Origin of the sequence: Pseudomonas psychrophila HA-4, from assembly GCF_000282975.1 — a bacterium.
GTDB classification, from domain to species: Bacteria; Pseudomonadota; Gammaproteobacteria; order Pseudomonadales; family Pseudomonadaceae; genus Aquipseudomonas; species Aquipseudomonas psychrophila_A.
On the sequence record NZ_ALJC01000120.1, the window covers coordinates 1 to 57,671 of the forward strand.

Genomic DNA, 57,671 nt, shown 5'->3' on the forward strand with positions numbered 1-57,671 from the left:
CCCTAGCCCTCTCCCGGAGGGAGAGGGCTAGGGTGAGGGCTTGCTTTAAATCAGAGGCCGTAGCTCATCAGGCGGTCATAACGACGCTTGAGCAAGGTTTCGGTGTCCAGCTTTTTCAGCATATCCAACTGCGATGCCAGTTCGCTACGAATGGTCGCAGACGCTGCCGACGGGTCGCGATGCGCGCCGCCCAATGGCTCAGTGATCACCTTGTCAACAATACCTAGGCCTTTGAGGCGCTCAGCGGTAATGCCCATGGCTTCTGCTGCGTCCGGCGCTTTTTCAGCAGTTTTCCAAAGAATCGATGCGCAACCTTCTGGCGAGATCACCGCGTAAGTCGAGTACTGAAGCATGTTCAACTGATCGCAAACGCCAATCGCCAATGCACCACCCGAGCCGCCTTCACCAATAACAGTGGCGATGATCGGCGTTTTCAAACGCGCCATCACCCGCAGGTTCCAGGCAATCGCTTCACTCTGGTTGCGCTCTTCTGCGTCGATACCAGGATAAGCGCCAGGGGTGTCGATGAACGTCAGGATTGGCATTTTGAAACGCTCAGCCATTTCCATCAAACGGCAGGCTTTACGATAGCCTTCAGGGCGCGGCATACCGAAGTTACGGCGGACCTTCTCACGGACTTCACGACCTTTCTGATGACCAATAACCATTACTGGCTGGTCATCAAGACGCGCAATACCGCCAACGATGGCAGCGTCATCAGAGAAATGGCGGTCGCCGTGTAGCTCATCGAACTCAGTGAAGATGTGATCAATGTAGTCCAGGGTGTAAGGACGACGCGGGTGACGGGCCAAGCGAGCAATTTGCCAGCTGGTCAGTTTGCCGAAAATATCTTCAGTCAGCGTTTTGCTTTTGTCTTGCAGGCGAGAGATTTCATCGCTGATGTTCAGCGAATTGTCATTACCGACCAAGCGCAACTCTTCGATTTTGGCTTGCAGGTCAGCAATCGGCTGTTCGAAATCAAGAAAATTCGGGTTCATAAGCATCCGTCTTGGGTCGGCGGCAAAGCATGCCAGTGGGTTCGAAGCCCAGCATTTGCTGGTGATTCCAACCTGACTGGGGCAGCCGGTTGATCTGTATCGCGCCTACCTTAAGGGACAGGCGCTCTCAGGTCGAGATTAAAAATTCAGGTCAAGGTCAGGGCGCGCTAATCGCCCCTGACCGTCAACGGTATTGGAGGAAGACGTTGTCTTTCCCGAACTGGTCACGCAAGGCTTGAATCAGGCTGTCTGCCGGATCAATTCGCCAGGTATCGCCAAACTGCAACATGGCCTTGGCGTCTTCGCCGGTGTAGTCCATGGTGATCGGGCAGGCCCCACGATGTTTCTTGAACAAATCACCCAGCACACGCAGTTGATCGCCTTTGAGCGCAGTTTGCGTCACCTTCAGACGCAGGCTTTCAGCCAAGCTGGTACGCGCTTCTTCCATGCTCATCACCCGCTTGACCCGCAGGCGCAAGCCACCGGAGAAATCGTCGTTACTGACTTCGCCTTCTACCACCACCATGGCATCAGTCTGCAACAACGATTGCGCCGAATGGAAGGCCTCAGCAAAAAGCGACGCTTCAATCCGCCCTGAACGGTCGTCAAGGGTGATGAAGCCCATCTTGTCGCCTTTTTTGTTCTTCATCACCCGCAACGCGATGATCATGCCCGCGACGGTCTGTGTGTCTCGTGCAGGCTTTAGGTCAATGATGCGCTGACGGGCAAAACGGCGAATCTCACCTTCGTACTCGTCAATTGGGTGACCGGTCAGGTAGAGCCCAAGGGTATCTTTCTCACCCTTTAAGCGCTCTTTAAGCGTCAGTTCCTTTGCCTTGCGATGGTTCGCATAGACATCCGCGTCTACCTCGACAAACAACCCGCCGAACAAGTCGGCATGCCCGCTGTCATGGGTTCTCGCTGTTTGCTCAGCCGCCTTGATCGCCTCTTCCATCGCTGTGAGCAACACGGCTCGGTTCTGGTCGATGTGCGTTTGGTAAGCCTTGGGTTCGTCATAGAAGAAAGGCCCCAGTCGATCTAGGGCGCCACTGCGGATCAAACCGTCGAGGGTGCGCTTATTAATACGTTTAAGGTCGACACGCGCGCAGAAATCGAACAAGTCAGTAAACGGACCGTCCTTGCGCGCTTCGGTTATGGCCTCAACCGGCCCCTCGCCAACCCCTTTGATCGCACCGAGGCCATAAATGATGCGACCCTCATCGTTAACCGTGAACTTAAACTCCGAAGCATTCACATCCGGGGCGTCAAGACGCAGCTTCATGGTGCGAATTTCTTCGATCAAGGTCACAACCTTGTCGGTGTTGTGCATATCTGCCGACAGTACCGCGGCCATAAAAGGCGCCGGGTAATGGGTTTTCAGCCAGGCCGTCTGGTACGACACCAAACCATAGGCGGCGGAGTGGGATTTGTTAAAGCCATAACCGGCGAACTTTTCTACCAGGTCGAAAATGTTACCGGCCAGGTCAGCATCAATATTGTTGTTGCCACACCCTTCGATGAAACCGCCGCGCTGCTTGGCCATTTCTTCGGGTTTTTTCTTACCCATGGCGCGACGTAGCATGTCAGCGCCGCCGAGGGTATAACCGGCCATGACCTGCGCAATCTGCATCACTTGTTCTTGGTACAGGATGATGCCGTACGTCGGCGCCAATACCGGCTTGAGGCCTTCGTACTGGTAGTCCGAGTGCGGGTACGCCAGTTCGGCGCGGCCGTGCTTACGGTTGATAAAGTCATCAACCATGCCTGATTGCAGGGGCCCCGGACGGAACAGAGCCACCAGTGCGATCAAGTCTTCCAAGCAGTCGGGCTTGAGCTTTTTGATCAGCTCTTTCATACCCCGCGACTCAAGCTGGAACACCGCAGTGGTCTCAGCCTTTTGCAACAACTGATAGGTTGGTTTGTCGTCCAGCGGGATGAAGGCGATGTCCAGCGGCGCTTCATTGACCTTGGCGCGATCGCGGTTGATGGTTTTCAGCGCCCAGTCGATAACGGTCAGGGTCCGCAGACCCAGGAAGTCAAACTTCACCAGCCCAGCCGACTCAACGTCATCCTTGTCGAACTGGGTCACCAGACCACCGCCCTCTTCGTCGCAATAAATCGGCGAAAAGTCAGTCAGTTTAGTCGGTGCGATAACCACACCACCGGCGTGCTTACCCACGTTACGCACAACGCCCTCAAGCTTGCGCGCCATTTCCCAGATTTCGGCAGCTTCTTCATCGACTTTGATGAAGTCACGCAGGATCTCTTCCTGCTCGAAGGCTTTTTCGAGGGTCATGCCGACTTCGAACGGAATCATCTTCGACAGACGGTCAGCCAAGCCATAAGACTTACCTTGAACGCGCGCCACGTCGCGGATTACTGCCTTCGCCGCCATCGAACCAAAGGTGATGATCTGGCTTACCGCGTTGCGGCCATACTTCTGCGCCACATATTCAATGACCCGGTCGCGACCATCCATGCAGAAGTCGACGTCGAAGTCGGGCATCGATACCCGTTCCGGGTTAAGGAATCGTTCAAACAGCAGGTCGTATTCCAACGGATCAAGGTCAGTAATCTTCTGCACATAAGCCACCAGCGACCCGGCACCCGAGCCCCGGCCAGGCCCCACGGGCACGCCGTTGCTTTTAGCCCACTGGATAAAGTCCATTACGATCAGGAAGTAACCGGGGAACCCCATCTGGATGATGATATCCAGCTCGAAATTCAGTCGATCGACGTACACCTGACGCTTGGCGTCGTAATCCTCGGTGGTGTCTTTGGGCAGCAGAACGCTGAGGCGGTCTTCCAGACCGTCAAACGACACTTTGCGGAAATACTCATCGATGGTCATGCCATCGGGAATCGGAAAGTTGGGCAAAAAGTGAGTGCCCAGCTTGACGTCAATGTTGCAGCGCTTGGCGATTTCGACCGAGTTCTCAAGCGCCTCGGGCAGGTCACTGAACAGCTCGGCCATTTCTTCGGCACTTTTCAGGTACTGCTGATCGCTGTAGTTCTTGGAGCGACGCGGGTCATCAAGGGCACGACCTTCGCCGATGCACACGCGAGTTTCGTGAGCTTCGAAGTCCTGCTGCTTGAGGAAGCGCACATCGTTAGTTGCCACCAATGGCGCGCCGATTGCGTCGGCCAGCGCCACAGCCGCATGCAGATGCTCTTCGTCATTGGGACGCTTAGTGCGCTGTACTTCGAGGTAAAAACGGTCCGGGAACACCGCCATCCATTCACGGGCCAGTACTTGCGCCTCATCGGCATTACCACTGAGCAGTGCAAGACCGATTTCGCCCTCTTTGGCCGCCGAGAGCATGATCAAGCCGTCAGCAGCTTCAGCCACCCACTCGCGCTCGATAATCACCTGACCGTTGCGCTGGCCGTCGATGAAACCACGCGAAATCAGCTCGGTCAGATTGCGATAACCCACGGCATTCATTGCCAACAGGCTGATACGGCTCAGCGGGTTGTCCGGGTCTTTGTTCGACAGCCACAGATCAGCACCGCAAATCGGCTTGATCCCACCGCCCATGGCGGCTTTATAAAATTTGACGAGGGAGCACATGTTGTTCTGATCGGTCACAGCCACGGCGGGCATATTCATGCCGGCCAGGGTTTTGATCAGCGGTTTGATCCGCACCAGGCCATCGACCAGGGAGTATTCAGTGTGCAGGCGCAGGTGAACGAATGAAGCCGGCATGGTGATCCTGTCTATAAGCTTTGGGAAACAACAAGGCCCGGATTGTACCGGGCCTTGGCAAAAACATCAGCCTTGAGGCTAAACCTTGGCAAGACCTTCGAGGGCCTCATAGGCGCGGCGAACCGGACCAAACGATCGCCGATGAATCGGTGTCGGGCCCAGACGTTCAAGCGCCTCCAGATGGACGGTCGTCGGGTAACCCTTATGACCGCCAATGCCGTAGCCAGGATATTGCAACTCGAATGCCGCCATCTCACGGTCACGGCTGACCTTGGCCAGAATTGAAGCCGCGGCAATGGCAGGCACTTTACTGTCGCCTTTAACCACTGCCTCAGCAGGCATGGCCAATTTGGGGCAGCGATTGCCGTCGATCATCGCCAGTTTAGGGGTAATGCTCAGCCCCTCCACCGCGCGCTGCATGGCCAACATCGTGGCATGCAGAATATTCAGTTCGTCGATTTCCTCGACTTCAGCCCGAGCGATATGCCAGCTCAATGCTTTTTCACAGATTTCGTCGAAGAGTTTTTCGCGACGTGCCTCGGTGAGCTTCTTGGAGTCGTTAAGCCCCGCGATAGGACGCGCAGGATCGAGTATCACTGCTGCCGTGACCACGGCGCCGCATAACGGGCCACGGCCGACTTCATCAACACCGGCAACCAGGTCGTCGACCTGATTAACCAGATTGAAGTCCAATCCGATTTGCATATTCACTGTACTCATTTGGATGTTGCGATCAGACCCAGTACCGCATCTGCGGCCTGATTAGAAGCGTCTAGACGCAAGGTTCGATGGATCTCATCGAAGCCACGGGTTTGCTCTTCGCCACTGTCCAGCAAAGGCAGCAGGGTTTCAGCCAGCGCCTCGGGAGTCGCCGCATCTTGCAACAACTCTGGCACCAGCAGCCGTTGAGCCAACAAGTTAGGCAGTGACACGTAAGGGCTTTTAACCAAACGCTTGAGAATCCAGAACGTCAACGACGAGAGACGATAAGCGACGACCATGGGACGCTTGTACAGCAGCGCCTCTAGGGTGGCAGTACCCGACGCTATCAGCACCGCATCGCAGGCGGCCAGCGCCACGTGTGACTTGCCATCGAGCAACGTCACGGGTAAATCACGGCCGACCAGCAGTTGCTCAATCTGGATACGCCGCGCATGACCTGCGCACGGCAGGACAAAACGTACTTCGGGCCGCGCCTCGCGAATTTTCTGCGCGGCATCCAGAAACAAGCCACCCAACTTGCCGACCTCACCGCCACGACTGCCCGGCATCAACGCCACTAACGGCCCATCAGGCAAGCCCAACTCAGCACGGGCCGCCGCACGATCAGCTTCAAGCGGAATGGCATCAGCCAATGAGTGCCCGACAAACCGTACCGGAACGCCCTTTTCTTCATAGAATTTGGCTTCAAACGGAAACAGCGTCAGCATCAAATCGCAGCCTTCGCGGATTTTCAGCACCCGTTTCTGACGCCAGGCCCAAACAGACGGGCTCACGTAGTGAACGGTTTTGATCCCGGCACGGCGTAATTGGAGTTCGATATTGAGGGTGAAGTCAGGGGCATCGATACCGATAAAAACATCAGGCTTTTCAGCAATCAGCGTTTGCACCAGTGCTTTGCGGCGCTTGAGCAGTTCGCGCAAACGGCCAAGGACTTCAACCAGCCCCATCACTGATAAACGCTCCATCGGGAAGTAAGAGGTCATGCCCTCAGCTTCCATCAATGGCCCGCCAACGCCCATAAATTCGATATCTGGATGCTGAGCTTTAAGCGCCCGCATCAGCCCTGAACCCAGAATGTCACCAGAGGCTTCGCCTGCCACCAGCGCAATACGCAATCTAGCCATGACTAGCGCGTAATGCCGCGAGTGGAGGAACGGATAGATTCGACAAACATCGCAACTTCAGGAAATTGCACAGCAGGTTCGGCGAGTTCGGCAAGCGCCTGATCAACCGTCAGACCTTGTCGATAAACTACTTTGTAGGCTCTACGCAGGGCATGAATGGCTTCATCACTGAAACCCCGGCGACGCATGCCTTCAAAGTTCATGCTGCGGGCCTCGGCAGGGCTGCCGAACACGGTGACAAATGCCGGAACGTCCTTGCCAATAGCAGTGCCCATACCCGAGAAGCTATGTGCGCCGATATGACAGAATTGATGGACCAGCGTAAAACCCGACAGAATCGCCCAATCACCCATATGCACATGGCCAGCCAACGCGGCGTTATTGACCAAAATGCAGTGATTGCCGATGACGCTGTCATGCCCGATGTGGGCATAAGCCATCACCAAGTTGTGATCACCCAGCGTCGTTTCGGAACGGTCTTGGACCGTGCCACGGTGGATGGTGACGCCCTCACGAATCACGTTGTGATCACCGATCACCAGGCGCGTTTCTTCGCCCTTGTACTTCAGATCAGGTGTGTCCTCGCCTACCGAAGAAAACTGGTAGATACGATTGTGTTTACCGATCCTGGTTGGGCCTTTGAGAATCACATGCGGCCCAATCACAGTCCCCTCGCCGATTTCCACACCTGCGCCGATGATCGACCACGGGCCGACCTCGACGTCGTCGGCCAAAATGGCCGTCGGATCGATGATTGCGCGAGGGTCAATCAAACTCATAGTTTGCGTTCCGCACAGATAATTTCAGCCGAGCACACCGGCTTGCCGTCAACCGATGCCTGGCACTCAAACTTCCAGATAGAGCGCTTGCAGCTCAGGAACTTGGCTTCAAGGATCAGTTGATCACCTGGCAGCACGGGCTGGCGGAAACGCAGTTTGTCAGAACCTACGAAATAATAGAGTGTGCCGTCCGCTGGTTTAACGTCCAGCATCTTGAAACCCAGGATGCCAGCTGCCTGAGCCATGGCTTCAATGATCAATACGCCGGGCATGATAGGGTGCGCCGGGAAGTGACCGTTGAAGAAAGGTTCGTTGATGCTGACATTCTTGTAAGCACGAATGCGCTTGTTCTCGACATCCAGATCCACCACCCGGTCCACCAGCAGGAAAGGGTAACGGTGGGGCAGATATTCGCGAATCTCGTTGATGTCCATCATTTCGTGGGGAAGCCTGTAATAAAGATTGGGCGCGCGCGACTAAGGCGCGCTCCTCTAGCAAATCAAGGAAGCAAACCAGTGGCTATGCACTCTTGATATGGAAAATGTACTAGCCCTCTGAAGAAGCTTTACCGTTCGGGGTCACTTCCCCGACGCGCTTTTCCAGATGCTTAAGCCGTCTTGCAATGTCATCCAACTGACGAATACGTGCAGCACTTTTGCGCCACTCGGCAGCCGGCTGCATAGCAGTACCGGAAGAATAGGCTCCTGGCTCGGTGATCGAATGAGTCACCATCGTCATGCCAGTCAAGAACACGTTGTCACATACTTCAATGTGACCTACCAAACCAACACCACCCGCCAACATACAATGCTTGCCGATTTTAGTGCTGCCGGAGATCCCCACACAGGCGGCCATCGCCGTATGGTCACCGATTTGAACGTTGTGCGCGATTTGGATCTGGTTATCCAGTTTGACGCCGTTACCAATTAGTGTGTCGGCCAAGGCGCCACGATCGATGGCGGTGTTAACGCCTATTTCGACATCATCGCCCAAGGTGACACCACCAATTTGGGCAATTTTCTGCCAGACACCTTTCTCGTTGGCGAAACCAAAACCTTCACCACCCAGCACAGCACCCGACTGAATGACCACACGCTTGCCAATATGCACATCGTGATAGAGGGTGACCCGAGGGGCCAACCAACCACCCTCACCGATCGAACTGCGAGCACCGATAAAGCAATGTGCACCCAAGGTGACACCAGCCGCAATTCGCGCACCGCTTTCGATCACCACAAACGGACCAATGCTGGCCAAAGCATCGACCACCGCATCATCCGCAATCACCGCCGTCGGATGAACCCCGGCAGGCGCTTTAGGTTTGGGATCGAACAAATGGGAAATTCGGGCATAAGCCAAATAAGGATCGGGCACAACCAGCGCATCCCCGACGTATTCCTGAGCATCGCCTGCCTTGAGCAATACAGCTCCTGCATGGCAATCAACGAGGTATTTACGGTATTGGGGATTAGCCAGAAAGCTCAACTGAGCTGGGCCGGCCTCTTGTAAAGTGGCCAGCCCAGTAATTTCTTTCTCCGCAGAACCACACAAGGTGGCTCCGAGGAACTCGGCCAATTGGCCGAGCTTTATAGTCGTGCTCATAATTACTTCAGCTGGTTCATGCGCTCGATGACTTGGCGAGTGATGTCGTACTGAGGCTTAACATCAATCACAGCACCACGCTCGAACACCAGGTCAAAGGCGCCTTTCTTGATCACTTCTTCAACAGCGCTGTCCAGTTTTGGCTTCAGCTGCTTCAGCATTTCACGGTCAGCAACCGCTTTGGCTTCGTTCAGTTCTTTAGACTGGAACTGGAAGTCACGGGCCTTTTGCTTGAATTCAAGCTCCAAACGCTCACGCTCGCCTTGCTGCATCTTGTCGCCGCCGCTTACCAGGCGGTCTTGAATACCCTTGGCACTGCTTTCCAAGGTTTTCAGCTTGGTCAGTTGAGGACCGAACTTCTTCTCGGCATCTACTGCGTAACGCTTGGCAGCGTCCGATTCGAGCAGTGCCATTTGATAGTTCAGTACAGCAATTTTCATGTCAGCAAAAGCTGGACCTGCTGCCAACAGCGAAGCCAGGAGAACCAATTGAGTCAACTTACGCACGATGCACCCCTAAAAAATCCGTTGTCTGTATCTAAAGTCAGGCTTTTAGAAAGTCTGACCGAGGGAGAATTGGAACACTTGAGTGTCTGCGTCATCCGGTTTCTTGATTGGCATGGCCAAGCTGAAGCTCAGCGGACCAAGCGCAGTCACCCATGTCACGCCAACACCGACAGAACTGGCCATATTGCTAAAGCTGATGTCGCAATTTTTGGTATCGCCCTTGCAGTTGGTGTCGAACACGTTACCCACATCCCAGAATACGGAGGTGCGCAAGGAACGCTGGTCTTTCACAAACGGCATTGGGAACAGAACTTCTACACCACCCTGAATCAGTACGTTACCACCGAACGGTAGCGGGTCTTGGTCCGGGTCAGCGATGGTGCCAGGGTTTTTACCCGTACTTGGCGTACTGCGCGGGCCCAAGGCACTGTCTTTAAAACCACGTACCGAGTTGAAACCACCGGCGTAATAGTTCTCGTAGAACGGTAGACCTTCAGTAGAACCGTAACCATCACCATAGCCCAACTCTGTGTGCAGACGCATAGTGTAGGTGTCGGTCAACGGCTGGAACAACTGTGCACGATAGTCCAGTTTGTAGAACTGCAGGTCGCTGCCAGGAATGGTGCTTTCCAGTACCAAGCTCTGCGAGCTGCCACGCGTTGGCAATACGCCCTTGTTCAGAGTCGATTCAGACCAGCCAACCGACGCCTTAAAGTTGAGATATTTGTCACCTTCACGGTTTACGAAGTCGAAGATCTCGTCAACGGTGTAACGACCGGTGCTGATCTCATCCTGCTGAACGGTCAGGCCGTAGGTCAGACGAGATGTATCGCTGATCGGGTAGCCCATGGTGACGCCAGCACCCAAGCTGTCCACCGAGTAGTTGGCAACGTCAACGTCCAGCTCTTTGTAGTCAGTGGTGCGATAGAAAACGTTGTAACCCAAGCTCACACCATCCGCAGTCCAGTACGGGTCAACGTAGCTGAAGTTGTAACGGCTTTGGTATTCGCTACGCGTCAGGCCAATGCTGACCTTGTTACCCGTACCCAGGAAGTTGTTCTGAGTAATCGAGCCACCCAAGATCAAACCGGCGCTCTGAGCAAAACCGACGCTGGCAGTGATCGAACCCGAGGCTTGTTCTTCAACGGCGTAGTTCACATCAACCATGTCGTCAGTGCCTGGCACTGCCGGAGTTTCAACGTTGACTTCTTTGAAGAAGCCCAGACGCTCCAGGCGAACCTTGGACTGATCAATCAGGTAAGTAGAAGCCCAGCCACCTTCCATCTGACGCATTTCGCGACGCAGCACTTCGTCTGCCGACTTGGTATTGCCGCGGTAGTTGATACGGTTAACGTAAGCACGTTTGCCCGGATCGACCACAAAGGTAATGGCCACTGTGTGGTTTTCAGGATCTGGCTGGGGCACGCCGTTCACGTTTGCAAAGGTATAGCCCTCGTTACCCAGACGACGGGTAATCAGTTCGGAGGTAGTGGTCATCAGCTTGCGCGAGAACACTTGGCCTGGCTGAACCAGCAGCAGCGACTTGATCTGATCTTCCGGGACCTTGAGGTCACCGCTCAGCTTCACTTCGCCTACGTTGTATTTTTCGCCTTCGTTCACGTTGACGGTGATGTAGACGTTTTTCTTATCAGGTGTGATCGATACCTGAGTCGAGGCTATATCCATATTGATATAGCCGCGATCGAGGTAGTAGGAGCGCAGACGCTCCAAGTCACCCGACAGCTTTTCACGCGCATACTTGTCATCGTTCTTGAAGAACGACAACCAGTTGGTGGTTTTCAGCTCAAAAAGATCAACCAAGTCGGCTTCAGGGAAGACAGTGTTACCCACCACGTTGATGTGCTGGATAGACGCAACGGTGCCTTCGTTGATGTTGACCTTCAAGGCAACGCGGTTACGCGGCTCTGGCACCACTTCGGTGTCTACCGTCGCCGAGTAGCGGCCTTGGGCAACATACTGACGTTGCAGTTCGTTACGCACGCCTTCAAGGGTGGCACGCTGGAAGATTTCACCTTCGGCCAAGCCTGATTGCTTCAGACCTTTCATCAGGTCATCAGTGGAGATCGCCTTGTTGCCGTCAATCGTGATGCTAGAGACGGAAGGACGCTCGACAACCGTGATGACAAGCACATTGCCATCACGACCCAGTTGGATATCCTGAAAGAACCCGGTTTTGAACAACGCACGAGTGGATTCCACCAAACGGCGGTCATCCGCTACCTCACCCACGTTCAGCGGTAGCGCACCAAACACACTGCCGGCGGAAACCCGCTGGAGCCCGTTGACACGAATATCAGAGATAGTGAAGGACTCGGCGTGAACTTCGGCGATCATCAGTACGGCGAGAACCGCAGTTAGCAGCAGACGTTTCATGAAGTCCTTTCTTATTCCAACTGGCAATAAACAAACTGCCGCAAAATGCGGCAGATTCGCAATTCAGCGAAGTGTTACAGACGTCCCAGATCGTTGACCAGGGCAAGCAACATCACCCCAACCACCAAACTGATACCGATCTGCATCCCCCAACCCTGTACCCGTTCCGACAAGGGGCGACCACGCACCCACTCGATCAGATAAAACAACAAGTGCCCACCATCCAGTACAGGAATGGGCAACAAGTTCAGAACGCCTAGGCTAATACTCAGATAAGCCAAGAAATTCAAGAAATCAGCAACGCCCGACTGGGCAGAAGCGCCCGCCACTTTAGCAATGGTTATCGGTCCACTCAAGTTTTTTACCGAGAGCTCGCCGAACAACATTTTCTTGAGTGAATCGAGCGTCAATACGCTCATGGTCCACGTGCGCTTGGCCCCCTCTCCGATCGCAGCAAGCGGGCCATAGCTGACCTCGCGAACCATCTCAGGTGGCCAATCGACACCTTTGACGCCAGCCCCCAGATAACCGGTTGCAGCGTCTCCCTCTCCATGCGCCGCAAGGATGACAGGCATATCAACCGCTACACCATCACGCTCGACCTTTAATACAACGCGCGCAGCGGGGCGCACACGAACCCAATCGACAACTTGCTGCCAATCGTTGATCGATTGGCCGTTCATGGCCACAAGCTTGTCACCAGTCTTAAGACCAGCCGCTTGAGCTGGGCCATTAGGGTCAAGTTCAGCCAATATGGCTGGTAACTCAGGGCGCCACGGGCGAATACCCAGCGACTTGATCGGATCCGGCTCGTTAGCCCCTCTAAGCCAATCATGCAACGCCAACTGATGCGACGTCTCAACATCGCCCCCAAGCCCGCGCACCGACACTTGAATAGAGCCGCTTTCGCCCAAACGACGAACCAGCTGCAGGTTAACGTTCGACCAACCTACGGTCGGCTCGCCATCAATAGAGACGATTTCCTGACCCGCTACTAAGCCTGCCTGTGCTGCCAAACTGCCGCTTTCGACAGCACCGATCACCGGCCGCACTTGCTGGCTGCCCATCATGGCCAAGACCCAGAAAAATACGATTGCCAACAGGAAGTTAGCAATTGGCCCAGCAGCCACAATGGCAATACGCTGCCCGACCGTTTTACGATTGAACGATTGATTGAGCTGCTCGGCCGGGACGTCGCCTTCGCGCTCGTCGAGCATTTTTACATAGCCACCCAGCGGAATCGCAGCGACGACAAACTCAGTACCCTGGCGATCATGCCAGCGCAGCAACGGGGTACCGAAGCCCACAGAAAAGCGCAGAACCTTGACGCCACAACGGCGCGCCACCCAAAAGTGACCGAATTCATGAAATGTGACCAGCACCCCCAATGCCACTAGGGTGCCAACAATCATATAGAGCGCACTCATCTACTTTCTCCGCGATTCTGTCCGACTCCGACTTGTACCACTTGTCAGCCGTTACGGCTCAACCACTGTTCAGCCCGCAGTCGCGCTTTGGCATCCACCACAAATACCGCATCCAGTTCGTCCAGAGCAATCACCGGTTCACTGCCCAAGACCTCTTCAATCATATGAGCGATTTGTGGATAACGGATTCGCCCATCAAGGAACGCCCCGACTGCCACCTCATTCGCTGCATTAAGCATCGCTGGCGCGCTATTGCCCGCCATCGCAGCCTCACGAGCCAAGCGCAAACAAGGAAAGCGTTGCTCATCCGGACGCTGAAAATCCAGGCGTGCAACGGCAAACAGATCCAGTGGCGCAACGCCCGAATCAATCCGTTCAGGCCACGCCAACGCATTCGCAATTGGCGTACGCATGTCTGGATTGCCAAGCTGAGCCAACACTGAACCGTCAACGTAGTCGACCAACGAATGGATCACGCTTTGCGGATGGATCACCACCTCAACCTGGCTCGGCTTGGCGTCGAACAACCAGCACGCCTCAATGAGTTCCAAGCCTTTGTTCATCATGCTGGCCGAATCGACCGAAATCTTGCGCCCCATCGACCAGTTGGGATGAGCGCACGCCTGATCCGGCGTTACATGCTGCAAATCAGCCAACTGGGTTTCACGAAAAGGCCCGCCCGACGCAGTCAGTAAAATCCGGCGCACACCAACTGCGCCCAAGCCTCGGGCATAGTCGTGTGGCAAGCACTGAAAAATAGCGTTGTGTTCACTGTCGATAGGCAGCAACACCGAACCGCTGCGACGCACCGCCTGCATAAACAGGTCGCCCGTCATGACCAGCGCTTCTTTATTAGCCAGTAGGATTTTCTTACCCGTATTCACGGCCGCCAATGTCGGTCGCAAACCCGCAGCACCCACGATTGCCGCCATCACAGCGTCAACCTCAGGGGCCGAAGCAATCTGGCACAACCCCTCTTCACCGACCAAGACTTCGGTGTTGAGGCCTGCTGAACGAAGGCCCGCCTGCAATTGGCTGGCCGCACGCTCATCAGGCACAACAGCAACTCTCGGCATGTGCTTGACGCACAAAGCCAGCAACTCGGCGAGACGGCTGTAACCGCTCAAGCCAAAGACTTGGTAGCGATCAGGGTGACGCGCAATAACATCTAGAGTGCTCAGGCCAATCGAGCCTGTCGCCCCCAAAACCGTAATTTGTTGTGGACGACTCATGACGCCGCAATCCAAAGCAGTACTGCAAATACAGGGATCGCCGCGGTCAAACTGTCAATACGATCCAGAACGCCTCCATGCCCAGGCAGCAGGTTACTGCTGTCTTTAATACCGGCCTGACGTTTGAACATACTTTCGGTGAGGTCGCCCACTACCGAAATCAACACAATCATTGCTGCACCGAACAGCGCCGCGAACATCTCGGGGATGCTCCAGCCGCGCGTAAAACCTACAGCAGCGGTGATCACCAAACTCAGCAACAGACCACCAAAAACCCCTTCCCAGCTTTTGCCTGGACTGACTTTGGGCGCAAGTTTGCGCTTGCCGAATTTTCGGCCCGAGAAGTAAGCGCCAATGTCGGCGCCCCACACCAGAACCATAACAGCCATGATCAGCCAATTTCCTAGCGGCATGGCCTTAATCAGCACGAGGCCTTGCCACGCCGGCAGCAAAATCAGCAGACCGATAACGAGCTTGGTCGAGGTAGTAGACCAGCGCTCAGCCGATTGCGGGAAGGTCAGGACCAACCAAGTCGCCGCCCCCCACCACAACACAGCCGCCCCCAACACCCACGGCGCCAGATCGGGAAAAACGTACAACCCAAACAGCAGCAAAGCCACTACCACGGCAAAGACAACCCGCGCGACCGAAGCCTCGAAGCCTGCCAGACGCGCCCATTCCCAGGCTCCCAGGGTCACAACTAGGCCGATAAACAGCGCAAATCCAGCCCCTTCAAGCAGGAAAAAGCCGCACAAGGCGATGGGTAGCAATATAAGTGCAGTAATGATGCGTTGCTTAAGCATTAAATCCGGGCTCCAGCCTCAACCTGCTCGCTCGTTTTACCGAAACGACGCTGGCGAGAAGCGAAATCAGCCAACGCATTACGCATGGCTTCGTGTTTGAAGTCCGGCCAGAACAGGTCGGAGAAATACAACTCAGAGTAGGCCAACTGCCACAGCAAGAAGTTGCTGATGCGATGCTCGCCGCCTGTGCGGATGCACAAATCAGGCAAGGGCAACTCGCCCGTGACCAGACAGGTTTGCAACAGGCCTGGCGTGATGTCTTCAGGCTGCAAATGCCCTGCCTGAACCTCCCGCGCCAGCCGTTGCGCAGCCTGCGCGATATCCCACTGCCCGCCGTAGTTAGCGGCGACCTGCAGGACAAAGCGATCAGGCCCTGCCGTCATCTGCTCCGCTTCACGCATCGCCGCCTGCAATTCGGGATGAAAACGTGAGCGATCACCGATGATCCGCAAGCTGATGTTGTTTTCATTGAGACGCTTGGCCTCACGACGCAACGCCCGGAAGAACAAATCCATCAGGGCGCTGACTTCAGCCGCAGGGCGCTGCCAGTTTTCACTGGAAAACGCGAATAAAGTGAGCACCTCGACCTTGGCCTTGACACACACTTCAATCACTGCGCGAACAGCATCCACTCCCGCTTTATGCCCGGCAACACCCGGCATAAAGCGTTTTTTCGCCCAGCGATTATTACCATCCATGATAATCGCGACGTGTCGCGGCACCGATGATGGCTCTGTCTGCTTGGTCTTTTCCATAAAACGCCCAGACCCTTATACGGCCATCAGGTCCGCTTCTTTCTGCTTGGTAGCCGCATCAATATCTGCCTCGGCCTTATCGGTCAGCTTCTGAATGTCGGCAGCAGCACGACGCTCTTCGTCTTCACTGATCGCTTTATCTTTAACCAGCTTTTTCAGCTCGCTCAAGGCATCACGACGAATGTTGCGCACCGCAACACGTGCATCTTCAGCTGCACTGCGCGCCTGCTTGGTGAAACCTTTACGGGTTTCTTCAGTCAGGGCTGGCATGGAGATCAACAACAATTCGCCCAAGTTGGTCGGATTGAGGTTCAAGCCAGCGCTTTGGATAGCCTTATCGACGGCAGCCAGCATGTTGCGCTCAAAGGCCACGACTTGCAGGGTGCGCGAGTCTTTGACGGTCACGTTGGCAACACTGCTTAACGGGGTGTCAGCGCCGTAGTAAGGCACCATAACGCTACCCAGAATGCTTGGGTGCGCCTTGCCGGTACGGATCTGGCCAAATGCATGGGCCAGCGATTCCAGCGATTTCTGCATGCGCTCTTGAGCGTCTTTTTTGATTTCGTTGATCATTGTTGACCTTCCTCGATCAGAGTCCCTTCAGCGCCGCCATGGACAATATTAAGCAGGGCGCCGGGCTTGTTCATATTAAATACGCGCAATGGCATTTTGTGGTCACGGCACAGGCAAATAGCCGTCAGGTCCATAACACCCAGTTTGCGATCCAGTACTTCATCGTAAGTCAGATGATCGAACTTCTCGGCATGCGGGTCTTTAAATGGATCTGCGGTATACACGCCGTCAACCTTGGTCGCTTTAAGCACCACATCAGCGTCGATTTCAATGGCACGCAAGCAAGCCGCCGAGTCAGTGGTAAAGAACGGATTACCAGTACCCGCTGCAAAAATCACCACGTCCTTGGCATTCAAGTGACGCATTGCCTTACGACGATCGTAATGATCAGTCACGCCCACCATGGAAATAGCCGACATTACGATGGCAGAGATATTGGCACGTTCCAGCGCGTCCCGCATGGCCAAGGCATTCATCACAGTTGCCAGCATGCCCATGTGGTCGCCGGTGACACGATCCATGCCTGCCGCACTCAGCGCAGCACCACGGAACAGGTTGCCACCACCAATCACCAAACCTACCTGAACGCCGATGCCGACCAATTGGCCCACTTCCAGCGCCATGCGGTCGAGTACTTTGGGATCGATCCCGAACTCTTCAGAGCCCATCAGGGCTTCGCCGCTTAGCTTGAGTAGAATGCGTTTATAGCGAGCTTGATAACCACTGCCCTGCTGAGCCATTGCGAATCTCTCCTGCCGCGTTTTTTTAAAAAAATCTGTGCGAGGCCACTTTCAGCCCGCGCTTACTCTAGCGTGGCGCTGCACAGCAGCACCATCGGAACACGACTTCATCAATCGGTTCCGCAAGAGAAGGTAAAACCCTCTCCCATTTGAAAAGAGGCTGCGCGCGTGAGCGGGCAGCCTCTTCGGGGCGACAGTTTAAAACTGTCTTATTGCTTGGCTGCAGCCAGCTGAGCAGCAACTTCTTCAGCGAAGTTGTCTACTGGCTTCTCGATGCCTTCACCTACTTTGTAGTAAGTGAAAGAAACGATTTCAGCACCGGCTTTCTTAGCCAGCTCGCCAACTTTGATTTCCGGGTTTTTAACGAAAGCTTGCTCAACCAGGCTCGCTTCAGCCAGAAACTTGCTGATACGGCCTTTGATCATGTTTTCAACGATGTTTTCTGGCTTGCCGGCGATCTTGTCAGCATTGAGGCTCAGGAACACCGCTTTTTCGCGCTCGATCGCTTCTTCAGAAACTTCCGAAGGCAGCAGGAACTCTGGGTTGCTTGCAGCAACGTGCATAGCGATGTCTTTGGCCAGCTCAACGCTGCCGCCGTTCAAAGCTACAACTACACCGATCTTGTTGCCGTGCAGGTAACCACCAACCACATCACCTTCAACGCGAGCCAGGCGACGGATGTTGACGTTTTCGCCAACCTTGCCGACCAGTACCAGACGATCAGCTTCTTGAGCTTCGATCAGAGGCTCAACAGTAGTCAGTTTGTCTGCAAATGCTTTTTCAATGCTGGCAGCAACGAATGCCTTGAAATCATCCTGCAGGGCCAAGAAGTCAGTCTGCGAGTTCACTTCCAGCAGAACTGCGGTTTTACCGTCTTCCTTCAGAGCGATAGCGCCTTCAGCAGCAACGTTGCCTGCTTTCTTGGCAGCCTTGATGGCGCCCGAAGCACGCATGTCATCAATGGCTTTTTCGATGTCGCCGCCAGCCTTGGTCAAGGCTTTCTTGCAATCCATCATGCCTTCGCCGGTACGCTCACGCAGTTCTTTAACCAACGCTGCAGTAATCTCTGCCATTTCAAAATTCCTCTTGGATAGGTTTTCAACCATTCCACCCGACCGAACGGGCGTTCAAATTCGTGTGAAGCCTGCCTCGAGGCTCCCTGCCAGCCGCAATCTGATACAGCAACGACGGGAGCATGTCCAACAAATGGATTTCGAGGTGGCAAAAAGGGGGCCAAGCCCCCTTTTTGCGCACTGAGTAAACGCTAGGCGTTAGTTACTCAGCCTTCAACTACCGCTGCAGCTGGAGCTTCTTCGACGAAAACGTCGGTGCCGCCAGCAACGTGGTTACGACCACGGATAACAGCATCAGCCATCGCGCCCATGTACAGCTGGATAGCGCGGATTGCGTCATCGTTACCTGGGATGATGTAGTCAACGCCTTCTGGGCTGCTGTTGGTATCGACAACGCCGATAACCGGGATACCCAACTTGTTAGCTTCGGTGATCGCGATACGCTCGTGGTCAACGTCGATAACGAACAGAGCGTCTGGCAGACCGCCCATGTCCTTGATACCACCCAGGCTACGATCCAGCTTTTCCAGATCGCGAGTACGCATCAACGCCTCTTTCTTGGTCAGCTTAGCGAAAGTACCGTCTTCTGCTTGAACTTCAAGGTCACGCAGACGCTTGATGGAAGCACGGATGGTTTTGAAGTTGGTGAGCATGCCGCCCAACCAGCGGTGATCCACGTACGGCGAACCGCAACGTGCTGCTTCTTCAGCAACGATCTTGCCAGCGGAACGCTTGGTACCGACGAACAGAATCTTGTTTTTGCCCTGAGCCAGACGCTCTACGAAAGTCAGAGCTTCGTTGAACATTGGCAGGGTTTTTTCAAGGTTGATGATGTGGATCTTGTTACGCGCGCCAAAGATGTATTTACCCATCTTTGGGTTCCAGTAACGGGTTTGGTGACCGAAGTGCACACCGGCCTTCAGCATATCGCGCATGTTGACTTGGGACATGGTAGTTCCTTAGTAAGTCGGGTTAGGCCTCCACGTATCCCAACGACCAACCAGCAGCTTCAAGCTGAAGGCACCCAGGTCATCGTGTCGATACGTGTGTGGGTTTGTGCTCTGCGGGCTATACCCGCAAAGCGGCGCATTTTATACCACAAGGTGCGTAAAAAACGAAGCGCGAATTCAGATTTTATTGCCAACCCCTTGCCCTGCAAGGGTTTACGCTACGTAGGCACGCTGCGACGGGCCATCCATGGGCCAGCGCAGCTCTCTCGGCATCCATGCCGGTCGACCCACTCCGCGAAACCTCCATTCGGCCTCCCGAAGGAGCGGGTAGATCAAGATCAAAAACCTAAAGATCAAAAACCAGATCAAATGCAGCATAAATCAGGGCTCATTTCCCTCGCCTGCATTTTGCACGAGGCTTGGAATAGCGCCAGAATGCCCCACTCTATTAATAGAAGCGATGGCGCAAGGCTCATCTTTACAGCCGACCGTCTGGTAGAATCGCGTTTTTATGGCGGTGTGTAGCTGTAATGTCTCGTCACACACCCGCAATCCTGATGATGAGCGCTAACGCGCGAAGAGAGCCTGTATGACCGTCACCCTCAAAACCCCCGAGGACATCGCAAAGATGCGTATCGCCGGCAAACTGGCCGCCGATGTGCTGGAAATGATCGCCGAATACGTAAAACCTGGCGTCACGACTGAAGAGCTAGACCGCATTTGCCATGACTATATTGTCAATGTGCAACAGGCCATTCCTGCTCCGCTCAATTACAAAGGTTTCCCTAAGTCGATCTGCACCTCGATCAACCACGTGGTTTGCCACGGCATTCCAGGTGATAAGGCGCTGAAAGACGGCGACACCCTGAACATCGACGTGACCGTGATTAAAGACGGTTATCACGGTGACACCAGCCGTATGTTCCACGTCGGCAAAGTGCCGGTCTGGGCCGAGCGCCTGTCGCAAGTGACTCAAGAGTGCATGTACAAAGCCATCGAAATCGTAAAACCAGGCTGCCGCCTAGGCGATATCGGGGAAGTGATTCAGAAACACGCCGAAAAGAACGGCTTCTCGGTGGTTCGAGAATTCTGCGGTCACGGCATTGGCAAGGTGTTCCACGAAGAACCGCAAATCCTGCACTACGGCCGTGCAGGCACCGGGATGGAGCTCAAAGCTGGCATGACCTTCACCATCGAGCCCATGATCAACCAGGGCAAAGCCGACACCAAGGTGCTGGGCGATGGCTGGACGGCAATCACCAAGGACCGCAAGCTGTCTGCCCAGTGGGAGCACACCTTACTGGTGACCGACACCGGCTACGAGATTTTCACCCTGCGCAGTGATGACACCATCCCGCGTGTCTCGGCCTGATAGTTGCTTAATGCCAGCCACTGAATAGAAACAAATCTCACGATAGGAAAGCCAATCGATGCCGCAGGTGGATCCCGAACTTTTTGACCGCGGCCAGTTCCAGGCCGAATTGGCATTAAAGGCAAGCCCGATTGCCGCTTTCAAAAAGGCCATCCGCCAGGCACGTGAAGTGCTTGACGAACGTTTTCGCAAAGGCCGCGATATTCGCCGCCTGATCGAAGACCGTGCCTGGTTCGTCGATAACATCCTGCAGCAGGCCTGGGAGCAGTTCACTTGGAGCGATCAGGCCGATATCGCCCTGGTCGCCGTTGGTGGTTATGGCCGCGGCGAACTGCACCCCTACTCCGACATAGACTTGCTGATCCTGCTCGATGACGCTGATCACGAGATTTTCCGCGACTCTATCGAGCGGTTTCTGACACTGCTTTGGGACATCGGTCTCGAAGTGGGTCAGAGCGTACGTTCAGTCGACGAATGCGCCGAGCAAGCCCGCGCCGACCTGACTGTCATCACCAACTTGATGGAAAGCCGCACCATTGCGGGGCCTGAACGCTTGCGCCAGCGCATGCTCGAAGTCACTAGCACCGAACACATGTGGCCCAGCAAAGACTTCTTCTTGGCCAAACGTGCCGAGCAAAAAGCCCGGCATCACAAGTACAACGACACGGAATACAACCTGGAACCCAACGTCAAAGGCTCGCCCGGCGGCCTGCGCGACATCCAGACCATTTTGTGGGTAGCCCGTCGCCAGTACGGCACCCTGAATTTACGCGCCCTGGCAGGCGAAGGCTTTCTCGTCGAAAGCGAACACGCCCTGCTGGCCTCCTCCCAGGAGTTTCTGTGGAAGGTGCGCTACGCCCTGCACATGCTCGCCGGGCGCTCCGAAGACCGTTTGTTGTTTGACCACCAACGCAGCATCGCCGAACTCCTCGGTTTTACCGGCGAAGACACCAAGCAGACCATCGAAAATTTCATGCAGCAGTACTACCGGGTGGTCATGAGCATTGCCCAGCTCAGCGACCTGATCATCCAGCACTTTGAAGAAGTGATTTTGGCGCCCGAAGACGAAGCGCCGCCGACACCGATCAACTCGCGCTTTCAACTGCATGATGGCTATATAGAAGCCACCAGCGACAATGTGTTTAAGCGCACGCCATTTGCCATGCTCGAAATATTCCTGCTAATGGCCCAGCAGCCCGAAATCAAAGGCGTACGCGCTGATACCATTCGTTTGCTGCGCGAGCACCGTTACCTGATCGATGACGACTTTCGCAACGACATTCGCAATACCAGCCTGTTTATCGAACTGTTCAAGTGCAAAATCGGCATCCATCGCAACCTGCGTCGAATGAATCGCTACGGCATTCTCGGACGCTACCTACCAGAATTCGGCTTTATCGTCGGACAAATGCAGCACGACCTGTTCCACATCTACACGGTTGACGCACACACCCTGAACTTGATCAAACACCTGCGCAAATTGCAGTACACCCAGGTTTCCGAAAAATTCCCGCTGGCCAGCAAATTGATGGCCAAGCTGCCAAAGCCGGAACTGATCTACCTGGCCGGGCTCTACCACGACATTGGCAAAGGCCGCCACGGTGACCACTCCGAGATTGGCGCGGTGGATGCCGAAGCCTTTTGCATTCGCCATCAACTGCCAGTCTGGGATACACGCCTGATCGTGTGGCTGGTGCAAAACCATCTGGTGATGTCGACCACTGCCCAGCGCAAAGACTTGTCTGACCCGCAAGTGATTCACGACTTTGCACAAATCGTGGTCGATGAGACCCATCTCGACTATCTCTATGTGCTGACCGTGGCCGACATCAACGCCACCAACCCGACGCTGTGGAATTCATGGCGCGCCAGCCTGTTGCGCCAGCTCTACACCGAGACCAAGCGCGCCTTGCGCCGAGGCCTGGAAAACCCGGTGGATCGCGAAGAGCAGATTCGCCAAACCCAAAGCGCCGCACTGGACATCCTGGTACGCAACGGCAACGACCAAGACGACGTGGAGCAACTCTGGTCGCAATTGGGTGACGACTACTTCCTGCGCCACACCTCGGCTGATGTGGCCCTGCACACCGAAGCCATCCTGCAACAACCGGCCGATGGCGGCCCGCTTGTATTGATCAAGGAAACCACGCAGCGCGAGTTCGAGGGCGGCACGCAGATTTTCATTTATGCACCCGACCAGCACGACTTCTTCGCCGTGACCGTGGCGGCCATGGACCAGCTCAACCTCAACATCCATGACGCGCGCATCATCACCTCCAGCAGCCAGTTCACCCTCGACACCTACATCGTGCTCGACAACGACGGCGGCTCGATCGGCAACAACCCAGAGCGCATCGAAAAAATCCGCAAAGGCCTCACCGAAGCCCTGCGCAACCCCGACGACTACCCAAACATCATCCAGCGTCGGGTGCCGCGCCAGCTCAAGCACTTCGCTTTCGCGCCACAAGTGACTATTCACAATGACGCCCAGCGCCCGGTCACCGTACTGGAACTCAGCGCTCCCGACCGCCCCGGCCTGCTGGCTCGCATCGGAATGATATTCCTGGAGTTCGACCTGTCGTTGCAAAACGCCAAGATCGCTACCCTGGGCGAGCGCGTCGAAGACGTCTTCTTCATTACCGACGAAAACAATCAGCCCTTGTCTGATCCGCAACTGTGCATACGTTTGCAGGAAGCCATCGTCGAGCAACTAACGGTCAATAAAGACTCAACCCCAGAAACCTGGCGCCTGAGCATCTAGCCGCCGAGTGAGACCCGCACCCAATGAACAACGCTCTAAATCAGTTGCAGCCTTACCCGTTCGAAAAACTGCGCGCCCTGCTGGCTAGCGTGCAGCCCAACGCCGACAAGCGCCCAATTGCGTTGTCGATTGGCGAACCCAAACACCGCTCTCCCGATTTCGTGGCCAAAGCCCTGGCGGACAACCTTGACCAGATGGCGGTGTACCCGACCACCCTTGGCACCCCCGCCCTGCGCGAAGCCATTGCAAGCTGGGCCTCACGCCGCTTCAACGTACCGGCTGGCTGGCTCGACCCAGCGCGCAACATCCTGCCAGTCAACGGCACCCGTGAAGCACTGTTCGCCTTCACCCAAACCGTGGTTAATCGCGGCGATGACGCACTGGTTGTGAGCCCGAACCCGTTCTACCAGATCTACGAAGGCGCGGCGTTTCTGGCCGGTGCCAAGCCGCACTACCTGCCGTGCCTGGCCGAGTATGGCTTTAACCCGGACTTTGACGCCGTGCCGGCTGACATCTGGAAGCGCTGCCAGATTCTGTTCCTATGCTCACCCGGCAACCCGACCGGTGCCCTGATCCCGCTTGAAACGTTGAAAAAGCTGATCGCTCTGGCCGACGAACATGACTTCGTCATCGCCTCTGACGAATGCTACAGCGAGCTCTATTTCGACGAGCAAACGCCGCCCGCAGGCTTACTCAGCGCCTGCGTAACGCTGGGCCGCGAAGACTTCAAGCGTTGTGTGGTCTTCCACAGCCTGTCCAAGCGCTCCAACTTGCCGGGGCTGCGTTCGGGCTTCGTGGCCGGTGATGCCGAGATTCTCAAGGCTTTTTTGCTGTACCGCACCTACCACGGTTGCGCCATGCCGGTTCAAACCCAATTGGCCAGCATTGCCGCTTGGAACGACGAAGAACACGTGCGTACAAATCGCGATTTGTACCGCGAGAAGTACGATGCGGTGCTGAACATCCTGACCCCGGTACTCGACGTACAACGCCCCGATGGCGGTTTTTACCTGTGGCCAAGGGTTGAAGGCGATGACGCCGAGTTCTGCCTCGACCTGTTCGCTGAAGAGCACGTGACCGTGGTGCCGGGTTCTTACCTGTCACGCGAAGTCGACGGTTTCAACCCGGGTGCCGGGCGCGTACGCATGGCCTTGGTTGCGCCATTGGCCGAATGTGTCGAAGCCGCCGAGCGGATCCGCGACTTCATCCAGCGCCGCCGCTAAACCCAAAACGTAGGAGCTGCCGAAGGCTGCGATCTTTTGACCTTTAAAATCAAAGGATCGCAGCCTTCGGCAGCTCCTACAGTAAGGCGCCTTACTTCACCGTCCCCAGATTCGCTTCGCTCAAATCCAGATCACGCAAAATCTCGCTGAGCACGTCATCGCCGATTTCATGGTGGCGACGCAAGCTGTACAGCTCCAGACGCTGCGCCCGGAGCGCCTTGAGGCGCAAGCGGCTCTCCAGCAGGTCCATTTGTGAGGCCAGCGCTTGAGCTTCCGCAGAGTCGTTGAAGACCTCAAGCTGATGCCGATACTCCGACATGATCCGCGCCTTCAATTCGGCCGCTAATGCTGCCTGCGCCGCGTCTTGCGGGTTGGCCGGCTCGACCACCTCTTCGGCTTCAAGCGCATGAATTGCGGCCTCGGCAGTACGTCGCCACGCCTCTCGTACTTCTTTGCGCATCGCGTCGTCCGGGCTTTTGGGAATGCCGCGCAACAACAGGGGCAAGGCAATGCACGCTGCCACCAATGACAGCAAAATCACTCCAGCCGCAATGAAGATCAGCAGATCGCGTTCAGGGAAGTCCACGCCCTTGCTGATAAACAGCGGCACCGACATGACACCCGCCAAGGTCACAGCCCCGCGCACGCCACCGACCGTCAACAACCAGCAGGAACGGGCAGTCGGCACCAGCGTCAACTCGCCCTTGCCACGCCAGCGACGCAGTAGGCCAGATAAACGCCAAATGCTTTGCACCCAGATAAAACGCAGCGCCAGCAGCACCAGGAAAATCGCTACCACATCCAGGCAGCGGTACAACAAGGTAGGCCAGAGTGTGGTTTCGTGGCTGACAACCGCCTTGATGATGTCAGGCAGTTGCAGGCCCAACAGCAAGAAGATCAGGCCGTTAAACGCGAACTCCAGCAGCCCCCATACACTGCGGTTTAGCAGGCGGGTGCTGGTTTGACGCGGCAGCAAATCCAGCCAACTTTGCATCATCCCGGCCGCCACCGCCGACAAAATGCCGGAAGCGCCCAAGCGTTCGGCCAGTACATAGGCAGCAAATGGCAGCAACAGCATAAATACCACGTGCGTCGCTGGGTCATCCCAACCGCGGGCAATCATCCATGCGCGCATGCGCCCTACCAGCCAGCTCAGGGCCACACCGATGGCCAAGCCACCACAGGCCACCAACACAAATGTCAGGCTGGCATTGGCCAGCGAAAAAACGCCCGTGATCGCAGCGACCAAGGCAAATTTGAAGGTCACCAGACCCGACGCATCATTCATCAACGCTTCGCCCTGAAGCATATGCATCAACGGGCCTGGCAAGCGGTTCTGAGCAATGGCCGACACCGCCACCGCGTCAGTGGGCGACAGCACAGCCGCTAGGGCAAAAGCCACCGGCAACGGGATCGTCGGCAAAAGCCAGTGAATGAAGTAACCCGCCCCCACCACGGTGAACAGCACAAGACCCACGGCCAGGGTCAGAATCGGTCCGCGCAGGCGCCAGAACTCACGCTTGGGCATACGCCAGCCATCAGAGAACAACAGCGGTGGCAAAAATAGAAACAGAAACAACTCGGGGTCCAGCGCAACATGCAGGCCCAAGGTGGGCCATGCCAGCACGGCGCCCGCCGCGATTTGGACCAAAGGCAGAGGTAACGGGATCACACGCCCCAATAAACGCGAGACACCCACCAACATCAGCAGGATGAGTACGGTATAGGCGGTTTGCATATCTACAGAATTCCCAAACAATCAGCGTTAACTAAACCGCTTTTAATCAAACACAGCTAGCAACAATTTTCCATTGCACCTCATAGTAGCTTCATATTGCCAAAGTAGAGCCTGAACAAAAGTCTCAGTGCGACGACATGTCACAACAACCTGCCAAGGTTACAGGCAGCCCGCGCTCAAGCGCGTCGCACATGGCATAATCCGCCACTGCATATTTCTAGGCATCTCCAAAGGAGGGGCAATTCAGTGACCGATTCAAGCAAAACGTTGCACCTTTTCGGCATCAAAGCCTGCGACACCATGAAAAAAGCTCGCACGTGGCTAGATGACCATGCAGTGCGTTACGACTTTCATGATTACAAAACCAGTGGTATCGACCGAGAACACCTCACTCAGTGGTGCAACGAGCACGGCTGGCAAGTGGTGCTAAATCGCGCTGGCACAACCTTTCGCAAACTCGAAGACGAACAAAAAGCCGATCTAGACCAAGCGAAAGCCATTGAGCTGATGCTCGCCCAACCCTCGATGATCAAGCGCCCTGTGCTCGATCTCGGAGACAAAACCCTGATTGGCTTTAAACCTGATCTTTATGCGGCGGCCCTTCTCTAAGCCCAATGGCTAAAGCCCGCCCATTCATTTTTGTAAGAGGTAATTGCATGTCTACAACTCTGTTCAGCGCGGCCTTCGGTGTCGGCACTCAAAATCGTCAAGGCGCATGGCTGGAAGTGTTTTACGCCCAACCGCTGATCAACCCATCGGCCGAGCTGATCGCTGCAATCGCGCCGATCCTGGGCTACACCGATGGCAATCAGGCAATCACCTTTACCACTGCACAAGCCGCGCAATTGGCTGAAGCCGTTAAATCGGTAGACGCTGCCCAAGCCGCGCTGCTGACCCGCCTGGCCGAAAGCCACAAACCACTGGTTGCCACGCTGCTGGCCGAAGATGCTGCGCTGACCTCTACCCCAGAGGCTTACCTGAAGCTGCACCTGCTATCGCACCGTCTGGTCAAGCCGCATGGCCTGAGCCTAGCAGGCGTGTTCCCGCTGCTGCCGAACGTGGCATGGACCAGCCAAGGCGCCATCGACCTGAGCGAGCTGGCTGAGCGTCAACTCGAAGCCCGTCTGCGCGGCGATTTGCTGGAAGTGTTCTCGGTCGACAAGTTCCCGAAAATGACCGACTACGTGGTGCCGGCTGGCGTGCGTATCGCTGACAGCGCGCGCATCCGTTTGGGCGCTTACATCGGCGAAGGCACCACCGTCATGCACGAAGGTTTCGTCAACTTCAACGCGGGCACCGAAGGCCCAGGCATGATCGAAGGCCGTGTATCGGCAGGCGTTTTCGTCGGCAAGGGTTCGGACTTGGGCGGCGGCTGCTCGACCATGGGCACCCTGTCAGGCGGCGGCAACATCGTGATCAAGGTCGGCGAAGGCTGCCTGATCGGCGCCAATGCCGGTATCGGTATCCCATTGGGTGACCGCAACACCGTTGAATCAGGCCTGTACGTAACCGCTGGCACCAAAGTGGCACTGTTGGACGAAAACAACCAACTGGTCAAAGTGGTTAAAGCCCGTGAACTGGCCGGTCAGCCTGACCTGTTATTCCGTCGCAACTCGGAAACCGGCGCTGTGGAATGCAAAACCCACAAGTCGGCCATCGAGTTGAACGAAGCGCTGCACGCTCACAACTAAGCGTTTGTCTGCCACTGATGGGGCCGGCTCACGCTGGCCTCGTCAACAGAGCCTTGAACACCATGCTTTTGCCTTCTCCGTGGCGCGCCGACTTCCCGGCCATCGCCGCCTTGCAACGTCAGGACCAGATCTATCTGGACAACGCTGCAACCACGCAAAAACCCCAAGCCCTGCTCGACGCACTGACGCATTACTACGCCAGTGGCGCCGCCAATGTGCACCGGGCCCAACACTTGCCGGGCGCCCATGCGACCCAGGCGTTTGAAAACAGCCGCAATAAAGTCGCCCAATGGCTCAACGCGGCCGACTGTGGGCAGATTGTCTTTACCCACGGTGCCACGTCGGCACTTAATCTTCTGGCTTATGGGCTGGAACACCACTTCAATCCGGGCGATGAGATTGTCATCAGCGCCCTGGAACACCACGCCAACCTGCTGCCCTGGCAACAGCTTGCACAGCGTAAACACCTGACGCTGGTGGTGCTGCCGCTCGATGCCGCCGGGGTGATTGACCTCGACCAAGCCGCGCGCCTGATCACACCACGCACCCGCCTGCTGGCCGTCAGCCAGTTGTCCAACGTGCTCGGTGTCTGGCAGCCGCTGACTGAACTGCTAGCACTGGCTAAAGCGCACAACGCGTTAACCGTGGTCGATGGCGCCCAAGGCGTGGTTCACGGCCGTCAGGACGTACGCGCACTGGGCTGCGACTTCTATGTCTTTTCCAGCCACAAACTGTATGGCCCTGATGGTGTGGGCGTGCTGTTTGGGCGTCATGCGGCGCTAGCGCGTCTACAACACTGGCAGTTTGGCGGCGAGATGGTGCAAGACGCCGACTACCAGCACGCCACCTTTCGCCCGGCACCGCTGGGCTTTGAAGCGGGCACACCGCCGATTGCCAGCGTGATTGGCCTGGGCGCCACCCTCGCCTACTTGAGCAGCCTCGATCAGGCAGCTGTCGACGCCCACGAGGCCGCGTTGCACCGGCTTTTGGTTGACGGTTTGCAGCAACGCTCAGGCATTCGTCTACTCGGTTCGCCGCAGTTGGCATTGGTGAGTTTTGTGGTCGAAGGCGTGCATAACGCCGACCTTGCCCACTTGTTGACCGAGCAAGGCATCGCCGTGCGGGCCGGGCATCACTGCGCCATGCCACTGCTAAAAAGCCTAGGTTTGGCTGGGGCGATTCGCGTATCGCTGGCGTTGTACAACGACTCTGACGATGTGGAGCGCTTTTTCGATGCGCTCGACCAAGCACTGGAGTTGCTGCAATGACCCTGTCTGCTGACGCCCAAGCCGCCCTCGACAGCTTTGAACACTGCGCCAGTTGGGAACAGCGCGCACGCTTGCTGATGCAATGGGGCCAACGCCTGCCAGAACTGAGCGATGCCGATAAAACCGACGCCAATCGTGTACATGGCTGTGAAAGCCAGGTGTGGTTGGTGAGTGAATTAAAAGACGGGCATTGGCAATTTGCTGCCAGCAGCGATGCGCGCTTGATTCGCGGGCTGGTAGCGTTGCTGCTGGCGAGGGTCAATGGTCTGTCCAGCGAGGCGCTGCACGCCGTGGATCTGCCTGACTGGTTCAACCAGCTTGGCCTGAGCCGCCAGCTGTCGCCGTCGCGCAGCAATGGCCTGAATGCGGTGTTGCAGCGGATGCGTGAGTTGTCTGCTTAAAAGCCTACGCTCAGATTTATGGAGCGCTAAAACTCGTAGCAGCTGCCGAGGCTGCGTCCGGCTGCACAGCAGTCGTAAAATCAGGCAGCGCGGTGTGTCAGTTAAATCTTGCGCTTAGCGCTTACGATCGCTTCGCAATCGGACGTAGCCTCGCAAGCTCGGCAACTGCTACGAAATCGGCTTGCATCCCTCGCGCCGTTTTTAAGCCTGTGCCTTCACCTTCTCCGAAGGCCGCCTTACACCCGCCACGATCTTGTCCACCGCCTTGGTGGCCGCAACCATGCCAAAGGTGGCGGTCACCATCATGACGGCGCCAAAACCTCCGGCGCAATCGAGCTTCACACCGTCCCCAACAAAACTCTTTTGTAAGCAAATGCTGCCATCCGGCTTGGGATAGCGCAGTTGCTCGGTCGAGAACACGCACGGCACGCTGTAATGACGGGTCACGGTGCGCGAAAAACCATAATCACGGCGCAAGGTCGAACGCACTTTGGAGGCCAGCGGGTCATTAAAGGTGCGGTTCAAGTCGCAGACCTGAATCAGCGTCGGGTCTATCTGACCGCCCGCACCACCGGTCGTGATGATCTGGATCTTTCGTCGTTTGCACCAAGCAATCAGCGCCGCCTTGGCATTCACACTGTCGATGCAGTCAATCACGCAATCAATGTTGGGGGTGATGTACTCAGCCATGGTTTCGCGGGTCACGAAATCAGCGACCTCGTGCACGATGCAGTCCGGATTGATCTGGCGCAGACGTTCAGCCATTACTTCGACCTTGTCCCGACCAATGGTCGAACTCAAGGCATGAAGCTGGCGGTTGCTGTTGCTGACGCAGACGTCATCTAGGTCAAACAGCGAGATTTCTCCCACACCGCAGCGGGCGATCGCCTCTGCCGCCCATGACCCTACGCCGCCCACACCGACAATTGCCACGTGCGCCGCACGCAGTCGTTCCAGGCCTTCCAAGCCATATAACCGGGCTACACCGGCAAACCGTGGATCTTCTGTACTCATTGCCAACACCCCAAAAACCGGCGCGCATTATAGAGGGCAGACGTGTCGTTTAGTATCTTTCGTAAGTTCTATGCAACCAAGCCTGCTTTAATGACTCTCAAAGCAACAAGACAAGAACCACAAGAATTAATGAAATAGCCTAAGTCGACTGCAGCAACCTAAGCCTGACCGGATTCCGTGCGCTGTACGGTTGGTCAGAGAGAAGTGTAGGATGCGCGCCGCTGTTGTACCTGCCGACCGATCCTCGTTCCACTCCCTTTGGAACCCGAAATAGTTATGTCATCGCGTAAATTTGGACTCAACCTAGTGGTGGTGCTGGCCATCGCTGCCTTATTCACTGGCTTCTGGGCGCTGATTAACCGCCCGGTTACTGCGCCTAACTGGCCAGATCAAATATCTGGCTTTTCGTATTCGCCGTTTCAGCAAGGCCAATACCCGCAGAAAGACCAGTACCCAACCGACGATGAAATGCGTCGCGACCTGGAAATATTGAGCAAGCTGACCGACAACATTCGGACCTACTCGGTCGACGGCACCTTGGGCAATATTCCCAAACTGGCGGAAGAGTTCGGTCTACGGGTCACGCTTGGGATCTGGATCAGCCCCGATCAAGCGCGCAATGAGCGCGAAATCCAAAAGGCCATCGAACTGGCCAATCATTCGCGCAGCGTCGTGCGCGTTGTGGTGGGCAACGAAGCCCTGTTCCGCGATGAGATCACGCCCGAAGAACTGATCGTGTTGCTGGACCGTGTTCGCGCAGCCGTCAAAGTGCCAGTAACGACGTCCGAGCAATGGCACATTTGGGAAAAATACCCGCAACTGGCCAAACACGTAGACCTGATTGCCGCGCACATTCTGCCGTATTGGGAATTTATCCCGATGGACAAGGCCGGCCAGTTCGTTCTGGAGCGCGCCCGCGACCTGAAAAAGATGTTCCCGAAAAAGCCACTACTGCTCTCCGAAGTGGGCTGGCCAAGTAATGGCCGCATGCGCGGTGGCGCAGACGCGACGCCCGCCGACCAGGCAATTTACCTGCGCACACTGGTGAACACGCTAAACCGTCGCGGCTACAACTACTTCGTGATCGAAGCCTTCGACCAGCCGTGGAAAGCCAGCGATGAAGGTTCTGTGGGCGCCTACTGGGGCGTCTATAACGCGGCCCGCCAGCAGAAATTCAACTTTGAAGGCCCGGTTGTGGCCATTCCACAGTGGCGCGTGCTGGCCATTGGTTCGGTGGTGATGGGCTTACTGTCCCTGGCCTTGCTGTTGATCGACGGCTCGGCTTTGCGCCAGCGGGGTCGCACGTTCCTGACGTTTACCGCGTTCCTGTGTGGCTCGGCCCTCGTGTGGATCGGCTACGACTACAGTCAGCAATACAGCACCTGGTTCAGCCTGACCGTGGGTTTCCTGCTTGGGCTAGGCGCACTCGGGGTGTTTATTGTGTTGCTCACCGAGGCCCATGAACTGGCCGAGGCGGTATGGACGCACAAACGCCGACGGGAGTTTTTACCGATCGAAAGCGATGATGCCTACCGACCTAAAGTCTCGATCCATGTGCCGTGCTACAACGAGCCACCGGAGATGGTCAAACAGACCCTCGATGCGCTGGCCAACCTCGACTACCCGGATTTCGAAGTGTTGCTGATCGACAACAACACCAAAGACCCGGCCGTCTGGGAGCCGGTGCGTGACTACTGCGCCACCTTGGGCCCGCGTTTCAAATTCTTCCACGTCGCGCCCTTGGCCGGTTTCAAGGGCGGCGCGCTGAACTACCTCATCCCGCACACCGCGCCAGATGCCGAAGTGATCGCCGTAATCGACTCCGATTACTGCGTTGATCGCAACTGGCTCAAGCACATGGTCCCGCACTTTATCGACCCGAAAATCGCCATCGTGCAGTCCCCACAGGATTACCGCGACCACAGCGAAAGCACCTTTAAAAAGCTCTGCTACTCGGAATACAAAGGGTTCTTTCACATCGGCATGGTCACCCGCAATGACCGTGACGCGATCATTCAGCACGGCACCATGACCATGACCCGCCGTTCGGTACTCGAAGAACTGGGTTGGGCCGACTGGTGTATCTGTGAAGACGCTGAGTTGGGCCTGCGCGTGTTCGAAAAAGGTTATTCGGCAGCCTATTCCCACAACAGCTATGGCAAAGGCCTGATGCCCGATACCTTTATCGACTTCAAGAAACAGCGATTCCGCTGGGCCTACGGGGCGATTCAAATCATCAAGCGTCACACCTCCAGCCTACTGCTGGGTAAAGACACGGAACTGACCCGTGGCCAGCGTTATCACTTCCTCGCGGGCTGGTTACCGTGGGTGGCTGACGGCATGAACATCTTCTTCACCGTGGGCGCCCTGTTGTGGTCGGCGGCGATGATTATTGTGCCGACGCGGGTCGACCCGCCGTTACTGATCTTCGCTATCCCACCGTTGGCACTGTTTGTGTTCAAGGTCGGCAAGATCATCTTCCTCTACCGTCGAACCGTGGGGGTTAACCTCAAGGACGCGTTTGCCGCTGCCCTAGCGGGTCTGGCGTTGTCGCACACCATTGCCAAAGCGGTGCTGTACGGGTTTTTCACCACCAGCATTCCGTTCTTCCGCACCCCTAAAAACGCCGACAACCATGGCTTTTGGGTCGCCATCTCGGAAGCCCGTGAAGAAGTGTTCATCATGCTGCTGCTCTGGGGCGCAGCACTCGGGATCTTCGTCGTGCACGGCTTGCCAAGCAACGACATGCGTTTCTGGGTGGTGATGCTGCTGGTGCAATCGCTGCCGTACTTGGCAGCCCTGGTCATGGCCTTTACCTCTTCACTGCCAAAACCTGCGCAGGTACTTGAGCAACAACCGACGGCATAAATTGACAGCAACGACTAAACGGCGGCCTCTGGTCGCCGTTTTGCTTTAAGATAACCGCCCTTTTGTGCCGCGCCACCTGTCCCGCTTCGGAGTCTCTACCATGACGGCCCACGCCGACCTCTCGCCGACCCTGCAACTTGCCTGCGATCTGATCCGTCGCCCTTCCGTGACGCCGATCGACGCTGACTGCCAGAAGCTGATGATGCAGCGCCTGGGCGATGCTGGCTTCAAGCTGGAACCCATGCGCATCGAAGACGTCGACAATTTTTGGGCCACCCACGGCAAACACGAAGGCCCGGTGCTGTGCTTCGCTGGCCACACCGATGTGGTGCCGACCGGCCCGGTGCAAGCGTGGCAAAACGACCCATTTGATGCACTGATCGACGAACACGGCATGCTCTGCGGACGTGGCGCTGCAGATATGAAAGGCAGCCTCGCGGCCATGCTGGTTGCCGCTGAGCGTTTCGTCGCCGACTACCCGGACCACAAGGGTTCGGTCGCGTTTCTAATCACCAGCGATGAAGAAGGCCCGGCCCATCACGGCACCAAAGCCGTGGTTGAGCGCTTCGCAGCGCGTAATGAGCGTCTGGACTGGTGCATCGTTGGCGAGCCGTCGAGCACTTCGCTGGTCGGTGACGTGGTCAAAAATGGCCGTCGCGGCTCGCTGGGCGCCAAGCTCACCGTACGCGGCGTTCAAGGCCACGTGGCCTACCCGCACCTGGCCAAGAACCCGATCCACCTTGCAGCCCCGGCGCTGACTGAGTTGGCGGCTGAACATTGGGACAACGGCAATGCCTTTTTCCCACCGACCAGTTTCCAGATCTCCAACCTCAACTCCGGCACTGGCGCGACCAACGTCATCCCTGGCGACTTGGTCGCGGTATTCAACTTCCGCTTCTCGACCGAGTCCACCGTTGAAGGGCTGCAGAAACGTGTTGCCGATATTCTCGACAAGCATGGCTTGGACTGGCACATCGAGTGGGCGCTGTCTGGCCTGCCCTTCCTGACCGAGCCGGGTGCGCTGCTGGACGCCGTGTCGTCGAGCATCAAGCACGTGACAGGCCGCGAAACCAAAGCATCCACCAGCGGCGGCACCTCGGATGGACGCTTTATCGCCACTCTGGGTACGCAAGTGGTTGAGTTGGGCCCGGTCAACGCGACCATTCACCAAGTCAACGAGCGCGTGCTGGCCAGCGATCTCGACGTGCTGACCGAGATCTACTACCAAACCCTGATCAAGTTGCTCGCCTGATGCTTGCTTGCCCTATTTGCTCTGAACCGCTCACAGCGGCCGATAACGGCGTGGTCTGCCCGGCAGGCCATCGCTTTGACCGTGCGCGCCAAGGCTACCTGAACCTGTTGCCGGTGCAGCACAAAAACAGCCGTGACCCGGGTGACAACCAAGCCATGGTTGAAGCCCGCCGCGACTTTCTCAACGCCGGCCATTACGCGCCAGTGGCCAAGCGCCTGGCAGAGCTGGCCGCCGAGCGCGCCCCGCAACGTTGGCTCGACATCGGCTGTGGCGAGGGTTACTACACCGCGCAAATCGCCAAAGCTTTGCCAGATGCCGACGGCTACGCACTGGACATCTCCCGCGAGGCAGTGAAGCGCGCCTGCAAGCGCAACCCGAACCTGACATGGTTAATCGCCAGCATGGCCCGCGTGCCATTGGCCGATGCCAGTTGCCAGTTTTTGGCCAGCGTGTTCAGCCCGCTGGACTGGCTCGAAGCCAAGCGCCTGCTCAGCCCTGGCGGCGGCCTTATGCGTGTCGGCCCAACACGGGGCCACTTGATGGAATTGCGCGAACGCCTCTACGACGAAGTGCGCGATTACGCAGATGACAAACACTTGGCGCTGGTGCCCGAAGGCATGCAGTTGCAACACAGCGAAACACTGGAGTTCACCCTCAGCTTGAGCGCGCCACAAGACCGCGCCAACCTGCTGGCAATGACCCCACACGGCTGGCGTGCTAGCGCCGAACGTCGGGCTCAAGTCATCGAACATCCAGAGCCGTTAATCGTGACAGTCTCCATGCGCTACGACTACTTCGTGCTTCAATAACCCCTTTACGGCCTGCGGCACGCGCGGCAGGCCCGACTAATCCGCGAATGGATTTTTCAGACACGCAGTGAGGACATCCATGCGCCAACCCGATATCGAGATTTACCTAAAAGAATCTGTCACCTACAAAGACGTCGCCGATTGGCTGTCCACCGTGTTGGGCACGTGCTCGGAATGGACGCAAAAAGGCCAGGTATGGAAATGCACCGTGGGCAAAGTCCCGGTGACCTGGATGCCAAAAGCCGTGGGCAAATGGAACAGCCTGTACCTAGAAAGCGACCAAACGCCGTGGGACGACGACATCGCCTGCGCCCGCGATGCCTTTAAGGCATTGAACGTAGAAGTACGCTGCGCGCCGGGCACGTGGGTCGAAGAAGAAGGCGAAGAAACCGCTGACAACTGGATCCGTATCAGCGCAGACGGTGAAGAAGAAATCACCTGGCGAACCGGCTCCTGACTCAGGAACCTTGTAACCACTGCCGCAGGCTGCGATGGGTTGCGCAACGACCCCGCTCTTGATAAGCGAAGGCCCTTCGGCCCTTATCGCAGTCTTCGGCAGCGGCTACAGGTTGTGCCGTTACAGACCTACCACATCTTCAGCCTGAAACCCTTTATCACCCGTCACGCGGGTGTATTCGACCTGCTGGCCTTCAGCCAGAGAACGATGGCCTTCACCGCGAATAGCGCGGTAATGCACGAATACGTCGCCCCCGTTTTCACACTGAATAAAACCGTAGCCTTTGGCGTCGTTGAACCATTTCACATTGCCTGTCAAACGTGTGGTCATAGATCCTTCCCCCTTTTTATTTTTGAATGGGCTCATTGGTTAGCCCGCTAAGAACTGTCGCTCGAACTTAACTCTCTAAGACTCGGTCTTACGCAGCATGGCGAAAGAGCCCCGAGTATAAGTCAGCGCGAAGAACACTCAATCAATATTAGTTCGCTGCTTTTTTGCCGATTTTCCAGAGATACGGCACACTATCCGGCCGAGTAAACACTCGTTTTATCCACTAACGCAGAAGCCGTATGACCCGCTCCCCATTCCACCGTCTTGTATTTGGCGCCCTTCGTCGCTTGCTGTACCTGTGGGTACGCTCGGAGACGATCAATCAGTCGTCCTTATCCTTGAATCTGGATCGCAGCCGACCGGTGTTTTACGTCCTGCAATCGCCTTCCATCACCGAATTGGCGGTGGTCGACGCTGAATGCACCAAAGTGGGCTTGCCTCGTCCCGTGTTACCCGTGGCCGTCGGCCCCATGATCGAACCTGCCGCGTTCTTCTACCTGACCCCCGAGCCCGATTGGCTGGGACGTCAAGACAAACGCGGCGCGCCCCCGACCTTGACCCGCCTGGTGGATGGCTTGACCCACAACCCGACCGAGGATGCACAAATCATTCCGGTCAGCGTGTTCTGGGGCCAATCACCCGACAGCGAATCCAGCCCCTGGAAGCTGCTGTTTGCCGACAGTTGGGCGGTCACCGGGCGCCTACGTCGCCTGTTGCGCATCCTGATACTGGGTCGCAAAACCCGTGTTCAATTCTCTGCTCCTATTCACTTGCGGGAATTGATCGACCTCAATAAAGGTCACGAACGCACGGTGCGCATGGCGCAACGGATTTTGCGTGTGCACTTTCGTAACCTCAAAACCTCAACCATTGGCCCCGACCTGTCGCACCGGCGCAACTTGGTCAAAGGCTTGGTCAATGAGCCTTCCGTTCGCCAAGCAATTCTCGATGAGGCTGAACGCGAAAATATCACCCCGGAAAAAGCCAAGGCCCAAGCGCTGCGTTACGCCAATGAAATTGCCTCGGACTACACCTACACCGCCATCCGCTTTTTTGAAGTGATCCTGAGCTGGTTCTGGAACAAGATTTACGACGGGGTCAAAGTCAATCACATCGAGGGTGTACAGAACGTTGCGCAGGGCAACGAAATCATCTACGTGCCGTGTCACCGTAGCCATATCGACTATTTGTTGCTGTCTTACCTGCTGTTTCGCAACGGCCTTACCCCGCCGCACATCGCCGCGGGGATCAACCTCAATATGCCGGTTATTGGCCGCTTGCTGCGCCGTGGCGGTGCCTTCTTTATGCGCCGCACATTCAAGGGCAACCCGCTGTACACCTCGGTGTTCAACGAATACCTGCACACGCTATTCACCAAAGGCTTCCCCGTAGAGTACTTCGTCGAAGGCGGCCGCTCACGTACCGGGCGCATGCTGCAACCTAAAACTGGGATGCTGGCCATCACCCTGCGCAGCTTCTTACGCTCATCGCGCACACCGATTGTGTTCGTGCCGGTGTACATCGGCTACGAGCGTGTTCTGGAAGGCCGCACCTACCTGGGCGAACTGCGTGGGGCGAGTAAGAAGAAAGAATCGATTTTCGACATTTTCAAAGTCATCGGTGCCCTCAAGCAGAAATTTGGCCAGGTCGCGGTCAACTTTGGCGAGCCAATCAAACTGGCTGAGTTTCTTGATCAGGAACAACCGAACTGGCGCCAGCAAGAACTGGCGCCGCTATACCGTCCTGAATGGTTGAATGCCACCACTAACCGCTTGGGCGAGAAAGTCGCCCAACACCTCAACGAAGCCGCCGCAATCAACCCGGTCAACCTGGTGGCCCTAGCCTTGCTGTCAACCAGCAAGCTGGCACTGGATGATAGGGCGATGGCTCGGGTGCTGGATTTGTACCTAGCCCTGCTGCGCCGCGTGCCTTATTCCGCGCACACCACTTTGCCAGCCGGCGATGGTCGGGCGTTGATCGAACACGTCAAAGACATGGACCTGCTCTCTGAGCAAAGCGATGCGCTGGGAAAAATCCTCTATTTGGATGAGCAAAACGCGGTGTTGATGACGTACTACCGCAACAACGTACTGCATATTTTTGCACTGCCGGCATTGCTCGCCAGCTTCTTCCAAAGCTCGTCGCGCATGACCCGCGAGCAAATTCTGCGCTACACCCGCGCGCTGTATCCTTACCTGCAGTCGGAACTGTTTATCCGCTGGTCGCTGGATGAACTGGATGACGTGGTCGATCAATGGCTTGAAGCCTTTGTCGAACAAGGCTTGTTGCGTTTTGAGAATGACATCTACCTGCGCCCGGCGCCGAGCTCGCGGCATTTTGTACTGCTGACGCTGCTGTCCAAAAGCATTGCGCAAACCCTGCAACGCTTCTACATGGCGATCTCGCTGCTGCTTAACAGCGGCCAGAACACCTTAAGCAGCGAAGAGCTGGAAGACTTGTGCACCATGATGGCTCAGCGCCTGTCGATCCTACACGGGCTCAACGCTCCAGAGTTCTTCGACAAAAGCCTGTTCCGCCACTTCATCGAAACATTGCTTGAACAAGACGTGCTGCGCCGTGATGAGAACGGCAAATTGAGTTACCACGAATTGCTCGGCGAACTGGCCGAGGGCGCCGCCAAACGCGTATTGCCCGCCGAGATTCGTCTGTCTATTCGTCAGGTCGCGTTGCATCGCAGCGAAGATGCACAAGACCAAACGCCGCCCTCACTGGAAAAAACGCCTTAACTCATTAAAGAAAGCCGGTCAGGCACCCGGTGCCTGATCGGCGCATTGATTCTTTTCAGCCCTTTGGAGCCAGCCATGAAAAAAGTCCTGTTACTCAGCCTCACCGCCCTGCTCGGAGCCTGCAGCTCGATGAACTCCACACCGCAAGCCACGCTCGACGGCGAAGTGTATTACCTGCAACGCATCGCTCTCCCACCGACCGCTACACTTGAAGTGAGCTTGCAGGATGTATCGCTGGCCGATGCACCCGCCATTACTCTGGCCAAACAAAGTGGCCCGGTCAAAGGCCAGGTGCCGCTGCCGTTCCACCTGACGTACGACCCGGCCGAGGTCAAACCGGGCCACACCTACGCCGTAAGCGCGCGAATTGAAGAAGACGGCAAATTGTTGTTTATCAGCACCGAGCGCAACAGCGTTGACCTCAATGCCAAGACCCTGCAACCCATCCGTTTACGTGTGGATCAAGTTCGTTAATCCAATTTCCATGTAGCGAGCTTGCTCGCGATCTTTTGATCTTAAAAGATCGCGAGACAATCGAGCGTCGACCGGCGACGCCTAAAGGTCAGGCATTAACTTCAGGCTTTTTCACCCTGAACCACGCGGCATACAGCGCCGGCAAGAACAGCAGCGTCAACGCCGTGGCCACAATCAGACCACCCATGATCGCCACCGCCATTGGCCCGAAGAACACACTGCGTGACAACGGGATCATCGCCAGCACCGCCGCCAGCGCGGTGAGCACAATCGGCCGGAACCGACGTACCGTCGCTTCAATAATGGCCTGCCACGCATCCAGCCCCGCCGCTCTGTCCTGCTCGATCTGGTCGACCAGGATCACCGAGTTGCGCATGATCATCCCGGACAAGGCAATCGTGCCGAGCATCGCCACAAAACCAAAGGGTTTGCCGAACACCAGCAAGAACAACGTCACCCCGATCAACCCCAGCGGCGCGGTCAAGAACACCATGGCCATGCGCGAGAAACTGCGCAGTTGCACCATCAGCAACGTCAGTACCACAACGATAAACAACGGCACTCCAGCTTTCACCGAGTCCTGTCCGCGTGCAGAGTCTTCAACCGTACCGCCCACTTCCAACAGATAACCGTCAGGCAATTGCGCACGAACGTCTTCCAGTGTCGGAAGAATCTGTTGCACCAAGGTCGCAGGTTGTTCCTTGCCGTAAATATCAGCTCGCACCGTCACCGTCGGCAGGCGATTGCGGTGCCAGATGATGCCTTCTTCAAAGCCATATTCCAGGGTCGCGATTTGCGACAAGGCGACGCTTTGGCCATTGTCCGTCGGCACTGACAAGCTCGGCAGCAACGACAGTTCGGTGCGTTCCTGAGAGGTGCCGCGCAACAAAATTTCGATCAACTCGTTGTCTTCGCGGTACTGGCTCACCGTGGAACCCAGCAAGGTGCTTTGCAGAAATCGCGACAGGTTGGCCGTGCTCACGCCCAACGCCCGCGCCCGATCCTGATCGACATTGAGGTACACCACTTTGCTCGGCTCCTCCCAGTCCAGGTGTACGTTCACCACGTGCGGGTTACCACGCACCTTGGCGGCCACTTTTCGCGCCAGCGCCCGAACCTCTTCGATGTGCTCGCCGGTGACCCGGAACTGCACCGGATAGCCAACCGGCGGACCATTTTCCAAGCGAGTGACCCGTGCACGAACGGTCGGGAATTGCTGGTTCAAGGTATCAATCAGCCAGGTGCGCAGGTTTTCGCGGTCTTCGATGGTCTTCGCCAGCACCACAAACTGGGCAAAGCTAGCGGCTGGCAATTGCTGGTCCAGCGGCAAGTAAAAGCGCGGCGAACCGGTGCCCGCGTAGGCCACGTAGTTCTCGATGCCGGGGTGGTCCTTGAGCAGGTTTTCGAGCTGTTTGACCTGCTCCGTGGTGTTACTCAGCGATGCGCCTTCGGCCAGTTTCAAGTCGACCATCAACTCCAATCGACTCGACGCCGGGAAGAACTGCTGCGGCACAAACTTAAACAGCACCACCGAACCCAAAAACAGCAACACCGTCAGCGCTATCACGGTTTTGCGGCGGCGCACACACCACTCCACCAGCCGTCGAACACGCTGATAAAACGGCGTGCCATAAGGGTCCGGTGCGCTGTCACCCGTGCCGTGTTTAGCGGCATGAATCTTCGCCAGATCCGGTAATAGCAACGCGCCCAAGTAAGGCACAAACACTACCGCAGCGATCCACGACGCCACCAGCGCAATGGTCACCACTTGGAAAATCGAGCGGGTGTACTCCCCCGTACTCGACTGCGCCATAGCAATCGGCAGAAAACCGGCTGCCGTAATCAGCGTCCCGGTCAGCATCGGAAACGCCGTACTGGTCCAGGCGAAGCTAGCCGCCTTGAGCCGGTCGTAACCTTGCTCCATCTTGATCGCCATCATTTCCACGGCAATGATCGCGTCGTCCACCAGCAAACCCAGCGCCAGCACCAGCGCGCCCAGCGAGATTTTGTGTAGGCCGATACCAAAGTAATGCATGGCCGCAAAGGTCATCGCCAGCACCAGCGGAATGGCCAGCGCCACCACCATCCCGGTGCGGACACCGAGGGAGAAAAAGCTCACCAGCAATACAATCGCCAAGGCTTCCACCAGCACTTGGACGAATTCACCCACGCTGGTCTTCACCGCTGCGGGTTGGTCCGAGACTTTGGACAACTGCATCCCGGCCGGAAGGTTCCTCTGCAACCGTTCAAACTCGGTTTCCAGCGCTTTGCCCAGTACCAGAATGTCGCCACCGTCCTTCATCGCGACGGCCAGACCAATCGAGTCCTGGCCCATAAAGCGCATGCGCGGCGCAGGCGGATCGGTAAAACCACGGCGCACATCGGCGACATCGCTGATGCGCAGCGTGCGTTCCCCAACCCGAATCGGAAAATGCTCAATTTCTTCCACGGTTTTAAAATTGCCGCTAACACGCAATTGCACGCGCTCGGTCGGGGTCTCGAAGAAGCCCGCCGTCGACACCGCGTTCTGCTCTTGAAGGGCTTGTTGCACCGCCGCCAGCGGCAAACCGAGGGTAGCCAGTTTGAGGTTGGACAACTCGATCCAGATTTTCTCGTCTTGCAGGCCCAGCAACTCCACCTTGCCGACATCCTTAACCCGTTGCAGTTGGATTTGAATGCGGTCGGCGTAGTCCTTAAGCACTGCGTAGTCGTAACCGTCCCCACTCAGGCTGTAGATATTGCCGAAGGTGGTGCCGAACTCATCGTTGAAAAACGGGCCCTGAATATCCGGCGGCAACGTTTGGCGAATGTCGCTGATTTTTTTGCGCACCTGATACCACAGCTCAGGCACTTTGGAGGAGTCCATCGAATCGCGGGCCATAAAGGTCACTTGCGACTCGCCAGGGCGCGAGAACGAGACAATGCGCTCGTACTCACCGGTTTCCATCAGTTTCTTTTCGATGCGTTCGGTCACCTGACGCGAGACTTCTTCGGCGGTGGCACCCGGCCACAGCGTGCGGATGACCATGGCTTTGAAGGTGAACGGCGGGTCTTCGCTTTGTCCTAACTTGGTATAGGAAAGCGCGCCGACAATGGCCAGCAACAGCATTAAAAACAGGACAATCTGGCGATTTCGCAGTGCCCAAGCGGAAAGGTTGAAACCCATCGGGATTACTCCTTCACCACAACATTGATCGTTCGGTTGGAACGATCAATCGGTCGCACCTCCTGGCCTTGATGCAGTACATGCACGCCTGCAGAGACAATCCAGTCATTGGCGTTGAGGCCTTCGAGCACCGGCACGCTGTTCTCGCCAAACGGCCCGACACGCACAGGTACCTGTTCCAATGTGTTGCCTTGACCGACGCGCCATACATAGGTCGCGCCATTTTCTGCGCTCAAGGCCGACAACGGCACCGACAACGGGGCAACACCTTCACCAGGAATAAAAACTCGAGCACTTTGCCCCAGTTCAGCCGGCACTTTGCCCTCTTCGAAAGCGATACGGGCTGCAAAGGTTCGCGACTTTGGATCAGCCGAAGGTGACAGTTCGCGAATTCGTCCGCTGAAGCGCTGACCCGGCTGTGACCACAGTTCGACCGAAACCGGCAAACCAATCTTGAAACGGCCAAAGGCTTGTTCCGGCAAGCTGATCAACACCTCACGCTCGCCATCGGCGGCCAAGGTAAACACCGTTTGCCCGGCGGCGACCACCTGCCCGACTTCCACCTGGCGTTGTGCGATCACGCCATCTTGTGGTGCTCGCAATACGGCATAACTGGCCTGATTGCTGGCCACGTCCTGCTCCGCCTTCAGTTGCTGGAGCTTGGCTTCGCCGGAGCGATAGAGGTTTTCGGCGTTATCAAACTGCGAACGGCTGACCATTTGTCGGTCAAGCAAGGTTTTATAGCGATCACGCTCGGCGCGCACCAGATTCAAGTTGGCCTGCCCCGCCGCGACCTGGGCACGGGTGGCTTGCAGTTGCAGGCGCACGTCTTGCGGATCAAGTTCAGCCAGTGGCTGGTTAGCCTTGACCCGCTCACCTTCGTCCACCAGACGCTTGGTCACTTTGCCGCCAATACGGAATGCCAGTTGTGGGTCGAAACGCGCCCGCACCTCGCCAGGATAGCTTTGCGACGCCAGCGCCGAAGGCTGCGGTTGAACCACCATGGCCGGGCTGATCGAAACGTGTGCAGTTTTTTCCTGCCCGCACGCCGATAACAAGAACACCAGACACACAGGTAAAGCGCGGGACAAGGCATGGCGCAACATGGAGATGACCTTTCGCTAATAGGGCGTGGAATATTTATACTGGACGGCATGTTATTAATACCAAACTCACCAGTCCAGTAATAAACGGAAATGTCCGACAATCCTTTACCCCCCAATGCCCTCGGGCGCCCCAAAGACATGGCAAAACGCCAGTCCATCCTCGATGCGGCCAAATCCCTTTTTCTGACCAAGGGCTATGCCAATACCAGCATGGACGCGGTCGCAAACCTGGCTGGGGTATCAAAACTGACTGTTTACAGCCACTTCACCGACAAAGAGACGCTGTTCTCCTCGGCGATCCTGGCCAAATGCTCAGAACAGTTACCGGACTTGTTTTTTGAGTTGCCCAGCGGCGTGCCCATTGAAACAGTGCTGTTAAACATTGGCCGTGGTTTTCAGATGCTGATTAACAGCGAGGAGTCGCTGAACCTGCATCGGCTGATGGTGACGCTTGGCAGTCAGGACCCGAAGCTCTCACAGATATTCTTCGAGGCAGGACCCGAGCGGGTGGTACACGAGATGGAACGCCTGCTGAGCAAGATTCACCAGACGGGAGCCCTGTGCATTGAGCGACCGCATTACGCGGCGGAGCACTTTTTTTGCATGCTCAAAGGTTCACCCAACTTTCGCTTGTTGTACGGCTGCGGCGGGCTGCTGACGCCGCAAGAGTACGACGCACATGTGCAGGAAGTGGTGAGCATGTTTATGCGAGCTTATCGACCGGAATGAACACCGAGTTGCCAAGACTGCCCCTCACCCCAACCCTCTCCCCGGTCCATTCAGGGAGAGGGCTAGGGTGAGGGGCTTTTGATTCTGCTTAAGGCTTTAGCGCTTTTTTCGGGTAAATATCGTAACGGCTCGATTTGCCATCCAGTGCATGGCTCGGTTTAGGCCCGGCAATACACGGTGCTTTGCGCGGGCGCTTAACCACAACCCGATGCGTAGCCAACGCCAATGCGGCTTCTAGCAAGGCTGGCGCGTCGTTGTCATCCCCGACCAGTGGCCGGAACAGGCGCATTTCTTTCTTAACGAGAGCCGTTTTCTCACGATGCGGGAACATCGGGTCGAGGTAGATCACCTGCGGCGCCTCGCCTTCCCAGTTGCGCATCACTTCAATCGAGTTGCCTTTGAGCAAGTGCATGCGCGACACAATCGGCGCCACGTCAAAGTCATCCAGCCCCCGGGCTAGGCCGTCTTCTAGCAATGCACCGATCAGGGGTTGGCGTTCGACCAAGCTCATCTCACAGCCCAGGCTTGCCAACACAAACGCATCCTTGCCCAATCCCGCTGTGGCATCCAGCACGCGTGGGCGCACGCCCTGCTGAATACCGACCGCTTTGGCAATCATCTGCCCGGTGCCGCCGCCAAACAATCGCCGGTGGGCCGCGCCGCCTTCAACAAAGTCCACCCGCACCGGGCCGGGAGCATCGGGGCCAAGCTGTTGCAGTTGCAAACCTTGAGGGCCGACTTGCAGGGCGAATGCAACGTCAGCCTCATGCTCAGGCTCGGCCAAAGGCAGCCCCAAGCGCTCAGCCCATTGCTCGGCCAAGGCCTGATAAGCCTCCTCCAATGCCTCGACGTTGATACGACTGCCCGCTGCTTGCTCAATCATCTAAAAACACGCTCAAAAATTTAATGATCGGCAAACGCTGCCGATAAATGAAATATCCGGCATTTTGCCAGAGCTGGGCGTCGACCGAGAGCTATGTCAGACATTCATTCCACATCTATCGGCTTTATTGCGCCTATTGGCGACTTTGGCCGACACAATTCTCAGATCACAGGCAGCGTCAATCACCTGTGGAAGGACTTCTATGCGCTGGCAATGGCAGAGCAGGCCTCGACTGAAGACTATGTGGCTATCGACACGCCCGCCGCACCCTTGGATGAAAACGCCGAGCCCACGGGAGGCAGCGATCTGCTGAGCCATATCGTGACTCAGCGCCATTGCGAGGTGCAGGACACCGAGCTGAAGCCGCCTGAAGCGCTGTTTTTGCCGATTGCCGAATTCGAGCTCGATTTGCTGCCGCCAACAGCGCCGCCTTTCCCGCCCGAAGAAATCGCCCAACAGCAACACCAGCAGGATTACACCGACACATGGATTCGCCCGCTGGTGATGGCGCAGGGTCATCCGCTGCCGACACCTGGGCCTGCTGCTGAGCCGCGTCCATTGCACCTGCCGATTGCCGAGTTTGAAATGGACTTGCTCGACAAACCCGCCGAGCCGTTTGATGCAATCACCTTAATTGAACAGCAACACGCGATGGACTTCGACTTGGCCTGGGCTCGCCCATTGGTCATCAATAACCTGCGGATGGCGGCTTAAAGCAGCCCCAGTTGCTCGCTGGTGTGCGGCTGATGCAACTGCGCCAGCGCGGGGAGCCCCGGCAAGCGCTCACTCAACTGCTGATGAAACCGGCGCGCCAACTCCGGCGCCCGATGATTGTCGGGGGTGTGCAAAAACACATACGGCGTTCGACCTTCTTCAATCCAGCCCGCTACTTTTTCAACCCAGGGTTTCAAGTAAAGGTCGTTGGCGTCCAACTCTGGACGGCCGATAAAGCGCACTTGCGGGAATTGGGTGAACGCTGCGGGGCGCGGTGGCACCTTGGGTTTTTTCGATTGTGCATGCAGGACTGCCGGATCGCGGGAGGTGCAACTGAACAACGCCCGAGAATCTAGGCAAATGCGCTCTACCCCGCGCTCCTTTAACAAGCGATTGAGCAAACGCTCGGCATCGCCCTTAGCAAAAAACTCAGGATGGCGTACTTCAACGGCCAACGGGCGCTCCAGAGCGTCTATAAAGCTCACCAGTTCGGCAAAACGCTGCGGGCCGAAGCTCGCTGGTAGTTGTAGCCAAAATGGCGCTACACGCGCTCCCAACGGTCTTAATAGCTGTAGGAAGCTTTCGACGGCCTGCGCATGCTCGCGCAAATCGCCGCCATGGCTGATCTCACGCGGGAACTTGGCGGTGAACCTAAAGTGTTCGGGCAGGCTTTGCGCCCAGCGCTCAACGGTGACTGGCTTGGGGTTGGCGTAGAACGTGGTGTTGCCTTCGACAGCGTTGAAGACTTGCGCGTACAGGCTCAGAAATTCCGTTGAGTGGGCATTCTGCGGGTACAGGCCTTCGCGCCAGGCGTTTTCACTCCAAGACGGGCAACCGAGGTAATACGGGAGTTGGGCATCAGTCATGCGGTCAAATGTACAGGTCTAGCCCCAGCACTTCTATTTCCCAATCGACAAAACCGGCGGTCGTTAGGTAGCTGGCCAAGGCGCTGGCAGCGTTTTTGCTCATGCCACGTTGGAAGATCATGTCTTGAGAGCGCACTGGCAATTGGCTGATACGTTCACCGGAAGGCGCAGGGCGAGCCGCTTGCGGCGCAGTTTCAGCCCCTGTTTCGCTGTCATCCACCGACTCATCAACCTGCACCTTGCCTTTGCGTGGCTTGCGCTTGATGGGGTAGGACTGAGAGGAAAAGCCGTCTATGCGCATTGCTGCATGCTCTGTAGCGATATTGGCAATTTAGCGGCGTTGGCCCGACTAAGCAAATCGCCCTGCGGGGACATACACCCTGTGGGAGCGGGCTTGCTCGCGATGCAGGCAACGCGGTATGTCTGATACGCCTTGTCGATTCAATCGCGAGCAAGCCCGCGCACACAAATAAATAGAGCCATCGCCGTTTTAAATGACACCACGTTCGGCTTTGGTCGCCGCTACTTTGTCGCGCAGGTACACCGGCTGGGCGTCGTCGGCGGGGATGGCTTCGCCGCGTTCCCAGGCAAAGCGCGCCAGGGTCAGCAAGTCTTCAGCGTGCGGCAGCATGCCTGCGTCCAGTGCATACGGCTTGACGCTCAAGCGCTCGGCGTATCCCCAGCCCGTACCCGCACCAAACCATTCACCGCTGGCACCTTCTGGCAAACCAGCCACTTCGGGTGGCAATACGGCTTCAACGCCTTGCAGGCACATTTCACCAGCCTGCTCGCGGTAGCAGCCCCAGTACACTTCATCCATGCGCGCATCGATGGCCGACGCCACGTGAGTGGCGCCGTGCTCGCGATATGCCCGCTGGGCCAACACGGCCAAGTTGGAAATCGGCAATACCGGACGCTCCAGCGCAAAGGCTAAGCCTTGCACCACGCCAATAGCGATACGCACGCCGGTAAAGGCACCCGGCCCGCGACCGAAGGCAATTGCCTCGACCGCCGACAGCTCAACCCCAGCCTGGGCCAGCAGTTCTTTTATCATCGGTAACAGCTTTTGCGCATGCAGGCGCGGGATCACCTCGTAGTGGCTCGTGACCTTGCCATCGTGCAGCAAGGCAACAGAGCAAGCTTCAGTCGCGGTATCCAGGGCCAGCAAGGTGCTCATCGGTGTTCCCGTCAGAATCAGAATTAAAAAAGTGCAGCAGTATAAACAACAACAGCCCGCAAGCGGGCTGTTGTCAAACGTCAAAATCGACTTATCAGCTCAATGCTTCAAGCACTTTGGCAGTGATCGATTCAACCGAGCCAACGCCTTCAACGTGGCTGTACTTCGGCTTGCCTTGGGCGGCAGCCAGCTCCTGGTAGAAGTCCACCAGCGGCTTGGTTTGCGAATGGTAAACCGACAAGCGGTGACGAACGGTTTCTTCGGTGTCGTCTTTGCGCTGCACCAGGTCTTCACCGGTCACATCGTCTTTGCCCTCAACCTTTGGCGGGTTGTAAACGGTGTGGTAAACGCGGCCCGACGCTTCGTGCACACGACGGCCAGCAATACGCTGAACGATTTCTTCGTCTTCAACGGCGATTTCCAGCACGTGATCCAGCTCAACGCCATTTTTTACCAGCGCTTGTGCTTGAGGAATGGTGCGTGGAAAACCGTCAAACAGGAAACCGTTAACGCAGTCAGGCTGAGCGATGCGCTCTTTAACCAGATTGATGATCAAATCGTCAGAAACCAGACCACCGCTGTCCATCACGCCTTTAGCGATAAGACCCAGTTCGGTGCCGGCCTTTACGGCTGCACGCAACATATCGCCAGTGGAGATTTGCGGGATGCCAAATTTTTCAGTGATGAACTTTGCCTGAGTACCTTTACCGGCCCCGGGAGCTCCCAGCAGAATTACGCGCATCGATGTGCTCCTCAATTTTTTATTTAAGTGACAACAGACTCGCCTCTTTGGGCCAATCTCAAAATCGGGTGATGGCCGCATAAATGGCCAAGGGCTGATCAAGATACACAGCAGGCCCGGACCACACAAGCAGGCCAAAGTAGGATTAATCAGTGCTAAACCCGCCCTTGCGACCCGGTGTCACAGGTCGCAACCCCGTCTCAAACTGTCGCGCCAACGCGTGACCGAGCACCAAAAAGGCTCGTAGCAAGGCACCTTGACGCGACATATGACTGACCCCGGTACTTAACCCGTGTTACGTAAGCCCGCCGCGATCCCGGCCACAGTGACCAGCAACGCTTGTTCCAGAGGGCTGTCCTGGGCCGCCTGCTGACGCCGCGAACGCGCCAAAAGCTCGGCCTGCAACAGATGCAGGGGGTCAAGGTAGGTGTTGCGCAAGCGAATGAACTCCAGGGTGTCCGGGCTGTGCGCCATCAGTTGCGACTGGCCGGTCAAACCCAATACCACGTCGCACGCCTGCGACAATAAGTCGCGTAACTGCGCACCCAAAGGCAGCAGTTCTGGGGCCACTAAACGCTCGTCATAGAGTCGGGCAATATCGGCATCGGCTTTAGCCAAGACCATTTCCAGCATGTCGATACGGGTTCGGAAAAACGGCCACTGCTCGCGCATTTGCGCCAGCTGCTCGCCCTCTCCACGCTCAAGCGCCCGACTTAGAGCGGTTTCCCAGCCAAGCCAAGCAGGCAACATAAGACGGGTTTGGGTCCAGCCGAAGATCCACGGGATCGCGCGCAAACTTTCAATTCCGCCTGCACGGCGTTTGGCTGGACGACTGCCCAACGGTAAACGGCCCAGCTCTTGTTCCGGGGTGGACTGACGGAAATATTCGACGAACTGCGGGTTATCACGCACCACCGCACGGTAAGCCTTAACCCCGTCGGCGGCCAATTCGTCCATCAGCACGCGCCAACCTGGCTCTGGAAGAGGTGGCGGCAGCAATGTCGCTTCGAGCACTGCTGACAGGTACAGATTGAGGTTCTGCTCGGCGATGTCCGGCAGGCCGAATTTGAAGCGAATCATCTCGCCCTGCTCCGTGGTGCGGAAACGCCCCGCCACCGAGCCCGGCGGCTGCGACAGAATGGCTTCGTGGGCTGGACCACCGCCGCGCCCCACGGTGCCACCACGGCCGTGAAACAACAGCAGTTCGACGTCTTGTTCGCGACAGATATTGACTAAGTTTTCCTGCGCCCGGTACTGCGCCCAAGCGGCGGCTGTGGTGCCTGCATCCTTGGCCGAATCCGAATAGCCGATCATCACTTCCTGCGGCCCATGCAAGCGGGCGCGATAGCCTGGCAGCAACAAAAGACGCTCAATCACAGGCCCGGCGTGGTCCAGGTCAGCCAGGGTTTCAAACAGCGGCACCACGCGCATCGGACGTTCAAGCCCGGCCTCTTTGAGCAGTAATTGCACGGCCAGTACGTCTGAGGCAGCCCCTGCCATCGAGATCACGTAAGACCCCAGCGAAGCCCCCGGTGCAGCCGCCACTTCACGGCACGTGGCCAGCACCTCGGCGGTCTCGGCGCCGGGTTTGAAGTAACCCGGCAACAGTGGCCGGCGATTGCTCAATTCGCGCATCAGGAAGATCAGCCGCGCATCTTCGTCCCAGTCTTCATAGCGACCGAGGCCTAGATAATCAGTGATTTCAGTCATGGCCGAGGTATGACGGGCCGCATCCTGACGCACATCAAGGCGCACCAGAAACAAGCCAAACGTCACGGCCCGGCGCAGGCAATCGAGCAGTGGACCATCAGCAATCACGCCCATTCCACAGGCATGCAGCGAGTCATAACAGCGCTTTAATGGCGCCAGCAGGTCTTGGTTATCGCGCAACACCCCCTCGGGTGCAGGCTGCGCGTTGTTCAAGGAACTCTGCGCCCAGGCGCGGGTGATGCGCAGGCGTTCACGCAATTGTTTGAGCACCGCCCGATAGGGTTCGACACTCTCCCCCGCCACCGCCAGAAGCGCCGGTGTGGCCTGCTGCATCGACAAATCGGCGGCGAGCTTATCAATGTCGCGCAGGTACAAATCAGCCGCCATCCAGCGCGCTAGCAACAGCACTTCACGGGTAACGCTGGCCGTGACATTCGGGTTGCCATCCCGGTCGCCGCCCATCCAGGAAGCAAATCGAATTGGCGCGGCTTCCAACGGCAAATGCAGGCCAGTGGCGTCATATAGGGCCGCGTCGGTCGCTCGCATCATGTTCGGCACGGCTTGCCACAGTGAGTGTTCAATGACCGCAAAACCCCATTTGGCCTCGTCCACGGGCGTGGGCCGGGTGCGGCGGATTTCTTCGGTATGCCAGGCTTCCGCTATCAGGCGCTGCAAGCGTTGCTCGATCCGCGACTTCTCGGACAGGGTCAAATCCCGATGGTCCTGGGCCGCCAGTTGCTCGGCAATCGCATCGTATTTCTGAATCAGGGTGCGGCGCGTGACTTCGGTCGGGTGCGCAGTCAGCACCAGTTCGATGTCTAGGCGGCTGAGTTGTCGCGCCAGCGACTCGGCCCCATGGCCTGCTGCCAACAGCCGCGCCAGCAAGGTCGGCAGCACTTGAGATTCAAAAGGCTGCGGCTCGTCATCGTCGCGACGGTGAATCAACTGGTATTGCTCGGCGATGTTGGCTAGGTTCAAAAACTGGTTGAACGCTCGGGCCACGGGCAACACATCGTCATCGCTCAAGGCATCTAGAATTGCACTCAACTCCGCGCCCGTCGTGCCACGCCGGTCATCCTTGGCGCCCTGGCGGATCCGTTCGATTTTGGCGAGAAACGCTTCGCCGTATTGGTCACGAATCGTATTACCCAACAGCTCACCCAGCAGGTGAACATCATCGCGCAAGCGTGCATCAATATCGGTCATCAACAATTTCTCCAGCAGATTCTGGGGGGCCAGCTAGTGTATTCAGAGTGCGTTGCAACTGCGGTGTGTGGCAAGCCGCTAGCGAGGCAAATCTTTAAATCACGCCTGACCAATCAGTCAGAAAATTTTTGGCAATTTGCCATCTTTTTTTTTGAACTATTCAAAATTTGTTCAGGTCACAGCCTTTAACCATCACTGCTCGAACCTGTGTCCAACACTCCAGGTAACGCGAAGGTAGTGATGGATATGATGTTTTTAAGGAGTTTCCTAATGGAGTTGAAGACCATGATGACCCGCACTGTCAACACTACATCACCTCGCCTGCGCGGGCTGAAACTGGCTGCACTGGCGATCGGTGCCACCTTCGTTTTAGCCGGTTGTGCAGGCAACCCGCCCTCCGAGCAATACGCTGTGACGCAATCGGCCGTGAATAACGCCGTCAGCGCTGGCGGTACCGAATACGCTCCAGTGGAAATGAAGTCTGCCCAAGACAAGCTCAAACAAGCTGAACTTGCCATGCATGACAAAAAATATGACGAAGCCCGTCGCTTGTCCGAACAAGCTGAGTGGGACGCTCGTGTAGCAGAACGTAAAGCCCAAGCCGCTAAAGCCGAGAAGGCCGTTCAGGATGCTCAGAAAGCCGTTCAGCAACTGCGTCAAGAAGGCATGCGCGGCCTGCAGTAATAGCCGCCCCTCTTTGATCGCAACTGGCGACACAGCATTCCTAATCGATAGAAAGGACTAACTATTATGCGCAATACAGTATTGATCCCTGCCCTGTTGGCTCTGAGCGTTGGCTTGGCAGCGTGCTCGCACCAGCCAAACGTCAACCTAGAAAACGCCAAGACCAACTACTCGGCCCTGCAAACCAACCCTGAAGCAACCAAGGTTGCCGCGCTGGAAACCAAAGATGCTGGCGAGTGGCTGGACAAGGCTGAAAAGGCTTATCTGAACAAAGATAAGGAGTCCAAAGTCGATCAACTGGCTTACCTGACCAACCAACGTATTGAACTGGCCAAGCAAACCATCGCCCTGCGCACTGCTGAAAACCAGTTGAAAAGCGCTGGCTCCGATCGTGCTCAGGCGCTGCTGGACGCTCGTGACGCTCAGATCAAGCAACTGCGCGGTATGAACGCCAAACAAACCGAGCGCGGCACCTTGGTAACTTTTGGTGACGTGTTGTTCCAGTTCGGTAAATCCGACCTGCAGCCCAACGCTCGCAACAACATCAGTACCCTGGCCAACTACCTGATCCAAAACCCGGATCGCAAGGTGATTGTTGAGGGTTACACCGACAGCGTAGGTTCTGCTGCCTTCAACCAGACCCTGTCTGAGCGCCGTGCCAACTCCGTGCGTACTGCACTGGTTAAAGCAGGCGTAGACCCAAGCCGCATCGTGGCCCAAGGCTATGGCAAGGAATACCCGGTAGCCAGCAACGCCACTGATTCTGGTCGTGCTCAGAACCGTCGCGTTGAAGTGACCATCTCGAACGACAACCAGCCGGTAGCGCCGCGTTCGTCGATGCAGTAAAACGCTAAGCGTTAACTGAAAAGCCCCGCCTGAGTGATCAGGCGGGGCTTTTTATTGGATGCCGATGTCGGGCGTAGGTGCGAGAACGGATATGCACTTAAATCAAGAGCCCCCTCAACACGCCTCTCTCGAAGGAGAGGGAATCGATTGGGGGATGCTGTCGATTATCGGCAGCCTGTTTACTGCGCGACAGCGCGGCGTCGAAGACGGGGCGGCCTCTGCTACTGATGTTTTTACTGTTCCAGCTTCGGGGTTTCCTGCCCCATGCAGTGCACGGCCTGTTTCTTGTTGTTAACCAACACGCCAGTCAGGCCTTTTTGCTCGGTGTCGAACAACACCACAATCCCATCAACGCACTGCGCCACCTGAGTGGCCGGTGTCAGGGAGATTTTGTAGTCTTCGCCAGGAATGGTCTTGAGCATGGTGAAATCGCTCAGCAACAACGCATCTTCAGGCTTGGCGAAATGCAGATAGCCGTAGTACCACAGGCAGCCCACCGTGCCGATGATAGTGCCGATGCCTGTGATGATCAGCGGGATGGCGTTACGTTCTTCACTCATTGCAGGTTCTCTGTTCCAAGGTCTGTCGTCGAATTCGAGGTGGCCGGGTAATTGGGGATCTCCCCCAGACGCCGCACGCCATTGAAGTGTTGCGGGTCGTCCAAGTAACGCAGCATCACCTGGCGCCAGGTTGGGTCGGCAAACGTCTGTACATGGCCGCCTCGGGTCAGTTGCAGCACTTTAGGAGGCGGTGCGGCCTGATACAGACGGATGCCATTGGACAGCGGCACGATCGGGTCATCCAGGCTGTGGAAGATCAGCATCGGCGTCCCACCCATTTCGGGCATTGCATACACGGCACTGTCGGCGTCTGGCACTAGCCACGACAGCGGCACTTGTAGCGGCCAGGTCAGCCACGACGTGCTCAAGGCAAACTGCCCCACTTCGCGGTAACTGGCGGGAACACCATCGAGTACAACGGCCTTGAGCCGGGCACGTTGCGTCGGGTGCTGGCTCAGGTAATGAACCCCCATCGCCCCGCCCAAGCTCTGCCCCAGCACAATCAGTGGCTGATCGCTAACCTGTGGTTGGCGCTGCAACCAGTCGAACGCAGCATCAATGTCTTGGTACACCGCAGGCAAACCGGGAGAACCGTGCGACAGGCCATACCCGCGATAGTCGAGCATCAGCACTTGATACCCCTGTTCGGGCAACCAGGCGACAGCGCCCAAGTGATAAGCCAGGTTCCCGCCATTGCCATGCAGGTGCAGCACCGTGCCCTTGAGCGGTACGCCAGCCTTAGCCGGTAACCACCAGCCATGCAGTTGGGTGCCATCAGCAGCAGTGAGGGTCACGTCTTTATAAGACAAACCCGCAGCGGTTGGCGTGATCGGCTGGCCCGCTTCAGGATAAAACAGCAACGAGCTGCATCCGCTGAGGGTTAACAGCAGGCAGAGTACAGCCAGGGTTTTCATTCGCTGTGGCCGCCTAATGACGTGATGGAGCGTGATTTACAAAATGTTCGAGTAGTCCGCTTCGATCCGGTCCAGGCTCAAGTGATTGAGGAAGTTGGAGAAGCACATCCATGCCGACAACGCATTCATGTCGCGGAACTGGTCAGGCAGGTATTTGGGTGCAACCACCAAGCCCTCATCGACCAACTGACGCAAGGTACGCATGTCTTCCAGTGTGGTTTTGCCACAGAACAACAGCGGTACCTGTTCGAGCTTGCCTTTGCGCACGGCCAACTGAATGTAGTTGTAAACCATGATGAAGCCCTTGAGGTAGGACAAGTCTTTGGTGAATGGCAGGCCATTTGGCACAGATCCACGGAAAACCCGGCTCGCGTTGCCATAGCTTTCTGGCATCTCGAACCCTTGCTCACGGAAGAACTGATACACCTGCATGAAGTCTGCGCCCTGCTCAACCATATGGATGGCGCGGGTGCGGTTGGTCAGCTTGCGTAAACGGCTCGGGTAGGAGGCGAAGGTGATAATTTCCATCAAAATCGCCAAGCCTTCCTGGGTCACGGTCGATGACGGTGGGCCTTTAGACAAGAAGGTACAAATGGGCTGGTTTTGACCATTGAGCGTGGTGCCCACGTGCACCAGCCCTTCGTGAACTTCCAGCGCCCGCACGTCACGCTCGTTGAACATCGCATCGGTGCGGATCTTGATGTAGTCGGCGCCTGCCGCCGCGTCCGCGACAATGCCATCAGACTCAAAGACCCGAATGGTTTCTTCGCACTCGCCAAACACTTTGTTCAGACGGCCTTGCAGCATGTTCACGGCATCTTTGGCGGTCAGATTTTTGACTTCGTCCTTGAGGTCGCCGCGCCCATCGATGTTGTCCAAGTAGTCGGACATCATCAGCCCCAAGTCGGCCAAAGTCGGGTCACCGGCATGGAAGGCGTCGGATGCCGCACCATACAGCTCCTGGGAAATCAGCCCAAAATCTTCAGTGCCACGCGCTTCAAGCATGCGTACCACCATTCGGTATTCCTTACACATACGGCGCATGATCTGCCCGACCGGGTTGAACTGCCCCAGTTGCCGGGTGATGTCGCGCTCAATGTGCTGGAACTCAGATTTCACCGCATTGGAGTCAAAAGCCAAAGGCCGGGCCAGGTAATAGTCGCGGCTGACCGCTGGCATTTCCTTGCCCTTGGCCTTGAGAAACCCCTGACGAATGCTGTCATCCCACTTCACCGCATCCAACACGCGGATCGGGGTTTGTGCCAACACAATGCGGTCTGACAACGTGCGTATCGTGCGCTGGTAATCGTCCACCCGCAGTTCCTCGAATAAATGGGCTTACTTGGCCACGCGCTGATAGCGGGCCACTTCGACAAACACATCCGAATTGGCCGGATCGTCGAGGTATGAAAAAACTGTAGCTGATGGACTATTGATCTGTACGCCCGAACCTTCAGACGTTTCGACTGGATCACCGCTCAAGGTCGATTGGCCGACCGCTTGTTTGACCTGATCCAGGTCCAGGTCGTAAACCACCAGCTCGCCATTGTCGTTCACCTCAAAGCCGTTAAGCGTGTAGTTGCCGCCCAACTTGGCAGGTAGCACCGCCGAGGCATACCAACGGCTGCCATGACGGGCAACGATAAAGGTGTAACGCTCGCGGGATTTTGGCTCGCCCTTGGGATACACCACCGCCTCATAGCGCGTCTTGTCGATGGCGCGGATAGTCAGGTTACGCGCCTGCCCCCAGGCATCCTTGCTGGTCCACTTACCCAGCAATTGTTTCGGCGCCGGTTGGGCAACAATAGGGGCCTGTTTAAAGGTGACCAGACAACCGTTCAACATCAAAAATGACAATGCCATCAGCATTACACGCCAAGCTTTCATGCCTGCATCCTTCTATAGAGCGGCCAGCACATTGAGTAGGGGGTGATCTTCCATCTGACTGATAATCGCCGTCAACACTTTGGCATGATGGTGCCCTTCAATGTTGCGCGTTACGTCGATTACGTAGCAGTTGCCGCAGGCTACGTCCGATTGCGAAGCGATCGTAAATTCAGAAGGCCCGGTTATTCTGGCACACCGTGTTAGCTGGTTTTACGACGGCTACGCCGCCGGACGCAGCCTCACGGGCTCGGCAGCTGCTACAAATCAGTGAATGGCAGGCAATAAAAAACCGCCTGAATCGGCGGTTTTTTATACAGCATCGTTACGCTTGAGGGCGCATGTGCGGGAACAGGATCACGTCGCGAATCGACGGTGAGTTGGTCAGCAGCATCACCAGACGGTCGATACCGATACCTTCACCCGCGGTTGGCGGCATGCCGTATTCCAGTGCACGGACGAAGTCGGCGTCGTAGTGCATGGCTTCGTCATCGCCTGCGTCTTTGTCGGCCACCTGAGCCATGAAACGCTCAGCCTGGTCTTCCGCGTCGTTCAACTCGGAGTAGGCGTTGGCGATTTCACGGCCACCAATGAACAGCTCAAAGCGATCGGTCACGTTCGGGTTGTCGTCGTTACGACGGGCCAGCGGCGACACTTCAAACGGGTACTGGGTAATAAAGTGCGGCTGCTCCAG

The 57,671-nt window shown here is 56.6% G+C and carries 50 protein-coding genes (1 of these 50 running past the window's edge); 17 read left to right on the forward strand and 33 right to left on the reverse strand.

Annotated elements, in window-relative coordinates; genetic code table 11:
• Positions 1-50: 50 nt before the first annotated feature.
• From B347_RS0120550 to rpsB, 17 genes are all read right to left on the reverse strand, one after another.
• Positions 51-998, reverse strand: coding sequence for an acetyl-CoA carboxylase carboxyltransferase subunit alpha (locus B347_RS0120550; protein WP_019411578.1), 948 nt, complete (start codon positions 996-998; stop codon positions 51-53).
• A 184-nt stretch (positions 999-1,182) separates the two neighbouring features.
• Complete coding sequence (dnaE, locus tag B347_RS0120555; protein ID WP_019411579.1) at positions 1,183-4,704, reverse strand: DNA polymerase III subunit alpha; 3,522 nt, start codon at positions 4,702-4,704, stop codon at positions 1,183-1,185.
• 78 nt (positions 4,705-4,782) lie between these two features.
• A complete protein-coding gene (gene rnhB, locus B347_RS0120560) occupies positions 4,783-5,409 on the reverse strand; it encodes a ribonuclease HII (RefSeq protein ID WP_019411580.1) in 627 nt (208 codons plus the stop codon).
• An 11-nt stretch (positions 5,410-5,420) separates the two neighbouring features.
• Positions 5,421-6,551 (reverse strand): lipid-A-disaccharide synthase, encoded by a 1,131-nt coding sequence (gene lpxB / locus B347_RS0120565; RefSeq protein ID WP_019411581.1) that lies wholly within the window; start codon positions 6,549-6,551, stop codon positions 5,421-5,423.
• Between the two features lie 2 nt (positions 6,552-6,553).
• Positions 6,554-7,330, reverse strand: a complete 777-nt coding sequence (gene lpxA / locus B347_RS0120570) for an acyl-ACP--UDP-N-acetylglucosamine O-acyltransferase (protein WP_019411582.1) — start codon at positions 7,328-7,330, stop codon at positions 6,554-6,556.
• A complete protein-coding gene (gene fabZ, locus B347_RS0120575; RefSeq protein WP_019411583.1) occupies positions 7,327-7,767 on the reverse strand; it encodes a 3-hydroxyacyl-ACP dehydratase FabZ in 441 nt (146 codons plus the stop codon). Before fabZ ends, lpxA begins: the two co-directional genes overlap by 4 nt.
• A gap of 109 nt (positions 7,768-7,876) precedes the next feature.
• Entirely contained in the window at positions 7,877-8,935 is a 1,059-nt protein-coding gene (lpxD, locus tag B347_RS0120580) for a UDP-3-O-(3-hydroxymyristoyl)glucosamine N-acyltransferase (protein WP_192812402.1), read from the reverse strand.
• Positions 8,935-9,438, reverse strand: coding sequence for an OmpH family outer membrane protein (locus B347_RS0120585; protein ID WP_019411585.1), 504 nt, complete (start codon positions 9,436-9,438; stop codon positions 8,935-8,937). The genes lpxD and B347_RS0120585 overlap by 1 nt, the downstream gene beginning before the upstream one ends.
• A 45-nt stretch (positions 9,439-9,483) precedes the next feature.
• Entirely contained in the window at positions 9,484-11,832 is a 2,349-nt protein-coding gene (gene bamA, locus B347_RS0120590; RefSeq protein ID WP_019411586.1) for an outer membrane protein assembly factor BamA, read from the reverse strand.
• 74 nt (positions 11,833-11,906) lie between these two features.
• The gene (rseP, locus tag B347_RS0120595) at positions 11,907-13,259 is read right to left on the reverse strand and encodes a sigma E protease regulator RseP (RefSeq protein WP_019411587.1); all 1,353 of its coding nucleotides are present in this window, start codon (positions 13,257-13,259) and stop codon (positions 11,907-11,909) included.
• A gap of 44 nt (positions 13,260-13,303) precedes the next feature.
• The gene (gene ispC, locus B347_RS0120600; RefSeq protein WP_019411588.1) at positions 13,304-14,491 is read right to left on the reverse strand and encodes a 1-deoxy-D-xylulose-5-phosphate reductoisomerase; all 1,188 of its coding nucleotides are present in this window, start codon (positions 14,489-14,491) and stop codon (positions 13,304-13,306) included.
• The gene (locus B347_RS0120605; protein WP_019411589.1) at positions 14,488-15,294 is read right to left on the reverse strand and encodes a phosphatidate cytidylyltransferase; all 807 of its coding nucleotides are present in this window, start codon (positions 15,292-15,294) and stop codon (positions 14,488-14,490) included. Before B347_RS0120605 ends, ispC begins: the two co-directional genes overlap by 4 nt.
• Positions 15,294-16,049: a polyprenyl diphosphate synthase gene (gene uppS / locus B347_RS0120610; RefSeq protein WP_019411590.1), complete on the reverse strand. Its 756-nt coding sequence runs from the start codon at positions 16,047-16,049 to the stop codon at positions 15,294-15,296. Before uppS ends, B347_RS0120605 begins: the two co-directional genes overlap by 1 nt.
• Before the next feature lie 15 nt (positions 16,050-16,064).
• Complete coding sequence (frr, locus tag B347_RS0120615; RefSeq protein ID WP_019411591.1) at positions 16,065-16,622, reverse strand: ribosome recycling factor; 558 nt, start codon at positions 16,620-16,622, stop codon at positions 16,065-16,067.
• Positions 16,619-17,362: a UMP kinase gene (pyrH, locus tag B347_RS0120620; protein WP_003440426.1), complete on the reverse strand. Its 744-nt coding sequence runs from the start codon at positions 17,360-17,362 to the stop codon at positions 16,619-16,621. The genes frr and pyrH overlap by 4 nt, the downstream gene beginning before the upstream one ends.
• 209 nt (positions 17,363-17,571) lie before the next feature.
• A complete protein-coding gene (tsf, locus tag B347_RS0120625; protein ID WP_019411592.1) occupies positions 17,572-18,435 on the reverse strand; it encodes a translation elongation factor Ts in 864 nt (287 codons plus the stop codon).
• A 206-nt stretch (positions 18,436-18,641) separates the two neighbouring features.
• Positions 18,642-19,385 (reverse strand): 30S ribosomal protein S2, encoded by a 744-nt coding sequence (gene rpsB, locus B347_RS0120630; RefSeq protein ID WP_019411593.1) that lies wholly within the window; start codon positions 19,383-19,385, stop codon positions 18,642-18,644.
• 589 nt (positions 19,386-19,974) lie between these two features.
• On the opposite strand from rpsB, the gene map reads away from it, so the two are divergent.
• The 3 genes from map to dapC are packed head-to-tail and all read left to right on the forward strand — an operon-like array spanning position 19,975 to position 24,741.
• A complete protein-coding gene (gene map / locus B347_RS0120640) occupies positions 19,975-20,757 on the forward strand; it encodes a type I methionyl aminopeptidase (RefSeq protein WP_019411595.1) in 783 nt (260 codons plus the stop codon).
• A gap of 58 nt (positions 20,758-20,815) precedes the next feature.
• The gene (locus B347_RS0120645) at positions 20,816-23,518 is read left to right on the forward strand and encodes a [protein-PII] uridylyltransferase (protein WP_019411596.1); all 2,703 of its coding nucleotides are present in this window, start codon (positions 20,816-20,818) and stop codon (positions 23,516-23,518) included.
• Positions 23,519-23,541: 23 nt separating this feature from the next.
• Positions 23,542-24,741, forward strand: a complete 1,200-nt coding sequence (gene dapC, locus B347_RS0120650; RefSeq protein WP_019411597.1) for a succinyldiaminopimelate transaminase — start codon at positions 23,542-23,544, stop codon at positions 24,739-24,741.
• A gap of 91 nt (positions 24,742-24,832) precedes the next feature.
• Here the strand turns inward: dapC and B347_RS0120655 are convergent, their stop codons facing one another.
• Positions 24,833-26,479: a Na+/H+ antiporter gene (locus B347_RS0120655; RefSeq protein WP_019411598.1), complete on the reverse strand. Its 1,647-nt coding sequence runs from the start codon at positions 26,477-26,479 to the stop codon at positions 24,833-24,835.
• A gap of 246 nt (positions 26,480-26,725) precedes the next feature.
• On the opposite strand from B347_RS0120655, the gene B347_RS0120660 reads away from it, so the two are divergent.
• The 4 genes from B347_RS0120660 to B347_RS0120675 all read left to right on the forward strand — a co-directional run bounded on the left by B347_RS0120660 (position 26,726) and on the right by B347_RS0120675 (position 29,839).
• The gene (locus tag B347_RS0120660; RefSeq protein ID WP_019411599.1) at positions 26,726-27,088 is read left to right on the forward strand and encodes an ArsC family reductase; all 363 of its coding nucleotides are present in this window, start codon (positions 26,726-26,728) and stop codon (positions 27,086-27,088) included.
• Positions 27,089-27,135: 47 nt separating this feature from the next.
• Positions 27,136-28,170 (forward strand): 2,3,4,5-tetrahydropyridine-2,6-dicarboxylate N-succinyltransferase, encoded by a 1,035-nt coding sequence (gene dapD / locus B347_RS0120665; protein ID WP_019411600.1) that lies wholly within the window; start codon positions 27,136-27,138, stop codon positions 28,168-28,170.
• Positions 28,171-28,232: 62 nt separating this feature from the next.
• A complete protein-coding gene (locus tag B347_RS0120670) occupies positions 28,233-29,438 on the forward strand; it encodes an aminotransferase class V-fold PLP-dependent enzyme (protein WP_019411601.1) in 1,206 nt (401 codons plus the stop codon).
• Complete coding sequence (locus B347_RS0120675) at positions 29,435-29,839, forward strand: SufE family protein (RefSeq protein WP_019411602.1); 405 nt, start codon at positions 29,435-29,437, stop codon at positions 29,837-29,839. Before B347_RS0120670 ends, B347_RS0120675 begins: the two co-directional genes overlap by 4 nt.
• A 201-nt stretch (positions 29,840-30,040) precedes the next feature.
• Here the strand turns inward: B347_RS0120675 and tcdA are convergent, their stop codons facing one another.
• A complete protein-coding gene (gene tcdA / locus B347_RS0120680) occupies positions 30,041-30,853 on the reverse strand; it encodes a tRNA cyclic N6-threonylcarbamoyladenosine(37) synthase TcdA (protein WP_019411603.1) in 813 nt (270 codons plus the stop codon).
• 276 nt (positions 30,854-31,129) lie between these two features.
• On the opposite strand from tcdA, the gene B347_RS0120685 reads away from it, so the two are divergent.
• The 4 genes from B347_RS0120685 (at position 31,130) to B347_RS0120700 (ending at position 36,239) form a co-directional block, all read left to right on the forward strand.
• Entirely contained in the window at positions 31,130-33,721 is a 2,592-nt protein-coding gene (locus B347_RS0120685) for a glycosyltransferase (protein ID WP_019411604.1), read from the forward strand.
• Positions 33,722-33,821: 100 nt separating this feature from the next.
• Positions 33,822-34,973, forward strand: a complete 1,152-nt coding sequence (dapE, locus tag B347_RS0120690) for a succinyl-diaminopimelate desuccinylase (protein WP_019411605.1) — start codon at positions 33,822-33,824, stop codon at positions 34,971-34,973.
• Positions 34,973-35,782: a putative RNA methyltransferase gene (locus B347_RS0120695; protein WP_019411606.1), complete on the forward strand. Its 810-nt coding sequence runs from the start codon at positions 34,973-34,975 to the stop codon at positions 35,780-35,782. Before dapE ends, B347_RS0120695 begins: the two co-directional genes overlap by 1 nt.
• 79 nt (positions 35,783-35,861) lie before the next feature.
• Positions 35,862-36,239 carry a hypothetical protein gene (locus tag B347_RS0120700; protein WP_019411607.1) on the forward strand — a complete coding sequence of 126 codons (378 nt, stop codon included), beginning with the start codon at positions 35,862-35,864 and terminating at the stop codon, positions 36,237-36,239.
• Between the two features lie 120 nt (positions 36,240-36,359).
• Here the strand turns inward: B347_RS0120700 and B347_RS0120705 are convergent, their stop codons facing one another.
• Positions 36,360-36,569, reverse strand: coding sequence for a cold-shock protein (locus B347_RS0120705; protein ID WP_019411608.1), 210 nt, complete (start codon positions 36,567-36,569; stop codon positions 36,360-36,362).
• A gap of 239 nt (positions 36,570-36,808) precedes the next feature.
• On the opposite strand from B347_RS0120705, the gene plsB reads away from it, so the two are divergent.
• Together plsB and B347_RS0120715 are read left to right on the forward strand one after the other, a co-directional pair.
• Positions 36,809-39,316, forward strand: a complete 2,508-nt coding sequence (gene plsB, locus B347_RS0120710; protein ID WP_019411609.1) for a glycerol-3-phosphate 1-O-acyltransferase PlsB — start codon at positions 36,809-36,811, stop codon at positions 39,314-39,316.
• 75 nt (positions 39,317-39,391) lie between these two features.
• Entirely contained in the window at positions 39,392-39,790 is a 399-nt protein-coding gene (locus tag B347_RS0120715) for a YbaY family lipoprotein (protein WP_019411610.1), read from the forward strand.
• 88 nt (positions 39,791-39,878) lie between these two features.
• Here B347_RS0120715 and B347_RS0120720 read toward each other — a convergent pair whose 3' ends face one another.
• Both B347_RS0120720 and B347_RS0120725 read right to left on the reverse strand, forming a co-directional pair.
• Positions 39,879-42,956 (reverse strand): efflux RND transporter permease subunit, encoded by a 3,078-nt coding sequence (locus tag B347_RS0120720; RefSeq protein ID WP_019411611.1) that lies wholly within the window; start codon positions 42,954-42,956, stop codon positions 39,879-39,881.
• A 5-nt stretch (positions 42,957-42,961) separates the two neighbouring features.
• On the reverse strand, positions 42,962-44,062 hold the full coding sequence (locus tag B347_RS0120725; RefSeq protein WP_019411612.1) for an efflux RND transporter periplasmic adaptor subunit: 1,101 nt from the start codon (positions 44,060-44,062) through the stop codon (positions 42,962-42,964).
• Positions 44,063-44,152: 90 nt separating this feature from the next.
• Between B347_RS0120725 and B347_RS0120730 the strand changes: the two genes are divergently transcribed.
• Positions 44,153-44,791 carry a TetR/AcrR family transcriptional regulator gene (locus B347_RS0120730; protein WP_019411613.1) on the forward strand — a complete coding sequence of 213 codons (639 nt, stop codon included), beginning with the start codon at positions 44,153-44,155 and terminating at the stop codon, positions 44,789-44,791.
• An 88-nt stretch (positions 44,792-44,879) separates the two neighbouring features.
• Here B347_RS0120730 and B347_RS0120735 read toward each other — a convergent pair whose 3' ends face one another.
• Positions 44,880-45,674 (reverse strand): class I SAM-dependent methyltransferase, encoded by a 795-nt coding sequence (locus B347_RS0120735; protein ID WP_019411614.1) that lies wholly within the window; start codon positions 45,672-45,674, stop codon positions 44,880-44,882.
• A 93-nt stretch (positions 45,675-45,767) separates the two neighbouring features.
• On the opposite strand from B347_RS0120735, the gene B347_RS0120740 reads away from it, so the two are divergent.
• Positions 45,768-46,388, forward strand: coding sequence for a hypothetical protein (locus B347_RS0120740; RefSeq protein WP_019411615.1), 621 nt, complete (start codon positions 45,768-45,770; stop codon positions 46,386-46,388).
• Here B347_RS0120740 and B347_RS0120745 read toward each other — a convergent pair.
• From B347_RS0120745 to ppc, 5 genes are all read right to left on the reverse strand, one after another.
• Positions 46,385-47,254: a DUF72 domain-containing protein gene (locus tag B347_RS0120745; protein ID WP_019411616.1), complete on the reverse strand. Its 870-nt coding sequence runs from the start codon at positions 47,252-47,254 to the stop codon at positions 46,385-46,387. The two genes, B347_RS0120740 and B347_RS0120745, sit on opposite strands and share 4 nt — an antisense overlap.
• 4 nt (positions 47,255-47,258) lie before the next feature.
• Entirely contained in the window at positions 47,259-47,555 is a 297-nt protein-coding gene (locus B347_RS0120750; RefSeq protein WP_019411617.1) for a hypothetical protein, read from the reverse strand.
• A gap of 189 nt (positions 47,556-47,744) precedes the next feature.
• Positions 47,745-48,431 carry a tRNA (adenosine(37)-N6)-threonylcarbamoyltransferase complex dimerization subunit type 1 TsaB gene (tsaB, locus tag B347_RS0120755; protein ID WP_019411618.1) on the reverse strand — a complete coding sequence of 229 codons (687 nt, stop codon included), beginning with the start codon at positions 48,429-48,431 and terminating at the stop codon, positions 47,745-47,747.
• Between the two features lie 94 nt (positions 48,432-48,525).
• Complete coding sequence (gene adk, locus B347_RS0120760; protein ID WP_019411619.1) at positions 48,526-49,173, reverse strand: adenylate kinase; 648 nt, start codon at positions 49,171-49,173, stop codon at positions 48,526-48,528.
• Positions 49,174-49,458: 285 nt separating this feature from the next.
• A complete protein-coding gene (gene ppc / locus B347_RS0120765) occupies positions 49,459-52,089 on the reverse strand; it encodes a phosphoenolpyruvate carboxylase (RefSeq protein ID WP_019411620.1) in 2,631 nt (876 codons plus the stop codon).
• A gap of 270 nt (positions 52,090-52,359) precedes the next feature.
• Here ppc and B347_RS0120770 point away from each other — a divergent pair, with 270 nt between their 5' ends.
• The gene (locus tag B347_RS0120770) at positions 52,360-52,773 is read left to right on the forward strand and encodes a DUF4398 domain-containing protein (RefSeq protein WP_019411621.1); all 414 of its coding nucleotides are present in this window, start codon (positions 52,360-52,362) and stop codon (positions 52,771-52,773) included.
• 66 nt (positions 52,774-52,839) lie between these two features.
• Complete coding sequence (locus B347_RS0120775) at positions 52,840-53,619, forward strand: OmpA family protein (protein ID WP_019411622.1); 780 nt, start codon at positions 52,840-52,842, stop codon at positions 53,617-53,619.
• A 233-nt stretch (positions 53,620-53,852) separates the two neighbouring features.
• On the opposite strand, the gene B347_RS0120780 is transcribed toward B347_RS0120775, so the two are convergent.
• The 5 genes from B347_RS0120780 to lysS form a co-directional block, all read right to left on the reverse strand.
• On the reverse strand, positions 53,853-54,179 hold the full coding sequence (locus B347_RS0120780; protein WP_019411623.1) for a hypothetical protein: 327 nt from the start codon (positions 54,177-54,179) through the stop codon (positions 53,853-53,855).
• Positions 54,176-55,093, reverse strand: coding sequence for an alpha/beta hydrolase (locus B347_RS0120785; RefSeq protein WP_019411624.1), 918 nt, complete (start codon positions 55,091-55,093; stop codon positions 54,176-54,178). Before B347_RS0120785 ends, B347_RS0120780 begins: the two co-directional genes overlap by 4 nt.
• Positions 55,094-55,129: 36 nt before the next feature.
• On the reverse strand, positions 55,130-56,407 hold the full coding sequence (locus B347_RS0120790) for a flavohemoglobin expression-modulating QEGLA motif protein (protein WP_019411625.1): 1,278 nt from the start codon (positions 56,405-56,407) through the stop codon (positions 55,130-55,132).
• 24 nt (positions 56,408-56,431) lie between these two features.
• Positions 56,432-56,980: a hypothetical protein gene (locus tag B347_RS0120795; protein WP_019411626.1), complete on the reverse strand. Its 549-nt coding sequence runs from the start codon at positions 56,978-56,980 to the stop codon at positions 56,432-56,434.
• A 322-nt stretch (positions 56,981-57,302) separates the two neighbouring features.
• A protein-coding gene (gene lysS / locus B347_RS0120800) for a lysine--tRNA ligase (protein WP_019411627.1) crosses the window boundary here: on the reverse strand, positions 57,303-57,671 show its 3' portion. 1,134 nt of this gene lie beyond the right edge of the window; 369 of the gene's 1,503 nt are visible here — the last part of the coding sequence; the start codon falls outside the window, past its right edge; the stop codon is at positions 57,303-57,305.

What these genes read in the sequence shown, in the direction of transcription:
- B347_RS0120705 (WP_019411608.1), bottom strand. Translation starts at nt 36,569, where the DNA reads ATGACCACACGTTTGACAGGCAATGTGAAATGGTTCAACGACGCCAAA.
- B347_RS0120645 (WP_019411596.1), top strand. Translation starts at nt 20,816, where the DNA reads ATGCCGCAGGTGGATCCCGAACTTTTTGACCGCGGCCAGTTCCAGGCC.
- B347_RS0120655 (WP_019411598.1), bottom strand. Translation starts at nt 26,479, where the DNA reads ATGCAAACCGCCTATACCGTACTCATCCTGCTGATGTTGGTGGGTGTC.
- B347_RS0120745 (WP_019411616.1), bottom strand. Translation starts at nt 47,254, where the DNA reads ATGACTGATGCCCAACTCCCGTATTACCTCGGTTGCCCGTCTTGGAGT.
- B347_RS0120780 (WP_019411623.1), bottom strand. Translation starts at nt 54,179, where the DNA reads ATGAGTGAAGAACGTAACGCCATCCCGCTGATCATCACAGGCATCGGC.
- B347_RS0120795 (WP_019411626.1), bottom strand. Translation starts at nt 56,980, where the DNA reads ATGAAAGCTTGGCGTGTAATGCTGATGGCATTGTCATTTTTGATGTTG.
- rnhB (WP_019411580.1), bottom strand. Translation starts at nt 5,409, where the DNA reads ATGCAAATCGGATTGGACTTCAATCTGGTTAATCAGGTCGACGACCTG.
- dnaE (WP_019411579.1), bottom strand. Translation starts at nt 4,704, where the DNA reads ATGCCGGCTTCATTCGTTCACCTGCGCCTGCACACTGAATACTCCCTG.
- B347_RS0120770 (WP_019411621.1), top strand. Translation starts at nt 52,360, where the DNA reads ATGGAGTTGAAGACCATGATGACCCGCACTGTCAACACTACATCACCT.
- tsaB (WP_019411618.1), bottom strand. Translation starts at nt 48,431, where the DNA reads ATGAGCACCTTGCTGGCCCTGGATACCGCGACTGAAGCTTGCTCTGTT.
- map (WP_019411595.1), top strand. Translation starts at nt 19,975, where the DNA reads ATGACCGTCACCCTCAAAACCCCCGAGGACATCGCAAAGATGCGTATC.
- B347_RS0120775 (WP_019411622.1), top strand. Translation starts at nt 52,840, where the DNA reads ATGCGCAATACAGTATTGATCCCTGCCCTGTTGGCTCTGAGCGTTGGC.
- ppc (WP_019411620.1), bottom strand. Translation starts at nt 52,089, where the DNA reads ATGACCGATATTGATGCACGCTTGCGCGATGATGTTCACCTGCTGGGT.
- frr (WP_019411591.1), bottom strand. Translation starts at nt 16,622, where the DNA reads ATGATCAACGAAATCAAAAAAGACGCTCAAGAGCGCATGCAGAAATCG.
- adk (WP_019411619.1), bottom strand. Translation starts at nt 49,173, where the DNA reads ATGCGCGTAATTCTGCTGGGAGCTCCCGGGGCCGGTAAAGGTACTCAG.
- ispC (WP_019411588.1), bottom strand. Translation starts at nt 14,491, where the DNA reads ATGAGTCGTCCACAACAAATTACGGTTTTGGGGGCGACAGGCTCGATT.
- rpsB (WP_019411593.1), bottom strand. Translation starts at nt 19,385, where the DNA reads ATGTCCCAAGTCAACATGCGCGATATGCTGAAGGCCGGTGTGCACTTC.
- bamA (WP_019411586.1), bottom strand. Translation starts at nt 11,832, where the DNA reads ATGAAACGTCTGCTGCTAACTGCGGTTCTCGCCGTACTGATGATCGCC.
- B347_RS0120735 (WP_019411614.1), bottom strand. Translation starts at nt 45,674, where the DNA reads ATGATTGAGCAAGCAGCGGGCAGTCGTATCAACGTCGAGGCATTGGAG.
- B347_RS0120785 (WP_019411624.1), bottom strand. Translation starts at nt 55,093, where the DNA reads ATGAAAACCCTGGCTGTACTCTGCCTGCTGTTAACCCTCAGCGGATGC.
- B347_RS0120750 (WP_019411617.1), bottom strand. Translation starts at nt 47,555, where the DNA reads ATGCGCATAGACGGCTTTTCCTCTCAGTCCTACCCCATCAAGCGCAAG.
- dapC (WP_019411597.1), top strand. Translation starts at nt 23,542, where the DNA reads ATGAACAACGCTCTAAATCAGTTGCAGCCTTACCCGTTCGAAAAACTG.
- B347_RS0120715 (WP_019411610.1), top strand. Translation starts at nt 39,392, where the DNA reads ATGAAAAAAGTCCTGTTACTCAGCCTCACCGCCCTGCTCGGAGCCTGC.
- B347_RS0120685 (WP_019411604.1), top strand. Translation starts at nt 31,130, where the DNA reads ATGTCATCGCGTAAATTTGGACTCAACCTAGTGGTGGTGCTGGCCATC.
- tcdA (WP_019411603.1), bottom strand. Translation starts at nt 30,853, where the DNA reads ATGAGTACAGAAGATCCACGGTTTGCCGGTGTAGCCCGGTTATATGGC.
- B347_RS0120730 (WP_019411613.1), top strand. Translation starts at nt 44,153, where the DNA reads ATGTCCGACAATCCTTTACCCCCCAATGCCCTCGGGCGCCCCAAAGAC.
- B347_RS0120675 (WP_019411602.1), top strand. Translation starts at nt 29,435, where the DNA reads ATGACCCTGTCTGCTGACGCCCAAGCCGCCCTCGACAGCTTTGAACAC.
- B347_RS0120670 (WP_019411601.1), top strand. Translation starts at nt 28,233, where the DNA reads ATGCTTTTGCCTTCTCCGTGGCGCGCCGACTTCCCGGCCATCGCCGCC.
- B347_RS0120550 (WP_019411578.1), bottom strand. Translation starts at nt 998, where the DNA reads ATGAACCCGAATTTTCTTGATTTCGAACAGCCGATTGCTGACCTGCAA.
- tsf (WP_019411592.1), bottom strand. Translation starts at nt 18,435, where the DNA reads ATGGCAGAGATTACTGCAGCGTTGGTTAAAGAACTGCGTGAGCGTACC.
- dapD (WP_019411600.1), top strand. Translation starts at nt 27,136, where the DNA reads ATGTCTACAACTCTGTTCAGCGCGGCCTTCGGTGTCGGCACTCAAAAT.
- B347_RS0120695 (WP_019411606.1), top strand. Translation starts at nt 34,973, where the DNA reads ATGCTTGCTTGCCCTATTTGCTCTGAACCGCTCACAGCGGCCGATAAC.
- uppS (WP_019411590.1), bottom strand. Translation starts at nt 16,049, where the DNA reads ATGGAAAAGACCAAGCAGACAGAGCCATCATCGGTGCCGCGACACGTC.
- fabZ (WP_019411583.1), bottom strand. Translation starts at nt 7,767, where the DNA reads ATGATGGACATCAACGAGATTCGCGAATATCTGCCCCACCGTTACCCT.
- lpxA (WP_019411582.1), bottom strand. Translation starts at nt 7,330, where the DNA reads ATGAGTTTGATTGACCCTCGCGCAATCATCGATCCGACGGCCATTTTG.
- B347_RS0120605 (WP_019411589.1), bottom strand. Translation starts at nt 15,294, where the DNA reads ATGCTTAAGCAACGCATCATTACTGCACTTATATTGCTACCCATCGCC.
- B347_RS0120725 (WP_019411612.1), bottom strand. Translation starts at nt 44,062, where the DNA reads ATGTTGCGCCATGCCTTGTCCCGCGCTTTACCTGTGTGTCTGGTGTTC.
- pyrH (WP_003440426.1), bottom strand. Translation starts at nt 17,362, where the DNA reads ATGGCTCAGCAGGGCAGTGGTTATCAAGCTCGCTATAAACGCATTCTA.
- B347_RS0120700 (WP_019411607.1), top strand. Translation starts at nt 35,862, where the DNA reads ATGCGCCAACCCGATATCGAGATTTACCTAAAAGAATCTGTCACCTAC.
- B347_RS0120740 (WP_019411615.1), top strand. Translation starts at nt 45,768, where the DNA reads ATGTCAGACATTCATTCCACATCTATCGGCTTTATTGCGCCTATTGGC.
- dapE (WP_019411605.1), top strand. Translation starts at nt 33,822, where the DNA reads ATGACGGCCCACGCCGACCTCTCGCCGACCCTGCAACTTGCCTGCGAT.
- rseP (WP_019411587.1), bottom strand. Translation starts at nt 13,259, where the DNA reads ATGAGTGCGCTCTATATGATTGTTGGCACCCTAGTGGCATTGGGGGTG.
- B347_RS0120720 (WP_019411611.1), bottom strand. Translation starts at nt 42,956, where the DNA reads ATGGGTTTCAACCTTTCCGCTTGGGCACTGCGAAATCGCCAGATTGTC.
- lpxB (WP_019411581.1), bottom strand. Translation starts at nt 6,551, where the DNA reads ATGGCTAGATTGCGTATTGCGCTGGTGGCAGGCGAAGCCTCTGGTGAC.
- plsB (WP_019411609.1), top strand. Translation starts at nt 36,809, where the DNA reads ATGACCCGCTCCCCATTCCACCGTCTTGTATTTGGCGCCCTTCGTCGC.